The organism is uncultured Psychroserpens sp., assembly GCF_947501425.1.
Taxonomy (GTDB): domain Bacteria; phylum Bacteroidota; class Bacteroidia; order Flavobacteriales; family Flavobacteriaceae; genus Psychroserpens.
On sequence record NZ_CANMVN010000001.1, the window covers coordinates 173,015 to 230,685 of the forward strand.

At 35.0% G+C, this 57,671-nt stretch carries 57 protein-coding genes and 1 tRNA gene (2 of these 58 running past the window's edge); 31 read left to right on the plus strand and 27 right to left on the minus strand.

Annotated features, from left to right (window positions below; translation table 11 throughout):
* The 3 genes from Q0951_RS00785 to Q0951_RS00795 all read left to right on the plus strand — a co-directional run.
* Positions 1 to 667: the 3' end of a two-component regulator propeller domain-containing protein gene (locus tag Q0951_RS00785; protein WP_299333004.1), read on the plus strand. The gene continues 2,360 nt to the left of window position 1, outside the view; only the last 667 of its 3,027 coding nucleotides appear in the window; its start codon lies beyond the left edge, outside the window; its stop codon occupies positions 665 to 667.
* 2 nt (positions 668 to 669) lie between these two features.
* Complete coding sequence (locus Q0951_RS00790) at positions 670 to 1,419, plus strand: LytTR family DNA-binding domain-containing protein (RefSeq protein ID WP_299333006.1); 750 nt, start codon at positions 670 to 672, stop codon at positions 1,417 to 1,419.
* Positions 1,420 to 1,682: 263 nt separating this feature from the next.
* Positions 1,683 to 1,883 (plus strand): hypothetical protein, encoded by a 201-nt coding sequence (locus tag Q0951_RS00795; RefSeq protein ID WP_299333009.1) that lies wholly within the window; start codon positions 1,683 to 1,685, stop codon positions 1,881 to 1,883.
* On the opposite strand, the gene Q0951_RS00800 is transcribed toward Q0951_RS00795, so the two are convergent.
* Positions 1,884 to 2,474: a riboflavin synthase gene (locus Q0951_RS00800; protein WP_299333012.1), complete on the minus strand. Its 591-nt coding sequence runs from the start codon at positions 2,472 to 2,474 to the stop codon at positions 1,884 to 1,886.
* A 60-nt stretch (positions 2,475 to 2,534) separates the two neighbouring features.
* Between Q0951_RS00800 and pdxA the strand changes: the two genes are divergently transcribed.
* The 19 genes from pdxA to Q0951_RS00895 all read left to right on the plus strand — a co-directional run bounded on the left by pdxA (position 2,535) and on the right by Q0951_RS00895 (position 18,390).
* A complete protein-coding gene (gene pdxA, locus Q0951_RS00805) occupies positions 2,535 to 3,596 on the plus strand; it encodes a 4-hydroxythreonine-4-phosphate dehydrogenase PdxA (RefSeq protein WP_299333014.1) in 1,062 nt (353 codons plus the stop codon).
* 81 nt (positions 3,597 to 3,677) lie between these two features.
* Entirely contained in the window at positions 3,678 to 4,220 is a 543-nt protein-coding gene (locus tag Q0951_RS00810) for a DUF177 domain-containing protein (protein WP_299333837.1), read from the plus strand.
* 8 nt (positions 4,221 to 4,228) lie between these two features.
* Entirely contained in the window at positions 4,229 to 4,432 is a 204-nt protein-coding gene (gene rpmF / locus Q0951_RS00815) for a 50S ribosomal protein L32 (protein WP_299333017.1), read from the plus strand.
* Between the two features lie 180 nt (positions 4,433 to 4,612).
* Positions 4,613 to 5,608 (plus strand): beta-ketoacyl-ACP synthase III, encoded by a 996-nt coding sequence (locus Q0951_RS00820; RefSeq protein ID WP_299333020.1) that lies wholly within the window; start codon positions 4,613 to 4,615, stop codon positions 5,606 to 5,608.
* A 38-nt stretch (positions 5,609 to 5,646) separates the two neighbouring features.
* Positions 5,647 to 6,129 carry an acetyl-CoA carboxylase biotin carboxyl carrier protein gene (gene accB / locus Q0951_RS00825; protein ID WP_299333023.1) on the plus strand — a complete coding sequence of 161 codons (483 nt, stop codon included), beginning with the start codon at positions 5,647 to 5,649 and terminating at the stop codon, positions 6,127 to 6,129.
* A gap of 83 nt (positions 6,130 to 6,212) precedes the next feature.
* Positions 6,213 to 7,562 (plus strand): acetyl-CoA carboxylase biotin carboxylase subunit, encoded by a 1,350-nt coding sequence (gene accC / locus Q0951_RS00830; RefSeq protein WP_299333026.1) that lies wholly within the window; start codon positions 6,213 to 6,215, stop codon positions 7,560 to 7,562.
* Positions 7,563 to 7,888: 326 nt separating this feature from the next.
* Positions 7,889 to 8,389, plus strand: a complete 501-nt coding sequence (locus tag Q0951_RS00835; RefSeq protein WP_299333029.1) for a hypothetical protein — start codon at positions 7,889 to 7,891, stop codon at positions 8,387 to 8,389.
* Positions 8,390 to 8,396: 7 nt separating this feature from the next.
* Positions 8,397 to 9,509, plus strand: a complete 1,113-nt coding sequence (locus Q0951_RS00840) for an FAD-binding oxidoreductase (RefSeq protein ID WP_299333032.1) — start codon at positions 8,397 to 8,399, stop codon at positions 9,507 to 9,509.
* A complete protein-coding gene (locus tag Q0951_RS00845) occupies positions 9,506 to 9,955 on the plus strand; it encodes a 3-oxoacyl-ACP synthase (protein WP_299333035.1) in 450 nt (149 codons plus the stop codon). The genes Q0951_RS00840 and Q0951_RS00845 overlap by 4 nt, the downstream gene beginning before the upstream one ends.
* Before the next feature lie 36 nt (positions 9,956 to 9,991).
* Complete coding sequence (locus Q0951_RS00850) at positions 9,992 to 10,528, plus strand: YceI family protein (protein WP_299333037.1); 537 nt, start codon at positions 9,992 to 9,994, stop codon at positions 10,526 to 10,528.
* Between the two features lie 4 nt (positions 10,529 to 10,532).
* Entirely contained in the window at positions 10,533 to 11,672 is a 1,140-nt protein-coding gene (locus tag Q0951_RS00855) for an NAD(P)/FAD-dependent oxidoreductase (RefSeq protein WP_299333040.1), read from the plus strand.
* Entirely contained in the window at positions 11,669 to 12,388 is a 720-nt protein-coding gene (locus tag Q0951_RS00860) for a methyltransferase domain-containing protein (RefSeq protein ID WP_299333043.1), read from the plus strand. The genes Q0951_RS00855 and Q0951_RS00860 overlap by 4 nt, the downstream gene beginning before the upstream one ends.
* A complete protein-coding gene (locus Q0951_RS00865) occupies positions 12,385 to 13,437 on the plus strand; it encodes a type III polyketide synthase (RefSeq protein ID WP_299333840.1) in 1,053 nt (350 codons plus the stop codon). The genes Q0951_RS00860 and Q0951_RS00865 overlap by 4 nt, the downstream gene beginning before the upstream one ends.
* 83 nt (positions 13,438 to 13,520) lie before the next feature.
* Positions 13,521 to 14,315, plus strand: a complete 795-nt coding sequence (locus Q0951_RS00870) for an SDR family oxidoreductase (protein WP_299333044.1) — start codon at positions 13,521 to 13,523, stop codon at positions 14,313 to 14,315.
* Positions 14,316 to 14,334: 19 nt separating this feature from the next.
* A complete protein-coding gene (locus Q0951_RS00875) occupies positions 14,335 to 14,772 on the plus strand; it encodes a hydroxymyristoyl-ACP dehydratase (protein WP_299333045.1) in 438 nt (145 codons plus the stop codon).
* Positions 14,769 to 16,040 carry a beta-ketoacyl synthase gene (locus Q0951_RS00880; RefSeq protein ID WP_299333046.1) on the plus strand — a complete coding sequence of 424 codons (1,272 nt, stop codon included), beginning with the start codon at positions 14,769 to 14,771 and terminating at the stop codon, positions 16,038 to 16,040. Before Q0951_RS00875 ends, Q0951_RS00880 begins: the two co-directional genes overlap by 4 nt.
* A gap of 3 nt (positions 16,041 to 16,043) precedes the next feature.
* Positions 16,044 to 16,298: an acyl carrier protein gene (locus Q0951_RS00885; RefSeq protein ID WP_299333047.1), complete on the plus strand. Its 255-nt coding sequence runs from the start codon at positions 16,044 to 16,046 to the stop codon at positions 16,296 to 16,298.
* Complete coding sequence (locus Q0951_RS00890; protein ID WP_299333049.1) at positions 16,295 to 16,861, plus strand: 4'-phosphopantetheinyl transferase superfamily protein; 567 nt, start codon at positions 16,295 to 16,297, stop codon at positions 16,859 to 16,861. The genes Q0951_RS00885 and Q0951_RS00890 overlap by 4 nt, the downstream gene beginning before the upstream one ends.
* A gap of 68 nt (positions 16,862 to 16,929) precedes the next feature.
* The gene (locus Q0951_RS00895; protein WP_299333051.1) at positions 16,930 to 18,390 is read left to right on the plus strand and encodes a redoxin family protein; all 1,461 of its coding nucleotides are present in this window, start codon (positions 16,930 to 16,932) and stop codon (positions 18,388 to 18,390) included.
* Here Q0951_RS00895 and Q0951_RS00900 read toward each other — a convergent pair.
* The 5 genes from Q0951_RS00900 to Q0951_RS00920 all read right to left on the minus strand — a co-directional run bounded on the left by Q0951_RS00900 (position 18,387) and on the right by Q0951_RS00920 (position 22,406).
* The gene (locus Q0951_RS00900) at positions 18,387 to 19,091 is read right to left on the minus strand and encodes a DUF434 domain-containing protein (RefSeq protein WP_299333054.1); all 705 of its coding nucleotides are present in this window, start codon (positions 19,089 to 19,091) and stop codon (positions 18,387 to 18,389) included. The genes Q0951_RS00895 and Q0951_RS00900 overlap by 4 nt on opposite strands.
* 79 nt (positions 19,092 to 19,170) lie before the next feature.
* The gene (locus tag Q0951_RS00905) at positions 19,171 to 19,599 is read right to left on the minus strand and encodes a hypothetical protein (RefSeq protein WP_299333056.1); all 429 of its coding nucleotides are present in this window, start codon (positions 19,597 to 19,599) and stop codon (positions 19,171 to 19,173) included.
* Positions 19,596 to 20,990 carry an RtcB family protein gene (locus tag Q0951_RS00910; protein ID WP_299333059.1) on the minus strand — a complete coding sequence of 465 codons (1,395 nt, stop codon included), beginning with the start codon at positions 20,988 to 20,990 and terminating at the stop codon, positions 19,596 to 19,598. The genes Q0951_RS00905 and Q0951_RS00910 overlap by 4 nt, the downstream gene beginning before the upstream one ends.
* A 266-nt stretch (positions 20,991 to 21,256) precedes the next feature.
* Complete coding sequence (locus Q0951_RS00915; protein WP_299333062.1) at positions 21,257 to 21,817, minus strand: metallophosphoesterase; 561 nt, start codon at positions 21,815 to 21,817, stop codon at positions 21,257 to 21,259.
* Positions 21,818 to 21,857: 40 nt separating this feature from the next.
* Positions 21,858 to 22,406, minus strand: a complete 549-nt coding sequence (locus Q0951_RS00920) for a hypothetical protein (protein WP_299333065.1) — start codon at positions 22,404 to 22,406, stop codon at positions 21,858 to 21,860.
* Positions 22,407 to 22,948: 542 nt separating this feature from the next.
* Between Q0951_RS00920 and Q0951_RS17110 the strand changes: the two genes are divergently transcribed.
* On the plus strand, positions 22,949 to 24,670 hold the full coding sequence (locus tag Q0951_RS17110) for a WYL domain-containing protein (protein ID WP_367179730.1): 1,722 nt from the start codon (positions 22,949 to 22,951) through the stop codon (positions 24,668 to 24,670).
* Here Q0951_RS17110 and Q0951_RS00935 read toward each other — a convergent pair whose 3' ends face one another.
* The 9 genes from Q0951_RS00935 to Q0951_RS00975 all read right to left on the minus strand — a co-directional run bounded on the left by Q0951_RS00935 (position 24,671) and on the right by Q0951_RS00975 (position 37,353).
* Positions 24,671 to 25,582 (minus strand): ABC transporter ATP-binding protein, encoded by a 912-nt coding sequence (locus tag Q0951_RS00935; protein WP_299333068.1) that lies wholly within the window; start codon positions 25,580 to 25,582, stop codon positions 24,671 to 24,673.
* 69 nt (positions 25,583 to 25,651) lie between these two features.
* Complete coding sequence (locus Q0951_RS00940; protein ID WP_299333070.1) at positions 25,652 to 27,820, minus strand: prolyl oligopeptidase family serine peptidase; 2,169 nt, start codon at positions 27,818 to 27,820, stop codon at positions 25,652 to 25,654.
* Between the two features lie 92 nt (positions 27,821 to 27,912).
* Complete coding sequence (locus tag Q0951_RS00945; protein WP_299333073.1) at positions 27,913 to 30,315, minus strand: FG-GAP-like repeat-containing protein; 2,403 nt, start codon at positions 30,313 to 30,315, stop codon at positions 27,913 to 27,915.
* Positions 30,316 to 30,395: 80 nt separating this feature from the next.
* Positions 30,396 to 32,414 (minus strand): FG-GAP-like repeat-containing protein, encoded by a 2,019-nt coding sequence (locus tag Q0951_RS00950; protein ID WP_299333075.1) that lies wholly within the window; start codon positions 32,412 to 32,414, stop codon positions 30,396 to 30,398.
* A 15-nt stretch (positions 32,415 to 32,429) separates the two neighbouring features.
* Entirely contained in the window at positions 32,430 to 33,797 is a 1,368-nt protein-coding gene (locus Q0951_RS00955) for an Ig-like domain-containing protein (protein ID WP_299333078.1), read from the minus strand.
* Positions 33,798 to 33,997: 200 nt separating this feature from the next.
* Entirely contained in the window at positions 33,998 to 34,987 is a 990-nt protein-coding gene (locus Q0951_RS00960) for an aspartate-semialdehyde dehydrogenase (RefSeq protein ID WP_299333081.1), read from the minus strand.
* 132 nt (positions 34,988 to 35,119) lie between these two features.
* On the minus strand, positions 35,120 to 35,521 hold the full coding sequence (gene mscL, locus Q0951_RS00965) for a large conductance mechanosensitive channel protein MscL (RefSeq protein ID WP_299333084.1): 402 nt from the start codon (positions 35,519 to 35,521) through the stop codon (positions 35,120 to 35,122).
* A gap of 85 nt (positions 35,522 to 35,606) precedes the next feature.
* The gene (alr, locus tag Q0951_RS00970; protein ID WP_299333087.1) at positions 35,607 to 36,713 is read right to left on the minus strand and encodes an alanine racemase; all 1,107 of its coding nucleotides are present in this window, start codon (positions 36,711 to 36,713) and stop codon (positions 35,607 to 35,609) included.
* Complete coding sequence (locus Q0951_RS00975; protein WP_299333090.1) at positions 36,706 to 37,353, minus strand: thymidine kinase; 648 nt, start codon at positions 37,351 to 37,353, stop codon at positions 36,706 to 36,708. Before Q0951_RS00975 ends, alr begins: the two co-directional genes overlap by 8 nt.
* A gap of 103 nt (positions 37,354 to 37,456) precedes the next feature.
* On the opposite strand from Q0951_RS00975, the gene Q0951_RS00980 reads away from it, so the two are divergent.
* The 3 genes from Q0951_RS00980 (at position 37,457) to Q0951_RS00990 (ending at position 39,540) form a co-directional block, all read left to right on the plus strand.
* Positions 37,457 to 38,191 (plus strand): hypothetical protein, encoded by a 735-nt coding sequence (locus Q0951_RS00980; protein ID WP_299333093.1) that lies wholly within the window; start codon positions 37,457 to 37,459, stop codon positions 38,189 to 38,191.
* A gap of 108 nt (positions 38,192 to 38,299) precedes the next feature.
* Entirely contained in the window at positions 38,300 to 38,971 is a 672-nt protein-coding gene (rsmI, locus tag Q0951_RS00985; RefSeq protein WP_299333096.1) for a 16S rRNA (cytidine(1402)-2'-O)-methyltransferase, read from the plus strand.
* Positions 38,971 to 39,540, plus strand: coding sequence for a uracil-DNA glycosylase family protein (locus tag Q0951_RS00990; RefSeq protein WP_299333099.1), 570 nt, complete (start codon positions 38,971 to 38,973; stop codon positions 39,538 to 39,540). The genes rsmI and Q0951_RS00990 overlap by 1 nt, the downstream gene beginning before the upstream one ends.
* A 70-nt stretch (positions 39,541 to 39,610) precedes the next feature.
* Here the strand turns inward: Q0951_RS00990 and Q0951_RS00995 are convergent, their stop codons facing one another.
* Positions 39,611 to 40,213 carry a carboxymuconolactone decarboxylase family protein gene (locus Q0951_RS00995; RefSeq protein ID WP_299333102.1) on the minus strand — a complete coding sequence of 201 codons (603 nt, stop codon included), beginning with the start codon at positions 40,211 to 40,213 and terminating at the stop codon, positions 39,611 to 39,613.
* Positions 40,214 to 40,254: 41 nt separating this feature from the next.
* Complete coding sequence (locus tag Q0951_RS01000; RefSeq protein ID WP_299333105.1) at positions 40,255 to 41,775, minus strand: T9SS type A sorting domain-containing protein; 1,521 nt, start codon at positions 41,773 to 41,775, stop codon at positions 40,255 to 40,257.
* 77 nt (positions 41,776 to 41,852) lie between these two features.
* On the opposite strand from Q0951_RS01000, the gene Q0951_RS01005 reads away from it, so the two are divergent.
* The 3 genes from Q0951_RS01005 (at position 41,853) to Q0951_RS01015 (ending at position 45,389) form a co-directional block, all read left to right on the plus strand.
* Positions 41,853 to 42,275 carry an OsmC family protein gene (locus Q0951_RS01005; RefSeq protein ID WP_299333108.1) on the plus strand — a complete coding sequence of 141 codons (423 nt, stop codon included), beginning with the start codon at positions 41,853 to 41,855 and terminating at the stop codon, positions 42,273 to 42,275.
* Positions 42,276 to 42,297: 22 nt separating this feature from the next.
* Complete coding sequence (recJ, locus tag Q0951_RS01010) at positions 42,298 to 43,986, plus strand: single-stranded-DNA-specific exonuclease RecJ (RefSeq protein WP_299333111.1); 1,689 nt, start codon at positions 42,298 to 42,300, stop codon at positions 43,984 to 43,986.
* 116 nt (positions 43,987 to 44,102) lie between these two features.
* Entirely contained in the window at positions 44,103 to 45,389 is a 1,287-nt protein-coding gene (locus Q0951_RS01015) for an MFS transporter (protein WP_299333114.1), read from the plus strand.
* Position 45,390: 1 nt separating this feature from the next.
* Here the strand turns inward: Q0951_RS01015 and Q0951_RS01020 are convergent, their stop codons facing one another.
* From Q0951_RS01020 to Q0951_RS01040, 5 genes are all read right to left on the minus strand, one after another.
* Positions 45,391 to 46,149, minus strand: coding sequence for a UDP-2,3-diacylglucosamine diphosphatase (locus Q0951_RS01020; protein WP_299333846.1), 759 nt, complete (start codon positions 46,147 to 46,149; stop codon positions 45,391 to 45,393).
* A gap of 10 nt (positions 46,150 to 46,159) precedes the next feature.
* Complete coding sequence (locus Q0951_RS01025) at positions 46,160 to 46,612, minus strand: 6-carboxytetrahydropterin synthase (protein WP_299333117.1); 453 nt, start codon at positions 46,610 to 46,612, stop codon at positions 46,160 to 46,162.
* 103 nt (positions 46,613 to 46,715) lie between these two features.
* Complete coding sequence (locus Q0951_RS01030; protein ID WP_299333120.1) at positions 46,716 to 46,871, minus strand: hypothetical protein; 156 nt, start codon at positions 46,869 to 46,871, stop codon at positions 46,716 to 46,718.
* A gap of 27 nt (positions 46,872 to 46,898) precedes the next feature.
* Positions 46,899 to 48,233 (minus strand): MATE family efflux transporter, encoded by a 1,335-nt coding sequence (locus Q0951_RS01035; protein WP_299333123.1) that lies wholly within the window; start codon positions 48,231 to 48,233, stop codon positions 46,899 to 46,901.
* A complete protein-coding gene (locus tag Q0951_RS01040) occupies positions 48,230 to 48,730 on the minus strand; it encodes a GNAT family N-acetyltransferase (protein ID WP_299333126.1) in 501 nt (166 codons plus the stop codon). The genes Q0951_RS01035 and Q0951_RS01040 overlap by 4 nt, the downstream gene beginning before the upstream one ends.
* Positions 48,731 to 48,784: 54 nt before the next feature.
* Between Q0951_RS01040 and Q0951_RS01045 the strand changes: the two genes are divergently transcribed.
* Both Q0951_RS01045 and Q0951_RS01050 read left to right on the plus strand, forming a co-directional pair.
* The gene (locus Q0951_RS01045; protein ID WP_299333129.1) at positions 48,785 to 49,579 is read left to right on the plus strand and encodes a universal stress protein; all 795 of its coding nucleotides are present in this window, start codon (positions 48,785 to 48,787) and stop codon (positions 49,577 to 49,579) included.
* 5 nt (positions 49,580 to 49,584) lie between these two features.
* Positions 49,585 to 49,658: transfer RNA gene (locus Q0951_RS01050), tRNA-Ala, on the plus strand.
* A 39-nt stretch (positions 49,659 to 49,697) separates the two neighbouring features.
* On the opposite strand, the gene Q0951_RS01055 is transcribed toward Q0951_RS01050, so the two are convergent.
* The 5 genes from Q0951_RS01055 to Q0951_RS01075 form a co-directional block, all read right to left on the minus strand.
* A complete protein-coding gene (locus tag Q0951_RS01055; RefSeq protein WP_299333131.1) occupies positions 49,698 to 50,549 on the minus strand; it encodes an alpha/beta hydrolase fold domain-containing protein in 852 nt (283 codons plus the stop codon).
* 2 nt (positions 50,550 to 50,551) lie between these two features.
* A complete protein-coding gene (locus Q0951_RS01060; protein ID WP_367179731.1) occupies positions 50,552 to 53,311 on the minus strand; it encodes a PD-(D/E)XK nuclease family protein in 2,760 nt (919 codons plus the stop codon).
* 62 nt (positions 53,312 to 53,373) lie between these two features.
* Positions 53,374 to 54,735, minus strand: a complete 1,362-nt coding sequence (locus Q0951_RS01065; protein ID WP_299333133.1) for an OmpA family protein — start codon at positions 54,733 to 54,735, stop codon at positions 53,374 to 53,376.
* 125 nt (positions 54,736 to 54,860) lie between these two features.
* A complete protein-coding gene (gene kbl, locus Q0951_RS01070; RefSeq protein ID WP_299333135.1) occupies positions 54,861 to 56,054 on the minus strand; it encodes a glycine C-acetyltransferase in 1,194 nt (397 codons plus the stop codon).
* 22 nt (positions 56,055 to 56,076) lie between these two features.
* Positions 56,077 to 57,671: the 3' portion of an exodeoxyribonuclease V subunit beta gene (locus Q0951_RS01075; protein ID WP_299333137.1), read on the minus strand. 1,555 nt of this gene lie beyond the right edge of the window; 1,595 of the gene's 3,150 nt are visible here — the last part of the coding sequence; its start codon lies beyond the right edge, outside the window — the gene reads right to left on this strand; the stop codon is at positions 56,077 to 56,079.

Sequence of the window (57,671 nt, forward strand, 5' to 3'; positions counted from 1 at the left end):
GAACACAAAAGAGAAAGAGCGATTAGAATTAGAAAATCACTTACTCACTTTAGAGCAGAAAGCGTTGCGTCTACAAATGAATCCGCACTTTATTTTTAATGTACTTAACGGAATTAAAGCGATGGCGCCAACTAAGCCTGAAAAAATGAACGAAACGGTTAATAGTTTTGCCACGCTTTTACGTGAGACATTAGTTAACTCCAGAAAAGACGCCATAAGTTTAGATCAGGAGATTAAGACCTTACGTCATTATATTGAAGTAGAACGTTTAATGGCTGAACAATTGTTTAGCTATGATATCGTCTTAAATACTGATTTGGATGCAGAAGAAATATTAATCCCTCCAATGTTAATTCAACCCTTTGTGGAGAACGCTATTCGCCATGGAATTTTAAAAGGACCCAGAGCAGGCGAACTTGAAATTGAGTTTACTACGACAAAAGATATTTTGAAAGTGACAATTTCAGATAACGGTATTGGTATTTACAGTTCTCAGCAACACAAACCTAAAACAGATCATCAGTCTATGGCATTGACGGTTACCAGAGAGCGACTGGAATCTATTTCAGGGACAGGCACATTGAAAATAAAAGAAATAAAAGATAACGACGGAAATATTAGTGGCACGACCATTGAGTTTAGTATTCCGTTAGAAACTGATTATTAACTATGTTAACAGCAATTATAGTAGAAGACATGAAAGATGCAATGGAGCTTTTAAAAAGTGACCTTGCTACTCATCATCCAGAGATAAATGTTATCGATACAGCACAAAGTGTTGTTGAAGCGGCAAAAGTACTTCGGAAAGTACAGCCGGATATTTTATTCTTGGATATTATGCTTGGAGATGGAACAGGCTTTGACGTATTAGAGATCTTTCCCGATTTGAGATCAAAGATCATTTTTGTAACCGCAAGTGATGAATTTGCTATTAAAGCGTTTAAGTTTGCTGCTATAGATTATGTTTTAAAACCTTATGCTAATGAGGAACTGGGTCAAGCCATAGAAAGAGCAAAACAGCAAATCCAACCCAATAAAGAACGCTTAAATATATTAAAGGAAACCCTATCTGCTCCAGAGAAAAAACCCGATAAAATATCATTACATACACTAGATAAAATAATAATTGTTAATCTGGACGATATTGTACGTTGCGAGTCTGACAGTAATAATACCATGTTTCATCTTCAGGACGGAAAAAAAATATTTGTCACCAAAACCTTAAAATACTTCGCAGACATGCTAAAACCTTATGGGTTTTTGAGAATTCATCAAAGTCATCTGGTTAACCTTCAGTGTATAAGCGCATTTATTAAAACAGACGGTGGGTATTTAATGCTGAAAAACGGTGAAAATGTACCTGTTTCTGTTAGAAAAAAGACAGAGGTTATTGAAATTTTAGATCAAATGCATCGTTGACCATTAAATTTATAAGAGATCTATAAAACCATAATAAGGTTTTTTTCGTAAGTGTAATTGTAAAACGCATGGTAACAATTATTTAAAACTAAAAATACGTAGATTTTCTTTCGATTATGATAAAAAAGCATATATTTGGATTTAATATAAATTTAACGTAATCGACTAAAATCATGCTTTTCGTCGAATTTTTTTGCGTTTTATGGATGTTTTTTTGCTATTTAATTTTGTTGAGACCTTTTTTTTTATACATTTACGCCATAATGAGAATACAAAACAAGAAAATCTTTGCCTCGATCTTATTTGTATTAATAAGTTTTGTATGTGTAGCACAAGGTGGTGATCCACCTCCTCCTATGCCACCACCACCTCCAGGATTACCTATTGATGGGTTTACCACAATAGCCGTAATTTTAGGAGCTGCATTCGGTATAAAAAAGACGATTAATAACTCAAAACACTAGTTATAATCTAGCTTCATAAAGTTTCTGTATATATTTCCCCAGAACATCAAATTCTAAATTGATTTTAGATCCTTTTTTAAGGTGTTTGAAATTAGTGTGCTCATAAGTGTAAGGAATAATAGCCACGCTAAAGTTATTTTTTCCTGAATTTACGACAGTTAAGCTCACTCCATTTACAGTGGCAGATCCTTTTTCAATGGTCACATTTCCGTAGCTATCATCATAACTAAAGGTATATAGCCAACTTCCATTTTCCTCTATAACGTTCTCACATGTACCTACTTGATCTACATGACCCTGTACAATATGGCCATCGAGCCGATCACCAAGCTTCATGGCACGTTCTAAATTAACCAGGTCTCCAATGTTGAGGTCTCCTATATTGGTTTTATCTATAGTTTCTTTGATAGCGGTAACCGTGTAATCCTCTCCGGAAATATCTACAACTGTCAAACAAATTCCATTGTGAGCCACACTTTGATCAATTTTTAATTCAGAAGTGATATGACTTCGTATGGTAATATGTAGGTTGTCTAGTTCTTTTTTTACGTTTGTAACAGCGCCGAGATCTTCAATAATTCCTGTAAACATAGTGTCGAATAAATAGTTAAATTTGCAATTACAAAATTACGGACATTAGAAAACATCTTAATGGAAAAAGACAAAAAAATAAAACTAGGCATTTCAATAGGAGATCTCAATGGAATTGGATCTGAAATCATAATTAAGACTTTTGAAGATAATCGAATGCTGGAGTTTTGTACTCCTGTAATTTTCGCCTCTGTTAAAGTGATGTCTTTTTTCAAAAAACACTTTAAAAGTAGCATTAATTTTCATGGCATCAATCATACAGATCAAATTATAGATGGCAAGATTAATGTGCTTAATGTTTGGAAAGAAAATGTCACAATCAACTTTGGAGAGGAAGATATAAAGATTGGTGAATATGCAGTAAAATCTCTTGAAGCAGCAACTAAGGCGCTAAAAAATGATACAATTGATGTCTTGGTCACAGCTCCAATTCACAAGCACAATATTCAATCAGAACGTTTTAAATTTCCTGGACACACTAATTATTTAGCTAAAGAACTAGGAGGTAAAAGTCTGATGTTTATGGTAACAAACAGCCTTAAGGTTGGTTTACTTACAGACCATGTTCCTGTGAAAGATGTGCCTAATCATATAACGGCTCAACTAATTAATGAAAAAATTGATACCGTTTACAATTCTTTAAAACAAGATTTTAGAATCAGTAAACCTAAAATTGCTGTTTTAGGAATCAACCCTCATGCAGGGGATAATGGTGTTATTGGAGAAGAGGATGATAAAATATTACGACCAACTCTTCAAGATATAAAAGAGAAAGGTAAAATGGTGTATGGTCCGTACTCTGCAGATAGCTTTTTTGGATCTGGAAATTATAAAAATTTTGATGCTATCATTGCCTCTTATCACGACCAAGGTCTTATTCCGTTTAAAACAATAGCATTTGGGCATGGGGTAAATTACACTGCAGGTCTCTCTAAAGTTAGAACTTCTCCTGATCATGGAACAGCTTTTGAAATTGCAGGAAAGGGACAGGCAGACAATGGTTCATTCAAGGAAGCTGTGTTTACTGCTATAGAGGTTTTTAAAAATAGGAAGGACTATAATGAATACTCAAAAAATCCACTAAAAAAGGCTCCCAAAAAGGAACAAAAAAAGCCAAGGTAAATCTTATGAACATTTTTTGTTTATAACCCTCGTTTAATTAATTAAAATTTATATATTTGCAGGCTCAAAATGAATGCGATGATGAAGCCCTTAAAGGAATATACGATACCATTTATTGGTCTCAAAGTAGGAAAGCACCATTTTGATTATCAAATTGATAAAGCGTTCTTTGAACATTTTGAGTATGATGATTTTAATGATGTAGATGTTAAAACAGTGTTGTTATTTGAAAAAAAAACAACTTTGTTGGAGCTGCACTTTGAGATTTCTGGAGTTGTAAATGTGAATTGCGACCTAACTAACGAGCCCTACGATCAAGCGGTCGAAGGTGAATTTAATTTGGTAGTTAAGTTTGGGGAAGAATACAATGATGAGTTTGAAGACATTGTGATTGTACCTCATGGAGAATATGAAATCAATGTAGCGCAATATATTTATGAGTTAATCATTTTGTCAATGCCTGCAAAACGTGTTCACCCAGGAGTAGAAGACGGCACATTAGACTCAGACATACTTAAAAAACTAGAAGAATTAAGTCCTAAGGACTTAGATGATAAAGAAGAAACATCAGAGGATATAGATCCTCGTTGGAATACATTAAAAAAACTATTAACGGATAAATAACATATAAAATGGCACATCCTAAAAGAAAGATATCTAAAACAAGAAGAGATAAAAGAAGAACACATTACAAAGCAGCTGTTCCTACTATCGCTACATGTCCTACAACAGGAGAACCACATCTTTACCACAGAGCTCACTGGCATGAAGGTAAACTGTATTACAGAGGTCAAGTATTGATTGACAACTCTGAAAAAGAAGAAAATTTAGCATAAGTATTATGCATGCATATAATAAAACGCTCAGTACTGAGCGTTTTTTTTATGTTTAATTTCTCTAAGTCTTAAAAACGACTTATTTTGCGCCGTATTCGTTCGAAATTTAGTAAATTCATTAAAATTTTACCTTTTTTTGACGATTTTTGTCTTTTTAGGACGATTTTTTAAAAATTTAGTATGAGTAAAATCACAGCTGCAATTACAGGAGTAGGAGCTTATTTACCTGAATATAGATTGACCAATAAAATTTTGGAATCTATGGTCGATACAAATGACGAATGGATTACCACGAGAACAGGTATCAAAGAGCGAAGAATTCTCAAAGAAGATGGAAAAGGAACGTCATACTTAGCTATTAAAGCAGCTCAAGACCTAATCAATAAAAAAGGGATTGATCCAAAAGATATAGAATTAGTTATTGTTGCAACAGCAACACCAGACATGAAAGCTGCCTCAACCGCAGCTTTTACTGCAACTAATATAGGTGCCACTAACGCGTTTTCGTTTGATTTAGAAGCAGCATGTTCCAGTTTTCTTTTCGGGATGTCTGTGGCAGCACGCTATATTGAATCAGGTAAATACAAAAATGTATTACTTATTGGAGCCGATAAAAACTCCTCTATGATTAATTATAAAGACAGAGCCACATGTATCATTTTTGGTGATGGAGCAGGAGCTGTACTTTTTGAACCTAATCAGGAAGGACTGGGATTGCAAGATGAATTGTTACGAAGTAACGGAGAAGGACGTGAATTTTTACACGCACAGTACGGAGGGTCTTCTTATCCATCAACTCCAGAAGCTATTGCTGAAGGAAAACACTTTGTATTTCAGGAAGGAAAGACTGTATTTAAAAATGCAGTTTTTAATATGGCTGATGTCACTGAACGTATTTTAGAAAGAAATAACCTAACTAATGACGATATCTCATGGTTAGCAGCGCATCAGGCTAATAAGAGAATCATTGAGGCTACCGCTAACAGAGTCTCTTTAGATCCAGCAAAGGTGATGATGAATATCCATAAATATGGAAACACAACATCAGCAACTTTACCATTACTATTACACGATTACGAATCTCAACTAAAAAAAGGGGATAAAATAATATTCGCAGCCTTTGGAGGCGGATTTACTTGGGGCTCAATTTATTTAACTTGGGCATATAACTCCTAGATAGACTTTTAACTAACTAATTAAAACGATTAATAATTATGGATATTAAGGAAATTCAAAACTTAATCAAATTTGTTGCCAAATCTGGAGCAAGTGAGGTTAAATTAGAAATGGATGATGTGAAAATCACCATCAAAACCGGTTCAGATGACAAAGGGGAATCTACCACTTATGTTCAGCAAATTCCAGTAAGCCAACCTGTTGCTCAAGCAATGCCAGCAGCTGCACCAGCACCAGCAGCACCAGCAGCTGAAGCACCAGCTGCTTCAGACGATTCTAAATACATCACAATCAAATCACCAATTATCGGAACATTCTACCGTAAACCATCTCCAGATAAACCTGTGTTTGTTGAGGTTGGATCTTCTATAGGTGAAGGAGATGTGCTTTGTGTCATTGAAGCTATGAAATTATTCAATGAAATCGAATCTGAAGTATCAGGAAAAATCGTTAAGATTCTAGTTGACGATGCTTCTCCAGTAGAATTCGATCAACCACTATTCTTGGTAGATCCGTCATAACAATTGAAAATTCCAATCCACAAATCCCAAAACCATATTGTTGGAATTTGGTGCTTGGAACATGAATTTTTAAAACTGAAGTTATGTTTAAAAAAATATTGATTGCCAATAGAGGAGAAATAGCACTACGTGTTATTAGAACCTGTAAAGAAATGGGTATCAAAACAGTTGCTGTGTATTCAACTGCTGATGCTGAAAGTTTACACGTAAAATTTGCTGATGAAGCCGTTTGTATTGGACCACCTTCAAGTAGCGAATCTTACCTTAAAATATCAAATGTTATTGCAGCAGCAGAAATTACAAATGCTGATGCTATTCATCCTGGATACGGATTTTTATCAGAAAACGCTAAATTTTCTAAGATCTGTGAAGAGCATAATATCAAATTTATCGGAGCATCTGAAGAGATGATCTCAAAAATGGGAGACAAAGCCACTGCTAAAGCAACAATGAAAGCAGCAGGTGTTCCATGTGTTCCTGGAAGTGATGGTATTATTGCTGATTTTGATGAGTGTATAAAAATAGCAGAAGAAACAGGATATCCAGTGATGCTTAAAGCTACTGCTGGTGGTGGTGGAAAAGGAATGCGTGCTGTTTGGAAACCTGAAGACCTGAAAGATGCCTGGGATTCTGCAAGACAAGAATCCAAAGCGGCCTTTGGAAATGATGATATGTACATGGAAAAACTCATTGAAGAACCACGCCATATTGAAATTCAAGTTGTTGGAGATTCTACAGGTAGAGCATGCCACTTATCAGAACGTGATTGCTCTGTACAACGTCGCCATCAAAAGTTAACCGAAGAAGTGCCTTCGCCATTTATGACCAAGGCATTACGTGATAAAATGGGTAAAGCTGCTGTTAAAGCCGCAGAATTTATTAAGTATGAAGGCGCAGGTACTGTAGAGTTCTTGGTAGATAAGCATCGTAATTTCTACTTTATGGAAATGAATACACGTATCCAGGTAGAACATCCAATTACAGAACAAGTTATCGATTTCGATTTAATTCGCGAGCAGATTCTCGTAGCAGCAGGTGTGCCAATTTCAGGTAAAAACTACACGCCAAACTTACATTCGATTGAGTGTAGAATTAATGCTGAAGATCCTTTTAATGATTTCAGACCTTCTCCAGGTCGTATCACGACATTACATGCTCCGGGAGGACACGGTGTTCGTTTAGATACACACGTTTATGCTGGATATGTAATTCCACCAAACTACGATTCTATGATCGCCAAGTTGATTACTACAGCACAAACACGTGAAGAGGCAATTAACAAAATGAAACGCGCACTTGATGAGTTCGTGATTGAAGGAATTAAAACAACTATTCCTTTCCATAGACAATTGATGGAGCATCCAGATTATTTAGCTGGAAACTACACCACGAAGTTCATGGAAGATTTTGAAATTCAACCTGAAGAAGATTAATGATATATCAACTCCGAAATTAACGTTTCGGAGTTTTTTCTTTATACACCATAGCTTTAACGTAGGAGTATTATTTTGGGTGTTCCCTTTTTTCGCTGTAACTACAAAAGGTCAGGCTATCCGCTAAATCTTTTTATTGTCATATTGAGCGCAGTCGAAATATCTATAACAATAAAAAGGATACCGCTACTATCCTTAACACAAACCGATATTTCTTCCTATATTGAAAGACATATACAATGTAGCTTATGTTAAATAAGAAAACCTTTCTATTTACTTTTACGCTCTTTTTGTTTTTTTTTCCGGTATATATAGTGTTTTATAATATGGTGTTTTACATATTTGATCACTTGTTTACAGGTGGTCAGGTCTCAGAGATATTTACCTATAACTATTACGGCGGACTCAACGGTTGTTTGGCTTCTGCAAAATATCAGGAACTGTCAAAGTCATTTAGTGCTTTTCAAATCTATGGCACTGTTGTGCTTGCTTTTTTAGTATCTGTATTGTCGTTTGTAATACTTACAAAAAAGAAGACACTTAAGTTTCCTTATAAATGGAGTTTTGTTTTCTTATTTTCATTTTATCTCTTCGAAAGTTTAACCTATATCAGTACCGCTCTAATTAATATGAATAGTACGTTTTTTAAACAAACTATTTTATTTTTAGTATTAAGTGTATTGACGCTTTTAATGGCATTTATCATCTTTGTAAAGGTGTTTGATAAAAAAGATAAAACCCTGACCTTTATTTGTGTGCTACCATCAACAGTTTTAAGTTTGATCATTTGGTATCAATATATTGGACCAAAACTATTACCTGTATAATGTATTTATGAATTTATCCTATTGGGACATAAAATCCTGGCTTACCAACATAGATTTTACTATTGTTGGCAGTGGTATTGTAGGCCTTAATTGTGCCTTACAACTACAACAACGCTTCCCGAAATCTAAAATTCTTGTTCTTGAAAGAGGAATACTGCCTCAAGGAGCCAGCACTAAAAATGCAGGTTTTGCCTGTTTTGGAAGTCTTAGTGAAATTATCAATGATCTTGAAGTACATTCTGAGGCAGAAGTTTTTAATCTGGTAAAACAGCGAATAAAAGGCTTACAAATACTTAGGGAAACTTTAGGAGACCAAAATATCAATTACCAACAACTTGGAGGCTATGAATTGTTTTCAGATAGCAATGCACTTTTTCAATTATGTCAATCTAAAAAGGAATCTATTAATCGTCTTTTGAAACCATTGTTCAATGATGAGGTGTTCAGTTTTCAGTCTAATACATTCGGGTTTAAAAACTGTCAGGACCAACTAGGTTTTAATCAGTTTGAAGGACAAATAGATACAGGAAAAATGATGCAGTCCTTCACACAATTAGCACTTCGTTCTGGAATAAAAATATTGAACAGCGTTACTGTTGAACAATTTTCTGACGATGGCCATTCGGTTAAGATTAAAACCGATACATTCGAATGTTCTACTTCAAAGCTCTTCATAGCAACTAACGGCTTTGCCTCAGCATTAGATATTTCCGAAGTAAAACCAGCCAGAGCACAAGTACTAATCACAAAACCTATTGAAAACCTAAACATTAAAGGCACATTTCATTTAAATCAAGGCTATTATTATTTTAGAAACATAGACGACAGAATCTTATTTGGAGGTGGACGAAATTTAGATTTTAAAGGAGAAGAAACAACAGAACTAGCACAAACAGAGCTCATCCAAAATATGCTGGAAGCATTACTAAAATCCACAATTTTACCAAAAACACCTTTTGAAATTGAACACAGATGGAGTGGAATTATGGGTGTTGGTGAACAAAAAAAACCGATTGTCAAACCACTTAGCACTAATGTGTTTTGTGGCGTAAGACTCGGCGGAATGGGTGTTGCCATTGGTAGTTTGGTAGGAAAAGAATTAGCAGATCTAGTACAATGAGTATTAAAGAAGAACTATATAATCAGTGCCAGAAATTTTTGGATGATCGATTTCAAACCATTCAGAAAACAATCGCTGAAATTCAAGAATCACTTGCTACAGAAACGAAGAGCTCTGCTGGAGATAAACATGAAACAGGTCGCGCTATGTTGCAGTTAGAACGTGAAAAAGTTGGCCAGCAACTTGCAGAAATACAGAAGATTAGTCAACTATTATCTAAAATAGATATTTCGAAATCTTCTGAAAGTGTTAGCTTAGGCAGTATTGTGCTTACAACACAGTTTCATTATTTTATCGCTATAAGTGCAGGAGAACTTAAATCAAAAGACCAAACATTCTATGCTATTTCTGCTAACACACCTATTGCTAAACTACTTTTAGGGAAAACTACTGGAGATCGTATTCAGTTTAGAGATCAAGACTTTAAGATTCTTGACCTTATCTAATTTTTATCTCATTCTTTTTCAGTGTATCTTTAGAGTATGAAAAAGATTAAAATAACACTTGTGCTCCTTGCAGGTATGACACTCTCATTCTCAAGTTTTGCTCAAAACTCAAAAACAATTGCTTCGGTAGATTTCAAGATCAGAAACCTTGGAATAAATGTAGATGGTCGTTTCAAACAATCAACTATTACTACAAATTTCACAAGTCCAGATCACACACAATGGTCTTTAAGCGGTAGCGTTGAAACCAAATCCATAGACACTGATAACAACAAACGAGATAAACACCTCAAGGAAGAGGATTATTTTGACGTTGACGCCTTTCCAAAAATCACGTTAAAAGCTACAAATTTTAAAAAAGTTTCGGCACAGAAATACGATGTTACAGCAAAACTAACCATTAAAGAAACAACCAAAACCATAACTATTCCTATGGAAATCATTGGTGATGCTAACAGCTTTAAATTGCGAAGTAATTTTGAGATTAACAGACGAGATTATGGCGTTGGAGGAAGCAGTTTGATTTTATCAAATACAGTAAAGATTAGCGTTTATTATGTATTAAATAACTAATGTTTTGAGGCAACTAAAGGCTAAAATAGATGTTATTATCATTGGTGGAGGATTAGCCGGACTTTCAAGCGCAATTCACTTATCAAAGCATAATTATAGTGTTTTGCTTATTGAAAAACATAGTTATCCAAAGCATAAAGTCTGTGGCGAATATATTTCTAATGAAGTGCTGCCTTATCTTGAGTATTTAGGTATTGACGTTTTTAAATTAGGAGCAAAGAAAATTGATAAATTTCAGCTATCTACAACAAATAATAAACTCATTTCTACAACATTGCCATTGGGTGGTTTTGGTATTAGTCGTTATTGTTTGGATGCAGCATTAGCAGAAAAAGCAGCTAAACTTGGAGTTAAAATTCTTCAGGATACAGTTGAGGATGTTATATTTTCTAATGATGAATTTGTTCTTAAAACAAAGAGTAATAATCAGTTTATATCTAGGATAGTTATTGGTGCCTATGGAAAACGGTCTAATCTTGATGTAAAACTTAACCGTCAGTTCATCAAAACAAAATCACCTTATCTGGCTGTCAAAATGCATGTAAAGGGCGATTTTCCTGATGATTTGGTTGCACTCCATAATTTTAGAGGTGGCTATTGTGGTGTGTCAAAAGTTGAAGATGACCATATTAATTTATGCTACATTACTAATTTAAAAGCGTTTAAAGACTATAAAGACATTGATGAGTTTCAGCAACAAGTAATGTTTCAGAATCAATACTTAAAAGCTATTTTTGATCAATCCACATCTGTGTTTGAACAGCCTTTAACCATCAGTCAGATTTCATTTGAAGACAAAAAACCAATAGAAGACCATATCATTATGTGTGGTGATACAGCTGCATTGATTCATCCACTTTGTGGAAACGGAATGAGTATGGCAATAAGAAGCGCACAAATAGCCTCTGTTTTAATTATCAAATATTTTAATTCAGAAATTTCTGATAGAGATGCTTTAGAAAAACAGTATCTTAGAGAATGGAATAAAGCGTTTAAGTCGCGTTTGCAAACAGGTCGGTTTGTAGCTAATTTATTTGATCAGCATAAGCTGTCAGAAGTTTTAATGCAAGGTCTAAAATGGTTTCCAGGTATTTTACCAAAAATTATTAAACGAACACATGGTCAACTAATGACAATAGAATGAGCCTACTGGTTAGTACAAAATACAGAAGTGAAGACGAGGAAATTATGGACGATTTGGATTATAGTGGCCCAATTCTTCATGATGCCCTTGATAAACTTGCTAAGATCAACCAATGGTTAGGTGGAAATGCTGTAACCATTAACGGACTTAAAAAGTTGCTTAAAGATCATCCAAAAACCCAAACCATTACAATTCTCGATCTAGGTTGCGGAGGTGGAGATATACTAAGAGAAGTCGCACGCTTTGGAAAAGAACAGGGTTATCAATTTCTGTTGATTGGTATTGATGCTAATCAACACACTATTAATTATGCTAGATCACTTTCGGAAGCCTATGATAATATTGAGTTCAAAGTCATGGATATTTTCTCTGATACCTTTAAGGAGCTCAACTATGATGTGGTCTTAGCAACTTTGTTTTTACATCATTTCAAGGAAGATCAGCTGCTATCCTTCTTAAAACCTGTTTTAAAAAAGTCAAAATTAGGGATTGTCATTAATGATCTGCACAGACATAAACTCGCCTATTACTTATTTAAATTATTATGTATTACCATAAGTAACAAGACGATCATTGAGGATGGTTTAACCTCAGTATTGAAAGGGTTTAAACGACAAGAATTAACATATATATCACAACAATTAGAAGCTAACTATCAAATTCGGTGGAAATGGGCATTTCGTTTTCAGTGGATCTTGAAGCCCAAGAGCATATGAGTGTAAAAATAACAGGCGTAGCAAAACAACTACCAAAATATACTAGAGAGACAAAGGATATCATTCCTTATTTAAATATATGGCTATCTGGTCAGGAGGAACGTTTTCAACGTAAAGTCATTAAGCTTTTTGAAAATGCAGGTGTCGACAGACGCTATTCTATCATGGATGCTGAAGAGGTATTTACAAAAACTTCTTTTGAAGAAAAAAATAACATTTATGCTCGTGAAGTGGTTAAATTAGCAGAGCAATCGTTGATAAAGGCATTGGAAAAAGCACATCTAAAATCAACAGATATTGACTATATCATCACAGTAAGTTGTACCGGAATTATGATTCCGTCCATGGATGCATATCTTATCAATAATCTTAAGATGAAACAGGATGTTATACGGCTTCCAGTCACCGAAATGGGCTGTGCCGCTGGTGTATCAGGAATTATATACGCTAAGAATTTCCTTAAAGCAAATCCTAATAAACGCGCAGTAGTTATTGCTGTAGAGTCACCAACAGCTACATTTCAGTTGGATGATTACTCCATGGTAAATATCGTGAGTGCTGCTATTTTTGGAGATGGAGCTTCTAGTGTGATTCTATCGTCTTACGACAATGAAGAAGGACCAGAAATTATTGACGAAGCCATGTATCATTTTTATGATGCCGAAACTATGATGGGATTTAAATTGGTAAATACAGGATTACAAATGATATTAGACAAAGCCGTACCTGAGACCATCGCAGCGCATTTTCCTAATATTGTACACCCTTTTTTAAAGCGAAATGGGATGACTATCGAAGATGTAGATCACCTCATTTTTCATCCAGGTGGAAAGAAAATTGTACAAACTGTTGAAGATCTGTTTGGATCATTGGGAAAGAATATCAACGATACTAAAGACGTGTTGAAGCTCTATGGAAATATGAGCAGTGCCACAGTATTATATGTTTTAGAGCGTTTTATGGATAAGCAACCTGCAAAAGGAGAAAAGGGATTAATGCTGAGTTTTGGACCAGGATTTTCAGCACAGCGAATTTTATTAGAATGGTAATTTAAAATTGTCATGCTGAGCGCACACGTGTTAATGAAGCTTTAGCGTAAGTACAGTCGAAGCATCACTATTGAATAGTAAAAATGAATGAATTTAAACAAAACAACTATTGGGCACTCATTTTAGGAGGCTCAAGCGGATTGGGCTTGGCTACAGCCAAAAAACTTGCTAAACACGGCATGAATATTTGTATTGTTCACCGAAATGCTCGAATGCAAGAGGATGCTATTACTGCCGAATTTGATACAATTAAAAACGAAGGTATTCAGTTTAGGTCCTTTAATATTGATGCGTTTAAACCTGAAAAGCGAGACCAGATCGTTTCTGAATTAAAAACTGTTTTAGGTACTCAGGGTCGAATTAGAACACTAGTTCATAGTGTGGCCAAAGGAAATTTAAAACCGATGTTGGACGAGAATAAACCCACATTAAAAAATGATGATTTCAACTTAACCATTAATGCGATGGCGATTAGTTTATACGATTGGACCAAAGCCGTTTTTGAGGCACAACTATTTGCTGAAGATGCACGTATAATTAGTTTTACTAGTGAGGGCAATACTAAAGCCTGGAAGAACTATGCTGCTGTCTCAGCGGCGAAAGTCACTTTAGAGGCCATCACCAGAAATTTAGCTCTGGAGTTTGCGCCTTACGGAATAAGAGCCAATTGTATTCAAGCAGGTGTTACAGATACAGCGTCTTTGCGAATGATTCCTGGTAGTGATCAAATTAAAATGCACAGCTTAAAACGAAATCCGTTTAAACGATTAACCCAACCTGATGATGTCGCTAATGCGGTCTATTTACTTTGCAAAGATGAAGCGCGATGGATTAATGGTTGTGTGATTCCTGTAGATGGAGGAGAACATATCTCTTAAATATAAACGAATATTTAAATTGAATAATAAACAAATCATAGCGTTATTACCCTATCAACATCCTTTTTTGTTTGTTGATGACCTAACCGAAATATCTACGGAAACTATTACTGGACATTATACATTTCCGTCAGACGCTTATTTTTATGAAGGTCATTTTAAAGACCATCCAGTGACACCAGGTGTGATTTTAACCGAATGTATGGCACAGATTGGCGTAGTTTGCTTAGGGATTTATCTTTTAAAAGATGAGCTTTCAAAAGATATACTTCCACAGATCGCCTTAACGTCTAGTCAGATGGATTTCTTTTTACCAATCTATCCAGGTGAAAAAGTGACTGTGGTTTCTGAGAAAGAGGTATTTCGTTTTAATAAGCTGAAATGTAACGTCAAATTATTTAATAAAAAAGAGGAGTTAGTGTGTCGCGGAAAAATTTCAGGAATGATTAAAACATGAAAAATAGAGTTGTCATAACAGGATTGGGAGTTGTAGCGCCAAATGGTGTTGGTCTGGACGCGTTTTCTAAAGCCATAAAAAACGGACAATCAGGAATTACATTTCATCAGCAATTAGCCGACTTGAACTTTTCGTGTTGTATAGGTGGAGTACCTCAAATTTCCGAAGACAAAAAACTGGAATACCTCACGCCTCTGCAATTAAGAGGCTTTAATAGCTCAGGAATTTTATACGGCTGCATGGCTGGTATTGATGCCTGGAAGGACGCAGGATTTTCAGTGGATTCTAATAGTGATTTAGACTTTGATAGCGGAACTGTTTTTGGTACAGGAACCTCAGGCGTGGAGAAATTTAGAGAAGCTATTTACAAGTTGGATGACAAACAGGTAAAGCGTCTAGGTAGTACTGTTGTGGTGCAAACTATGGCTAGCGGAATTAGCGCTTTTCTCGGTGGCATTCTCGGATTAGGAAATCAAGTGACTACAAATTCTTCGGCGTGCACTACAGGAACTGAAGCTATTTTGATGGGTTATGAACGGATTAAAAATGGTCAGGCTAAACGCATGCTCGTTGGAAGCTGTAGTGATGATGGTCCGTATATTTGGGGAGGATTTGATGCTATGAGAGTGATGACCTATAAGCATAACGATACTCCAGAACAAGGCTCAAGACCTATGAGTGCAAGCGCATCAGGATTTGTGCCTGGCGCTGGAGCAGGTGCTTTGGTTTTAGAATCCTTAGAAAGTGCATTACACCGAAACGCAACCATCTATGCTGAGGTGTTGGGCGGACATATCAATTCTGGAGGTCAACGAAATGGTGGCACGATGACGGCTCCAAATGCTCAAGCTGTACAGCGATGTATTAGAGAAGCTATTGTCAATGCAAATATTACTGCTGACGATATTGATACCATTAACGGACATTTAACAGCCACCTCAAAAGACGCTTTAGAGATAGAAAATTGGACGAAAGCTTTAGAAAGAAAGGGTGGAGATTTTCCGTATATTAATTCGTTAAAATCTATGGTTGGCCATTGCCTAGCTGCAGCAGGAAGCATAGAGAGTGTGGCTACTGTGTTGCAATTAAAAGAGCAATTTGTATTTCCTAATCTCAATTGTGAGGATATTCATCCAGAAATTTCTGAATTAATTGCAGTAGATAAGATTGTAACGCGTCAATTAAAAACAAAACTAAATATTGCGGCAAAAGCCAGTTTTGGTTTTGGCGATGTCAATGGTTGTATTATCTTTAAGAGATATAATTAAACTATGACCAAAGACGAACTTATTGCCAAACTTAAAACCATTGTTCAACCTTATATTCAGGATGAAGCAGCTTTTAAAAACCTTTCGGAAGACACAGATTTTATTAACGACCTGAAAATTAATTCAGCAAATCTGGTAGACGTGATCTTAGATGTTGAAGACGAATTTGACATTCGAATTGAAAATGACGATATGGAGAAAATGACCTCTGTAAAAGCGGCTATGGATATCATTAATGAAAAATTAACCGAAAAATGATTGGGAATGATATTGTCGATTTAAAACACAGTGCTCCCAACTGGAAACGACCACGTTTTTTAGAGAAGGTGTTCACTAAAAAAGAACAGTCATTTATTTTGTCTTCTGAAAACCAACATCAAATGGTTTGGTTGTTATGGAGCATGAAAGAAGCGGCTTATAAGGCTCATGTACAACACTTTGAAAACCGATTTTTTAATCCGAAACGTTTAGAATGTGAGCTCATTTCCGAAGAGAATGGTCTGGTTATCATTGATACAATCAAGTATTATACATCCTCAACGATTACTCCAGAGTATGTTTATACAGTTGCTAAGCAAAATAATATTCAGGTTCTGCATACCACGCTTTTTACTTCTGAAATATCAAATCAATCACTTCAAAGTGCTAAATTAAAAGAGCGTGCTCTAAAATCAATCTCAGAAACTAAACATTTAAACCTTAAGACTTTAGAGATTAGAAAAACCAAAATTGGAATCCCCAAACTATTCTATGCTTCAGAAAAACTTGCTATGCATTTGTCTTTGACACATTGCGGACGATTTTCAGGGTTTGTATTTTAATGTGTTAAACTTAAATATATTGAAGGTAATTGTAATATCTTTATTTCAAATTTATCATCCATCACCTTATGAAATATCTATACATTACCGTCGTAATACTCTTCACGTTTTGTAGTTGCCAAAATAATGAAACAATTAAACCCACAACATTAACAATCAAGTCAAATATAGACACGGTTAGTGTAGCCAAAGTATTTAGACCTATTAACGGTACGATATTATGGGATATTACTTTGGATGAGATCCTTAAAAAGGATAGCGATTCACTATCTGGAGATTTAAACATAGAGAACTCTGAAATTGTAAGGGTATTAGTTGGTGGAAAACGTTTTAGAATGATTTTATTGCCTAACCAGAATTATGGTGTTGGAATTGATGGTGATTCCATAATATTTACTGGTGATAATGCCAAAGGACAAGAGGTTCTAAATGCATTTGACAGAGCATATGTAGCAGGTTTTCCATTTTTAAATAGATTTACAAAAGACACCACTGCAACCTTATTATCCAATCATATACATGACTATAAATTTAAAGATATATCAACGATAGATGAACTATTAAAAACAGAGGCTATTGATACCGATTTCCACAGTGTTTTAAAAACAGAAATTGATTATTATTATGCAGAGGGCTTGGTCAATATTGCCAATTATAAAGCTGAGCGCGCAAAAGGGAGTGTGTTGAAAAATTTTAAGGATTTAGTAGAAACAACTAAAGTTTCATTTCCTTTTACAGTGGAACAAAAACCAATAAACTGGGTAGATTATGTTATGGAAGCAGAAATTAGACCAGCCATTGTAGAACGTTACACTAAAGCAGATCGAGAACAGTTTTATAGTTCAGATACCATTCATCACATATATAAAGGCGTCATTAATGAACAATTAGAAGAACCATTCAGAGAACAATTGCTTGCGAATTACATACTAAATGCTTCAAAGCAAAACCAATATGAAAAGAGCTTGATTCAAATTTTTGATGAGTTTAACACTAATTATCCTGAGAGTGTGTACAGCCCGTATCTTGAAAACGACATTTTGAAAATCAGAACGTATTATCAAAAAATTCAGGGAGAGCTTCCAGACACAGTGACATTTACAGGAGATGAAAATACTAATAGTCTAAAAGAATTAATCAAAGAATTTGAAGGTCAAAAATTGTATATAGATGTTTGGGCAACTTGGTGTGGCCCTTGTAAAAAAGAGTTTTCTAATAACGATAAAATTACAGATATACTTAAAGACAATGGTTACAAGAAACTATATATTTCAATTGATAAAAAAGAAGTGAAAGGCAAATGGTTAGGGCTTATTAAATTCTATGATTTAGCTGGTTATCACCATTTGGCAAGCCAGGAGTTTGTTGTGGATTTTGCGGAGAATCATTCGACCAGAAAAGGAGTAGTTTCAATTCCGCAGTATTTATTGATTAATGAAAAAGGTGAAATCATAACTAATGATGCGCCAAGACCAGGAGCTCCTAATGATTTGCTTGATTTTATTAAAGGCTTGGATCAGGAGTACTAACTAAAAATGATGTTGTTATTTGGTATGTGATGCTCAATCATATAAGCGCTAAGATTGAGCCATCGTTCTGCACGATCTAAAATCCAGGCATCTGAACTCACAACTACATGTTCACTTTCAGCAAGTAATTTGTCTGGGTTATTATCTAAAATAATCTCCCAATCAAAACCAGATTCTTCAGCAGTTTCCCGGAGTAAGGTTTTAAGTCGACCACTATTAGAAACGGGTTTGTCAAAGATCCAGATTACTTTATGATCTTTTAAAAGCTCACCAACTAATTGTAAGGCGTTTTCAGTTTGTTGCACACGTTTATACGTACCATGAACTCCAGATAAATCGCGATAAGTAGTATCTAGACCTTTAAAGAGATAAGCATCAGATAAAGCGCTTTCTAAAATAATAAGGAGGTTAAATCCGTCGATATAAATAGTCTCAGCGTTGAGGTTTTCAAAAGCAACTTCATGAGCTTGTCGTCTTTTGACTTGTTGCTCTGAAGCACTCATCCCTTGTACGGCTTTTTGCTGTCTTACATTAAGTCGGTGTTTATTGCCAACCAATTGTAAGGACGATCTTTCGGCATAACCTCTGGAGAGCAAATAGTGCATATCTGCAACAGCTGCTTTGAGTGTTTGCTGAATGTCATCAGCTCCAAAAAGCTGATCGTCATTGCTGTTTTTTCCTCGGTTTCTTTGGTTGGGCATCTTGTTAGTTTATAAAACTTAAAATAGTATTTTGAAATGAATTGAAAAAGTAGACATATTAGTTATATCTACTTTTTATTTAAAATAACCAACTTAGAATTTTTAGAGCTCCAACAACTAGAGAAGCTAGAGCAAATAAAGCTATAATTATACTTACAAAACAGCCTATTTTATCTGTAAATGTCTCTTTGTATGCTTTTGGTTCTGGAATGTCACTTTTACCAATATTTAAAAGTTCAATATGAGAAAACTCAAAACATGTATAATCTAAATCTGACTTATCATTAGTTAACTTATAAAGTTCTTTACCTGTAAAAGCACGTTCATCTATTGATAAAGCTCCCTTAAGTAACTGAGCAGAAAATAGTATAAGACCATTTTTATTCGCTTTGATATAACTTGTGAATCCGTCATCATCATCATCATAAAAGAAGCCTGTATAGGCCTCGTCAGACGAATAAGTTCTTTCAATATTTTGAATAAAATTATTTAGCTCTTGATTGTTCATTTTCTTTTACGTTTATCCTGACGTCTTCTAATCTTCCAAGGTGCATTTTTCTGCCAGTCGCCTGCCATAATACAACCATAAGGCATCACTTCATCAATCACAGTGCCTAAACCAAATTCATCCATTTGATCTCTAACGGTTTTGGCATTTTTATAAGCACTAGGCAACTCAGTGATATCAATTTCCTTAGAGAAAAACCTAACATCTAAACCTCTGGTTTCTTCTTTAAAGATTTGCATAATAGACCCTGTTTTACTTTTTCTATGCTGTGTTCTACTTACATTTCTACCAGCACCATGTGGTGCGAAACCTAAATTGGTTTTTGTGGTAGATCCTTCAACAATCAATACAGGTTCGCTCATATTTAAAGGAATCAATCTCGGACCAGTAATGTCTGGCATAAACTTAGCATCTAAAGGTGTTGCACCTTTGGCGTGGTAAAATAAATCACCATCTTTAAATACAAAATTGTGTTCGTTCCAGTATCTGTTTTCAATTTCAATTTCCAGAGTTTCCGACACCGAATTATGAATGACCTCATGATTGGTTTTCGTCCACTGTCTAATGACTTGTAACGCTTCCCAGTACGATTGACCTTCTTCAGTATCAAAAGGAATCCAGGCATTTTGCTTTTTTGTATCTGGTGATAAATCGCGTCTAAAACGTTCGGCAATTTTCATTCCTTTAGAGTACAATCGTGCGCCAGGACCTCGTGATCCATGATGTGTAACTAACATTGTATTTCCTGTTTTTTTAGAGGTTCCAACAAATAAGAAATGGTTACCATCACCTTGCGTACCTAAATGCGATCTGGCGATTTGGATCATTTGCTTATCATTCAATAAAAAGTTAGACTCAAAAGCCTCTAAAAGTTCCTTTGGAAATCTAAACTGCGTGTTTCTATCACGTCCACCAGGACCAAAATGCGTATTGGCGTGAGCAGCATCTAAAATGGTTTTTGGGTCTGCTTTACCAAAATCAGTAAGCATAACCGAACAACAAATATCAGCACTGTGCATACCTGGATGAATAGCATTTTTAGCTACAGCAACACCTCCAACAGGAATGGTTCCATCAGGACCTGTTGGGCAGGCATCTGGCATAATCGCTCCATCAACTAAAGTTGGGGTTTTCATTAAGGTTTGCATGGAATTAATCACTTTTGATACATTGTCTTCTTCCATATCATTTTCAGCTTTAATATTGATAGAGAAATCAATGGGTGTATCATTTAATTCTAAAGGATCAGGTAACTTGAATTGCTCAAGGTAAGTTGCCATGGCTTCGCCTTTCAGTTCATTTTTATTGATATGAACAATAGCGTCTTTCATCCATTTTCCTTGTCTAAATCCTAAGGCGATTAAATCGTGTCCTGTAATTTGTGTTTTCATGTTTCTTTTTTTTATTAAGCTCCACCAGCATCCCTCGTCTGGTGGAGCACTACTTGATTCCAAAAACCGAGGCAATTGAAATTGCACTTCGACTGCGCTCAGTGTGACAGCTAACTGTCAATTACACTGCAAATATTTAACCCTATTGCGCAATCTTTTTGCGTAGTAGTAAAAAGTTTTAAAATTAATAGTTTATAGACATTTTTTCTTTTCCTAATTATATAGCCTAAGGGGATTCCTTTGAAATTTAAAATGTTATAAACTCATTATTTAAATGGTGGTTCCCATGTTTTTAGACTCATAATATCCTTAACCTCTTCGTAGGTTAACGGATAGAAATCGTGACAATCTACGCCTACATCAAAGCTATTCATTGTTGGATCGTCTTTAAGACTTCCGTGGGAATGGCCGTATAAATGCCATGTGCCTCTGAAGCTTGAACGCCATACTCTCATTGCATAGTGTAAGAGGATGATTTTTTGCTTGCCATTAGGTGCATCGGCATCGTTGACATTGAGTTCGAAATAATCTTTAATCCATTCAAATCGGTTAGGATTTGCTAAGGCAGCTCCTTCGTGATTGCCTCGTATTAAAAAGATTTTTCCATTTAATTGCTCAAGGATGTCTCGCATTCGCTCAGCTTTGCAGAGTCCGAAATCACCTAAGTGATACACCTTGTCGTGTTTGTTAACTCGGCTGTTCCAACGTTTTATGAGTTCCTTGTCCATTTCTTCTGCACTACCAAATGGACGATTGGTGAATTTTATAATATTCTCATGACCAAAATGATGGTCTGAAGTGAAATATATATTTCGTGTTTTATTCATGTGTTCTAATGTTTTTAAAAGCCTCAACAGGCTTTCGGTATTATTTTTTATTCTTTTTTTGCTTCCTCTTTTTTGTCTTTTTGTTTTTGGAAGACTTCTTTTTCTTTGGTTTTATCTTGTTTTTAACTCTAGTGATTTCAGAGTCAACAAACGACATAAAACTATTGTTGTAAATGAACAACTTCGCTTTTTTAAAAGCTTTTAATGCATTTTTATACGCTTCCTGACATTCAAAAAGTTGAGCTTCTAGAACTAAAAGTTCACCTTTTCCAACAGCCTTTACAGTGTGAGCGAAGTCTATTAATTTTCTTGCCTCATCATAATCGTGATTCCAAATCAATACCAAAATGTATTTTGGGTAGACTTTTATGAAATCCATTTTATTTGCTAATGCTTCAGCATAATAAAACTTTGCTTTTTCGTAATCTCCAAACTGTTCTGCTTGTAAACGTCCCATGAGGTATAAGGCATAAGCATTATGACTCTCGTAAGACAAAGCGTAGTTTAGATTTTCTACTGTTTCTTCTAGATCGTATGGATAAGCATCTATTGCTTTTAACACGTAGTTGTTTAACAAATTCGTGTCCATTGTTTTTTGTTTTAATAATTTGTTTTGCGACACATAAGTTCGCTTCAGCTCAAACTTTGAGCCTATTATCTTACTGCTTTGGAGGAGGATTAGCTGACTTGCTAATTAGTGAAAAATAACCTTTACAAATGCTATGGTTATCAAACAAAAAATCCGAAACAGTTACATAATTGCTTCGGATTTTTCATTGTGTTATGAAAAAGTATACTAGCTATACGCCCGAAGCATCACAAAAGGGTTCTTCCCTTTAGGATTTCCTACAGATGATATGAATACAAACATAGCTTCGAGTTTTAGTTGATATTAATTTTTTTGCCGGAATTATTTAATTCTGCTGTGCAAATATTTAGATTTATTTTTCATTTTTCAAAATTTATTTTTTCAAATTCTGAAAATCGAAGCACTTAATACGAAGTATTAACTTTTTTTGAAAAAAGCAAGATTTCCAATCAAAAATTTATTTTTTCCGAATTTATCAGACTGCGCATCATAATTGCGTAGTAATTATTTACTTTTAGTTCTGAAAAGAAATTTCTAGTAAAATGGCAGTAAACAAAAATGCGCTAATTCGATATAAAACTATTGATAAATGTCTTCAAAACACCTTCAGACGATGGACGCTTAATGATTTGATAGAAGCGTGTTCTGATGCCTTGTATGAATATGAAGGTAAGGATGTAGATGTAAGTAAACGAACAGTTCAGTTGGATATTCAAATGATGCGAAGTGACAAGTTAGGTTACAACGCTCCAATTGTGGTTTATAATCGTAAATTCTACACGTATGAGGATAAAAATTACAGTATCACTAATAGTCCGATCTCTAATCAAGATCTCACCAAATTATCTGAAGCCGTTGCATTTTTAAAGCAATTTCAAGGGTTTTCCCATTTTTCAGAATTGAGCAGTATGGTTCAGAAATTAGAAGACCATGTCTACACTCAAAAAACTCAGGAGAAGTCTTTGATTGATTTTGAAAAAAACGAAAACTTAAAAGGCCTTGACTTTTTGGATGAGCTCTATCAGTATATTTTAAAAAAACAGGCAATCGAGATTACTTACCAATCGTTTAAGGCTAGGCAGAAAAGCACGTTTACATTTCATCCATATTTACTTAAAGAGTTTAGAAACCGATGGTTTGTAATTGGAAAGCGCAAGTCAAACGAAGGGATTATGAATCTCGCATTAGATCGTATTATTTCCGTAGAAAAAAGTAAAATTGCATTTGTTTTTGATGATCATTTTAATTCAGATACGTATTATAAACAAGCCATAGGTGTATCTGTGAGTCCAGACATGGGAGCAGAACATGTTTTGCTTTATGTTAGTCATAAGCAAGCGCCTTATGTGTTAACGAAACCTTTTCATCATACTCAAAAAGAAGTCGCACGTGATAATTATGGTGTGACTATTTCATTGGATGTACAATTAAATTATGAGCTTGAAAAAGAAATATTAGGATTAGGAGAAGGCATTAAAGTTATTGCTCCAGAGCGCTTAAAACGCAATATTAAAGACCGTTTGTATGATGCGGTTGATGCCTATGAAACAGAGATTAATGATAAGAATTTACGAACAATTTCAAAACGTCTGGAATATAAAGGGTTTGGTATTTTGAATCATGTGTATACCAAACGTGATATAAGAAAGTTAAAGACCAAACTCGATGCTTATATCAAGCATAATAATGAGCAAGCGTTTGGAATGCGCGAAGTACTGATAAAAATGCCAGAACTTAAAGACATTCTTTTCAATAAAAACTTCAGAAAACTGATTAGATCTATTGATAAGGATGCATTTATGACCAAAGCAGTATATTTTGACAAATCTCCTCAAGATAATTGGTATGTCACATGGCATCAGGATATTCCTATTAATGTCTCAAAAAAAATAGACACAGAAGGCTTTGCCTCATGGACCAATAAAAAAGGGGTTATTAGTGTTAGACCTCCTGAGACGATTTCGAAAAACACTTTTTCTATGCGCATTCATCTAGATGATACTACGATTAAAAATGGAGCGTTAAAAATCATTCCTGGTTCTCACCGTAAACAATTAACAGATGAGGATATTAAGCTGATTTCTGCGAACTCAATACCATTCATAAGTGAAGTAGGTTCTGGAGGGGTTCAACTCTTAAAGCCACTAGTACTTCATGCCTCTTCGGAATCTAAAGTTCAACGACGCAGACGTGTATTGCATTTAGAGTTTTCATCTCTGGAATTACCAAACGGATTGGAGTATGCCGAAAAGGAAATATTCTAATTAGTTTACTAGTTTTAAATAGACAATATCTTCCTTTTTTAATTTTTTAGGGTGTTCAAAGAAAACAGTCTTATTATTGATATGAGATTCTATCAGGTAGGTGTTGCCTTTAAAATAGCTTCTATTAACTGTTACTTTGAGGTCTGATTGCTCTACGACTTTCAGTTGATTAGCATAAATGATCTGGTCATTCAGGATATTAAATTCCCCAAAAAAAGAGGCGACCAAAGGTGTCTTTGGGTATTTGTATAAGTGTTCTGGAGCATCATAAGCTTCGATTTTTTGGTTATTAAGTAGAAGCATTCGATCAGCAAATCCAAGAACATCCTCTTTATCATGTGTAGCAACGATACAGGTAATATTTTTTTCTTTGAGATATTTAAAGACACTACGTCTCAATGACTGTTTTTTAAAATTGTCAATATGGCTAAAGGGCTCGTCTAATAATATAATTTCGGGTTGTTTTGCCAAGGCTCTAGCAAGTGCTACACGTTGTTTTTGTCCGCCAGATAATGTTTTAACTTTAGCTTTGGCAAAATCAGATAATTCAACAACGTCTAATAGGTCTTTGGTGCGTTTTTGTTTTTCATTTGGGAAGAAATTGGAGAGAAATTTCCCGACGTTTTCTTCTACCGAAATAAATGGCATTAGGTCAAATTCCTGAGCGACATATTTCATAAAGTCATAACCAATAACCAGATTGAATTTCGGACCAAGAATTTCAGTGTCTTTCCAGTAGATATTTCCGAAGTTTAAGTCGTACTCGCCATACAATACTTTTAACAACGTGCTTTTTCCAGATCCACTTTCACCAATGATAGCAAGGTTTTCTCCCTGATCAACCTGAAAGGTTAAATTGTTTAAAATAGGTGTTTTAGAATAGGAAAATGATAAGTTCTTTACGTTGAGCATAGTGTTGCAAAAATAACACAAAAAAAAGTCGCTCTTAAACGAGCGACTTTGATATCTGTTTTAAAAGATTTATCCTTTTACTTTTTCTTTAGTTTTACTTGGTAATACATCAAATCCCATGTTATATAAAGTGAAACCAAAAACATCTGCAGTTTTTTCTATGGTCTTACTTACGGGTGTTCCTGCTCCATGTCCAGCATCGGTTTCGATACGGATCAATGTTGGATTTTTACCTGATTGCTTGTCTTGTAATTCGGCAGCAAACTTAAAACTATGTGCAGGAACCACACGATCATCATGGTCTCCGGTAGTGACTAAAGTTGCTGGATATTGAACGCCTTCTTTGACATTGTGAACAGGAGAATAACCTTTAAGGTATTCAAACATTTCCTTATTGTCCTCAGCTGTTCCGTAATCGTAAGCCCAACCAGCACCAGCTGTAAATGTGTGGTAGCGCAACATGTCTAAAACTCCTACATTTGGTAAAGCGACCTTCATCAAATTAGGGCGTTGGGTCATAGTGGCACCAACTAGCAGACCACCATTAGAGCCACCGCTAATAGCTAAATAGTCGCTAGAGGTGTATTTATTATCGATGAGGTATTCTGCAGCAGCAATAAAATCGTCAAAAACGTTTTGTTTTTTCATTTGTGTACCAGCTTTATGCCATTCTTTTCCATATTCGCCACCACCTCGCAGATTTGCCACAGCATAGATACCGCCTTGTTCCATCCATACCGCGTTTGTGATGCTAAATGACGGATTTAAACTGATATTAAAACCTCCATAGCCATAGAGAATCGTTGGGTTTTTTCCGTTAAGCTCGACCCCTTTTTTATGTGTAATAATCATTGGTATTTTTGTTCCGTCTTTGGAGGTATAGAAGACTTGCTTGCTTTCGTAGTCATCACTATTGAATTCAATAGAAGGCTTCCAATACAACTCAGATTCACCTGTGTCTACATTGTATTTGTAAATACTACTAGGTGTGTTATAATTTGTAAATGAATAATAGTCTACTTTTTCTTCTTTTTTTCCACCGAAACCACCAGCATTTCCTACGCCAGGAAGTTCAATATCTCGGATGAACTTTCCATCATAATCGTATTGCTTCACTTTAGACACTGCATCAACCATATATTCGGCAAAAAAGTAGCCTCCACCAGTTGAAGGGCTTAAAACATATTCTGTTTCAGGAATAAAATCTACCCAGTTTTCAGGAGTTGGATTAGCGATATCTGTCGTTACAATTTTTTGATTTGGTGCATTGAGGTTTGTGACCAAATATAATTTTGAACCAACGTTGTCAATAGGATAAGTGTCACTATCTGTGTGGTCTAAAACAGTAATCAAAGGGCTATTAGGTTTTGACAAATCTTTCATAAACAATTTGTTTCCTGATGTTGAAACACTTGCTCTAATTACCAAATAGTTATCATCTTCACTAACAGAGCCTCCAACATAACGGTGTTTCTCTTCGGCAGTTCCACCAAAGATTACTGGATCGTCTTTTTGTGAAGTCCCTAACTTATGATAGTATAATTTGTGCTGATCTGTTTTGGCAGATAATTCACTTCCTTCAGGTTTGTCATAACTTGAGTAATAGAACCCTTCGTTTTTGTACCATGACATACCACTAAATTTAATATCTACTAACGTGTCTTCTATGATTTCTTTAGTTTCGGTGTTCATTATCAGGATTTTTCTCCAGTCACTTCCTCCCTCAGAGATAGAGTAGGCTAAAATACTTCCGTCTTTAGAAAAACTAGTACCACCTAGAGATATGGTTCCATCTTCTTTAAATGTATTTGGATCTAAAAACACTGTAGCTGTACTTGGATCTTCACCTGTTTTGTAACGGTAAATAACGTATTGATTTTGTAATCCGTTATTTTTATAGAAATAGGTGTAATCGCCTTCCTTGAATGGAGCACCTAATTTTTCATAATTCCAAAGTTTAGTCAAGCGCTCTTTTAATTGTTCACGATAAGGAATATTGTCTAAATATCCATAAGTAACTTCGTTTTGTGTTTTTACCCAATCCTCTGTTTCTTTACTTCTATCGTCTTCTAGCCAACGATAAGGATCTTTTACATCTGTACCAAAATAATTGGTTACAGTATCAACTTTTTTAGTTTCGGGATAGTTAACCACAATGTCGGTATTTTTTTCTTTAGAGTCTTCTTTGCAGGCACTAAATGTAATTATAAGAATTAATAATAATGAAATTTTTTTCATGATCTTATGTCTTGATTAGTTGTAACCAAAAATAAACAAAAAAGCCTCTACATTTGAATGTAAAGGCTTTTTTAAGATATCATTAAGATTGTTTATTGTTTGATAAATTTTTGACTTTTAATACTATTACCAGATACTATTCTTAAGATGTAGTTTCCAGTATTAAGAGTGCTTACATCAATGGTGTTTTGATCTAATTTCGAATTTATAACACGTTTGCCATTGATGTCAAAAATGGTGTAAATAGCATCTTGTAAATTATCAGTAGTAGAAATGTTTAATACATCTTTAGCTGGATTAGGATAAATTACTAAGTCATTTACAAATGAGTTTTCTAAACTAAGTGTATCGCCTTCTATTATTTCTAGAGGAGAATTGATATCAGGGTCAGTGATAGTATCAATAATTCCTGAAGGCCAATATACAACAACACTGTCAATTTCTGTTAATGATCCAATTCCGAAGTGTGTATTGATTGTACTCATAAATTCAAAACCTTCACCACTTCTCACATCTCTAATTTGAACTCCTGCACTTGTATAAAGTTCTACCCTTGCACCAATTCCATCAATATTACTTACTGTTCCAACAGTATTAATTTTGATCCAGTTGTTTGGTGTTGTAGCATTTCTGTATATAATACCATTATAGTAAGTGTCTATGAAACCATCGTTATTTAGGTCTCCAAAAGAACCATTTTTATAATTGATCTGGTTAGCATCAAGATCTTCAAACGTCATATCACCTTTACCGTACATGATCATTCCATTACAAGCAATATCTAAGAATCCATCATTATCAAAATCATAACTTACATTCTCATGACCTGTTGGAGCAGAACTTACATTAGCTGCTGCAGTTACATCAACAAAAACGCCATTACCATCATTTCTCATGAGTTTATGGGCTCCAGAACTTGCACCAACAAAAAGATCCATATCTCCATCATTATCATAATCTCCCCAGGAAGAAGACCATGTTTGCATTGGGTCATCCAAGCCTAAGATCGCAGCATTTTCAGTATAGGTACCGTCACCATTATTGGTGAGCATATTATTTCTTCTTCTATCTGTTTCACCACCACATTTAGCAATGAACATATCAAGGTCTCTATCGTTATCATAATCAATCCAGATAGATCCATAATTTCCACCAGAAGAGTAATCACCAAGTCCACCTTGATTAAATGTTAAATTACCATTACCATCGTTTATGTAATATACATTTGGAGCCACATCATGACAAACAAACGCATCTAAATGACCATCGTTATTGATATCGGCAAAATTTGATCGTTGCGAGAACACATATTCTGAACCAGATATTTCTGTAAATCCAGTTCCAGTGCTATTAGCTCTCATAAAGGTCACTCCATTTCCTGCGCCATAAAGTAGGTCTGTATGCCCATTTCCATCATAATCAGCTGCAGCCATACTCCATGTAGGCAAGAAGTTTGCAGATGAAGTAGTGATGTTTACTTCATTAAAACCACCAGATGCTAATTGATAGTGGATGTTTACATTAGTACTTGTTGCTGATACAATGTCATCTAAATGATCACCATTCATATCAACTACAGTTAAGTCGTAACCACTAATTGGCATAGACTCTGTGATAAAGTTAACTCTCGAAGGTGTTAATGTTGTAAAAGACACAGGTCCTATCCAATTACTATAATCTGAACCACCGCAGAACCCTCTTACATAAACTTCGTAATTAGTTCCTGAGTTTAGTCCTGTTAGAGGATATGGATTGTTTGACGTTGTTGATATACCTGATCCCGAAGGAACTCCAGAACCTGCTGTTTGTAAAACAATTTCCCAGCTTGGCTCACTACCACCTGCCTGCCAAAAAACACTTGCCGTATTTACAGCTACGTTTGCAACAGATAGATTTGATATGTTAGGACATGCTGGAGGCAATTGAGAACTTATAGTTGGTGATTGAAAACAAAACCCCCAATCCCAAAACGCACCTACAGGTGAATCGTCATAAGATATTCTATATCTAAAATTAGCTAATTGATTAGCACTAAATGATGAAATATCTAATGCTTCAGAAGAGAAGGATACATAATCACCAGTACAAAAATTATTATTTACACTTGTCGTAGTTCCAGTAAGCGTATTTCCCCAAACTACCCAGTTACTTGCATCAGCGTCCCAATATTGAATTTGTAAAAGACCTCCAAGTGAATGAAATACATAACTAGAACCAACAGTAATCCAACTTTCATTTGCATTAGAAGCAGCAGTAAGGTCTATAACTGGTGATTCGGCAGCAATGGTGTCTTGATTACCACTACCAGCATCATCATCATCATAAGCGAAATTTATATCTGTAGTTGTTGGATTTGCTTCAAGTACATTGGAAGCAGAATTATAAGATCCAGTTAGAGTCCAGTTTGAATTTGGCCAGTTTGCAGGTTGGTTTAATGTTTGGGAAAAACTTAGATATGTACAAAATAGAAAGAGTACAAGTGTAATTTTTTTCATGGATTAAGCTTTGATTAATTAAGAAAGTTGATAAAAATAAGAAAAAAGCCTCTAAATTAATAACTTAGAGGCTTTTTCATTTAGTTTTTGATAAACTTTTGACTTTTTATTTTCGTTCCTGAAATAATTCTTAAAATATAATTTCCGGGAGTTAGGTTTGAAATGTCAATTGATGAAGATTCAAGTTTTGAATTTAATACACGCTTTCCAGTAATATCAAAAACGGTATAAATTGCTGAATCATTCAGTTCTAAAGATTTAATGTTTATTACATCTTTAGCTGGGTTTGGATATATGATCAACTCATCTGTTAGAGAGTTTTCCAATGATAATGTCTCACCTTCTGTAATTTCTAAAGGACTATTAATTGATGGGTTGTTAATGGTGTCAACAACACCAGATGGCCAATATACAACGACACTGTTGATAGCGCTTTCAGAGCCAAGTCCAATATGAGTATTTAACGAGTTCATATATCTGAAACCGTCTCCACTTTTTACATCTCTGATTTTCACACCAGAATTTGTGTGAACTTCAACTCGTGCACCAATTCCGTTGATATTACTAATAGTTCCAATCGTGTGAATTTTTATCCAGTTATTATTACTTTCAGCATTATTGATAAAAAGAGAACCAGAGTTGAAAGCATCAATATATCCATCATCATTTAAGTCACCATAAGAACCAGAACCAGGAAATACATTAGTGTATAGATTGAATGTCATGTCACCATTTCCGAATAAAATATTACCTCCTGAAACTAAGTCTAAATTACCATCATTATCAAAATCAAAAGTCACGGTTTCAGTTGAATTACTGGTAAGAGCATTAATTCCCGTTGTAGCTGTTACATCTGTAAAGTCATTCGTTCCTGCACCAATAAGGTTGTTTCTCATCATTTTATGTGCCCCTGAACTTGCTCCAACAAACGCGTCCATATCTCCATCTCCATCAAAATCTCCCCAAGCAGCAGACCATGTTTGCATTGGATCTGCTAAGTTAAGTGCGGCAGCGTTTTCAGTATAGTTCTCATTACCATCATTTGTAAACATTTGATTGACTCTTCTTGCTGTTTCTCCTCCACATTTTGCAATAAACATATCCAAATCTCTATCGTTGTCATAATCAATCCAGATAGAACCGTAATTACCACCTGAAGGATAGTCTCCAAGACCACCTTGATTAAATGTCAGGTTGCCATTTCCATCGTTCATGTAGTATACATTTGGAGCGACATCATGACAAACAAAGGCATCAAGATTACCATCGTTATTAATATCGACAAAGTTAGATCGTTGAGAGAATACATATTGTGGTCCTGATATTTCTGTAAATGCAGTACCTGTATTGTTTGCTCTCATAAAAGTTACACCAGAGCCATTACCGTAAAGTAAGTCGGTATAACCATTTCTGTCATAATCTGCAGCAGCCAAACTCCAAGAAGGCACGAAATCGGCACTACTAGTTGTAATATTTTTTGTTGTAAAACCACCAGATGGATTTTGTTCTCTAATATTGACATTGGTTGTTGATATAGATACCATATCATCTAAGAAATCTCCGTTCATGTCAACGACAGCAATTCTATAACTACCAGATGTTCCTGAAGCTTGAGAGTTAAATGTAACTGGCATTGGTGGAGGTGGAACATAATTAACAGCTTCTAAGCAAAATGCGACGTCAGAATCTGCTCCTGTAAAATCATAGATTTGAATGATGAGGTCATCACCAATATTCCATCCATTTATACTTTCAGAAGCAAAGGTATCTGTACATGCGATTTCTGTAGTTCCTGTAGCATCCCAAACTACTATTCCTGGGTCACCAGGACTTTGAGATGAGAAAAACAAACCTGTTGTGGTAGCAGTCCATGTAAAAAACTGGTCTTTTCCAGATGTTCTACAAGATCCCTGAACACCACTATCTGTTGTGCCATCACTAGAAAATGGCAAATTAAATGTAGGAGAAGCGCATCCTGTACCTTCAGCAGAAGGTGTAATTGGAATTGCTCCACCAATAGTATCGTTGGCTGGTTGTCCGAAACTTTCGATACAGAAAGCCAAAGATAAAGCGGTTAATAATAGTAATTTTGATTTCATAACTCTTTGTTTAATTTATTCGCATTCTCCGTCAAGAGAATTTATCCATTCTTCGATTAGCCTAACACCTTCTTTGTGTTTTAATGTTCTACCAATAATTGGCATTCTATCTTGTTCTTCAATAGAATTTATTCTGAATCTCAGCACTGAGGCATCAATATTTCCGGGAACGATAATATGGCTTGTTCCTGAAATTTGGGTGTCAGGCGGAACACATACACCTTTATTGGTATCATCTTCATTTTCGTTAAATCCGAAACGCATTGGTCTATACTCGCAATAGCTTTCTTCCGAGTGACAATGTGCACAATTAATGTCTAAATATGATCGTACTCTTAAATGAAGGTCTTGAGACTCATCATCCCATTGTACTGTAGATTCTATTGAGGTAGGTAAGTTGTTTTCTAAATACCCAACTTCAATCCATTTTTGCAATTGATTTGTTGTGCCTTCGGCGTAAGCAATGTCTCTATTTAAATTTTGTGGTTTTGGACCAATTGGGACAGGAGTTCCAAATTTATTATGACAAGTAAAACATTCATTCCTTGAAGGAATTCTGTAGGTTACGTTATTGGTTTGTCCATTTTCAATCCATTCAACATCAGTAAAACTACCCGAATTATCGAAGGTTGCCTCTGTTTGCTCATCATTCCATACATATTTTGCAAACTCCCAGCCATCATTTGTCATGTACATTAATCGGGTTTCGATAATTCTGGTGACGTTTAGAGGTTGAACATTGTCATAATAAAAATTCTTGATCAGTACAGCTCCTAGAGGAAAATCTAAAGGAGTAAAATCACTGGCATAATTAGCTTTAGTTCCGTTAGGCATCCACACAAAACGTTTTTTATGAGCATAATCACTAAATAGTGGTGAGTTAATGTCATAAGGTAAGACACCAAAAACAGGGTCTAAATCTTTAAGCTCACCTTCAAAGAAGTTATATTCTGAAAGTGTAGCATATGGCATATCTTCTAAATTTGCAATTACAGGAGACACAGGTGTGACAGTTACAGTAACGGTTCCCGTACCACAATTGTTATTGTCATCACAAATGGTGTATTGGAAAGTATCTGTTCCTTCGTAACCTGAGTTTGGTGTGTAAAGGATAGTATCATCTGATGGGTTTCCAGGCGTGGAATTAGAATCCAAAACCTGAGTAGTTCCATTTTGTGGCGCTGTTGCTGTTAATGCACCATTTTCTGGAACATTGGTATCATTGGACAGGACATCAATTGAAATGGAACTGTTTTGTGATACTTCAGCACTGTCTGAATTTGTTTGAATAGTTACTGCAACATAATTATCGTCTTCACTACAAGAATAATAACTTGAAATAAGAGCTAATAAGCTGAGTAATTTTAGGTAATTTTTTAACATTTACAGTAAAATTTGGATAGTAAATATAATCACAAACCAAACAATCCGTACAATTAATTAGTTGTAATACACTTTTTATCAGACAACAAGGATTCAAACATTAAAAAATATATGATTTTCGTTCTGTTTTAAAATAAGACAAAGTTGTCGTAAATAAAACAACTTAAACCGCTAAAACCCTACCATAAAATTACGGGAAATTACAACAATTTATGAGCTAATAAATATTCAGCAATTTGAATGGTATTTGTTGCTGCTCCTTTTCTAAGGTTATCACTCACTACCCATAAATTCAATGTGTTTGGTTGAGAGCCATCTCTTCGAATTCTTCCTACAAACACATCGTCTTTCCCATTGGCATAAATTGGCATTGGGTAAGTGTTTACATCTATATTGTCTTGCACAACTACACCAGGAGATTGATTAAGTAAGTGTCTAACTTCGGTGAGATCAAAGTCGTTTTCAAACTCTACATTAACAGCCTCACTATGTCCACCAGCAGTAGGAATTCTAACAGCAGTAGCAGTAACGGCAATGGTTCGATCATCTAAGATTTTTTGAGTTTCTCTTACCAGTTTCATTTCCTCTTTAGTATATCCATTCTCTTCAAAAACATCACAATGAGGAATTGCATTTTGGTGAATAGGATAAGGATAGGCCATTTCTCCACTAATACCAGCTAATTCATTTTCTAATTGTCTTACTGCCTTCACACCTGTTCCTGTAATGGATTGATATGTAGATACTACAATACGTTTGATCTTGTATTTATTATGAAGAGGTGCTAATGCGACAACCATTTGTATTGTGGAGCAATTAGGGTTGGCAATGATTTTATCTGAAGCCGTTAACTTGTGTGCATTAATTTCGGGTACTACTAATTGTTTGGTTTGATCCATTCGCCATGCTGAAGAATTATCAATAACAGTAATGCCTGCATCAGCAAATTTTGGAGCCCATTCTATCGATGTGCTTCCTCCTGCTGAAAATAAAGCAACGTCTGGTTGTTGATCAATAGCATCTTGCATACCAACCACCTTATAATCGGTTCCTTTATAGGTAATTAGTTTACCTATGGAACGTTCTGAAGCCACAGGAATTAATTCAGAAACAGGAAAATTGCGTTCTTCAAGAACTTTAAGCATAACTTCGCCAACTAGTCCAGTGGCACCAACAATAGCTACTTTCATAACAATACATATAAATTGAAGACACAAAAGTAATTATTAAATCAATCCAAGGTCTAAAAAAAACCATAAAAAAACCGCTTCTTAATTGAAGCGGTTTAAGTTAAAATATATAGTGTAGCGATCAGTTACTTACTATTTTTTTAATGCATCTCTGATTTCAGTTAATAAATCAATTTCAGATGGTCCTGCTGGAGCAGGTTCTTCTGCTGGAGCTTTAGTTTTGTTGTATGCTTTAACAATCATAAACATCACAAAACCAACGATGATTAAATTTACAATAGTATTAACCCATTTTCCCCAACGAATAGCGTTTTCAGCAACATAATCTGCTTCTCCTTCTACTCCTGAGGCTTCAGTAAGTACAACTTTCAGGTTAGCAAAGTCTACGCCTCCTGCAAAATGACCAACAATTGGCATGATGACGTCTGCTACAAACCCATTGATTACAAGTCCGATAGCACCTGCCATAATTACTGCTACAGCAAAATCAATGACATTCCCAGTCATTATAAAATTCTTAAATTCTTTCAACATAATTTTAAAAGTTTATTAGTTAGTAAATATGTTAATTAGACTCCAATTTAATTAAAAAGTCACAATTACCTTAAAAAAATGTTAATTACTTTAAAAACATGCGTTTAACACGTTGTGAAATTGCCGTAAGAATTTCATAAGAAATGGTATTTCCAGTTTCAGCAAACTGGCATGCATTAGGGTGTTTTCCGAAGATAATCACTTCATCACCTTCCTGACAATCTATATCAGTAATATTCACCATGATCATATCCATACAAACATTACCAATAATTGGAGCGTTTTGGCCGTTGATAGTCACATGTCCTTTTTGATTTCCATAGTGTCTGCCAATGCCATCAGCATGACCTATGGGTATTGTCGCGGTTTTTTCAAATCCTTTACTTGTGTAGGCTCTGTTGTAACCTACGGTTTCTCCTTTTTCAATGTTGTGAATCTGAGAGATTACAGATTTAAGGGTTGCAACTGGTTTAAGATGTTTGTCTTCTTCAGTCGAGTTTCCAAAACCATATAATCCTATTCCTGTTCTTACCATGTCCAGATGAGCGTCAGGATAGTTGATAATTCCTGAGGTATTGGTTAAATGAAGTATAGGTTTATATCCTAATTTATCAGAAAACGAATCGCTAATACTCTTGAAACTTTTTATTTGTTGTTGCGTAAATTCCTGCTCGTTCAAATCTTCACTTGCAGCAAGATGAGAGAAGAGAGATCTTACTTGTATTACAGTTGTGTTTTTAAGTTTTGAAATGATAACATCCACATCAGTTTCCCAGAATCCTAGTCGGTTTAAACCTGTATTGAATTTGATATGTACAGGATAGTTGGTTTGTTTTTCTTCTGAAGCAACCAAAATGAATTCGTTTAGAACTTTTGCACTGTATAAACTAGGTTCGAGGCATCGTTCAATTAATGTTTTGAAATTGGTAGGTTGTGGATGTAAAACTAAGATAGGAGTAGTGATTCCGGCATTACGCAATGCAACACCTTCACTGACATAAGCTACGGCAAAATAATCGACATTTAGATCTTGTAAGTAATTGGCAATGATATTGGCATCGCTACCGTAAGCAAAAGCCTTGACCACTGCTAGTAGTTTAGTATTACTTTTTAATTTTGATTTGAGATACTCGAAGTTATGTTGGAGTGCTTTTAAATCAATCTCAAGAACAGTCTCTTTGGCTTTAGGCATTGGATTTACTGTCTTTATTAGTCACTTCCTCCGCATCGTTAACTTTCATATTACGTACTTTATCACGCAACATTGCCTTGTAGAAAGCTGCTCGACTTAAGGGTTCATATTCGTCAACTTCTCCAAGAAGAACTAACGCATCACTTGTTGCTTTTCTGTAGCTGTATTGTGCTAAATTACCAGTACGTGTGCAAATGGCGTGTACCTTGGTAACATATTCTGCTGTTGCCATAAGGTATGGCATTGGTCCAAAGGGATTACCTTTAAAATCCATATCTAATCCAGCAACGATAACACGAATACCTTTGTTGGCAAGATCATTACAAACCCTTACGATCTCATCATCAAAAAATTGAGCCTCATCAATTCCAACAACGTCACAACCATCAGCTAAAATTGGAATATTTGCTGCAGCAGGGACAGGAGTAGATCGAATTTCATTAGAATCATGAGAAACTACCATGTCCTCATCATACCGAACATCAACTGCAGGTTTAAAGATTTCTACCTTTTGTCTAGCAAATTGGGCGCGTTTGAGTCTGCGAATTAATTCTTCGGTTTTACCAGAGAACATTGAGCCGCATATGACTTCAATCCATCCAAATTGTTCTTTATGATTTACTGTATTTTCGAGAAACATTTTGTAATTTTAACACTAAAACCAACCAAGTGTTCGTTTTGTATAAAGGTGGCGTAAATTTATTAAAAATCAAAAACCTATTTGGGAATAAAAATTAAAAGTTATGAAGAAGAAGCTGGAAGCAGAATTGATGAGCATTGCACACAGGATTTTAAAACTGAAAGGAAAAGAAGATGTTGTAAAAATGCATGCTGAAGTAGCTGTACTTTACGAAAAATTGAGTGTCCTAAAATTTGCAAATGAAAATTTTGAAGGGGACTTACCAACAATTGGGAGTAATTCTTCGTTCTTCGGAATGTTAGATACCGCTTTTAATAATAAAGTAAGTGACAATATAGAGATTGAAGATAAGATTTATGTTAACCTAGATGAGAAAGAAGATGATCATATCTATGAACCAGTTATGGAAAAGATAAAAGATATGGTTGCTCAAATGCCTCAGGAGTCTCAGCAAATAGATGATATGGTTGAAACGGCTGTTGCTGAGCCTAAAAAACATAAAACTCATTTAGAGGATATCACAGCTGGTTTTGAAGAGATTCCTGTTTTTGAGCCTGTATCTGAGGCGAATGAAAACCAGAAAAAATCTTTAAATGACAAACTTAAAAACGGTGGAATAAATATTGGACTTAATGATAAACTGGCCTTTATTAAACACTTATTTGATGGTAAAATTGAAGATTATGAGCGTGTATTATCTCAATTAAAAACTACAAGTTCTAAACATGATGCGTTGCTTCTTATCAATACTATGGTTAAACCAGATTACAATAACTGGGAAGGTAAAGAAGAATTTGAAGAGCGCTTTATAAACATCGTTGAACGCAAGTTTGATTAGATTTCCAAATCAATTGTAGATATTACATAACTATTCTCTTTACTATTTAAAAGTTCACTTAGTTAAGATAAATGAAAACATTGTAAATTTGAAAGGAAATCCCTAACAATGAGTAAACTTTATTTAGTACCAACACCCATAGGAAATTTAAAAGACATGACATTTAGAGCTGTTGAGGTTCTAAATGAAGTTGATTTGATCTTGGCTGAAGATACACGTACTTCCGGAAAATTACTCAAACACTATGAGATTGGAACTCAGATGCAAAGTCACCATATGCACAATGAGCATAAAATGGTGGATCAATTGATTCAAAAATTAAAAAGCGGATTGGCAATTGCGCTAATTAGTGACGCTGGAACACCAGCTATTTCAGATCCTGGATTTCTATTAACAAGAGCCTGTGTTGAACATGATATAGACGTAGAATGTTTACCTGGTGCTACAGCGTTTGTTCCAGCATTAGTTAATTCTGGTTTGCCCAATGATAAGTTTGTATTTGAAGGATTTCTTCCAGTAAAGAAGGGACGACAAACACGACTTAAATTTTTAGCTGAAGAATCTCGAACCATGATCTTTTATGAGAGTCCGCATAAACTGATAAAAACACTCACTAATTTCTGCGAATATTTTGGAGAGGACAGACCAGTATCAGTCTCTCGTGAATTAACAAAACTCTATGAAGAGACCATAAGAGGAACGGCAAAAGATGTTTTAGAGTATTACACTAAAAAGACTCCTAAAGGTGAGATTGTTATTATTGTTGGAGGACAACGCTAATGGAAGATTTACTTCGTGATATACGCCAATGCAAGATCTGTGAACAGCATTTACCCCTAGGTCCACGACCCATAGCTACAGGACATCCAGATTCTAAAATTGTTATTATTGGTCAGGCACCAGGAACGAAAGTACATGCTTCAGGAATTCCTTGGGATGACGCTTCAGGAAAACAGTTACGCAAATGGCTTAACGTGTCTGATACCGATTTTTACGACGAGACCAAATTTGCTATTATACCCATGGGATTTTGTTATCCTGGAAAAGGAAAAAGTGGAGATCTACCACCACGACCAGAGTGTGCACCTCAATGGCATTCATCTTTATTTGATCATATGAATAGCATTGAATTGGTGATTCTAATAGGGATGTATGCCCAGAAATATTATTTAAGAGAACAAGCTAAGCGCACTTTAACAGAGACAGTTGCACATTATGAAGACTATCTTCCTAAGTATTTTGTATTACCACATCCGAGTCCGAGAAATCGATTTTGGCTCAGTAAGAATCCTTGGTTTGACAAGACTGTTTTACCTGAATTGAAACAAATAATAAAAAAGACACTATAAAAAAACCTCTTCATTTCTGAAGAGGTTTATAGCGTATTGTATTACCTGTTACTTTAGGATAAAAGATTATTTAATATTTAGAACCATCATGTTTTCCCACTTCAAATCCGTGTTTCCCTAAATATTGATTTCCACTTTCTATAGCACCTTCTTCCATATCAGTTCCCATAGAATCGTTCCAACGGTTGAGGTAACCGAAAAGCGAGATCACACCGAGCATTTCAACAATTTCGCCTTCACTCCAATGCTCGTATAAACGTTTTTTAATAGTTGCATCTACAGCATTTGGAACCTGAGAAGCCGCTAGGCTAAAATCTAATGCAGCACGCTCAGCCTCAGAAAACGCAGGATGAGTTCTGTAGTCCCAAATATTATCCAATTGTTCTTGTTCTGCGCCATATCGTTCAGCAGCACGAATGGCATGTGCCTGACAGTATCTACAACCTGTTGAGTTACTGGACACCCAAGCAATCATTCGCTTTAGCGCTGAAGTAACTCGACCTTCATTGGCCATGACCGCTTTATTTAAATTGATAAATGCTTTAGAGATGGCTGGGCGACGTTGCATAGTCAATACCGAATTTGGACAAAACCCAAGGGTTTCATTAAAAAATTCGGCAAGTTGTTTTGTTTCTGGATCGTGTTCAGGAGATAAAGGTGTAACTAATGCCATTGATATTTTTCTTAAAGTTTAGAGCTCCAAATTACAAAACTTTAGTTATTTATTAGCACTCGATAAGAAGCATCTAATACTTTTAAAAAATAAACACCATTTGGTAAACTGGAAAGACCAATGTCAGTGGTAAATCCATTCAGTTGTCCTGAGCTAATAACTTTTCCTGTTAAATCAATAACGTCGTATGGTAAGTAATTTAAAACAATTGAGCTTTCAATAGTAAATAATCCACTAGTAGGATTAGGATATAATTTAAGGGTCTTATAATTGAAGTTTTCAACCGAGAGTGTTGTATTATTATAACGCTCAATAACCATATCTTCAATACCAGTGTACCAAGGTGTTGTGCCAAGGCATAAAATTTTACCATTCTCTTGGAGCATAAAATCACTAGCGTAATAGTCTATATCATTTCCTGAGTGATTAAAGCTAGGGTCTTCTGTGCCATCTAAAAGATATCTGTTTAGGTATGGAGCTCCACCACCTTCCATAAAATTAGTAATTTCGCCAAATAGTAAAAGGCGTTGATTGTCTTGTATTATGATTTCAGTTGAGGCGAGATTAGTAATAGTTGGACTTGGTATCAAAATACCATTATTTCCAAAAGACAAGTCTAAAACTCCATCGGTATTAAAACGCATGATTTGGTTGTCAACAAATTCAAAGTTTATATCGTACCGAGAATACAACACAGCTAAATAGTCATTCTCATACACTTCAATTTGACATCTGTATTCTGAATTTAAAGCAATAGATACTATTCCATTGGTTCCAAAAGAGGAGTCTAAACTACCATCAGAATTAAGCCTTATTAATACATTAGAAGACATTCCATTATTTGTGAGAACACCATTTAATAGTATTTTATTATCATTAGAAATAGCAATTGCATTTGATTGAAAGGGTACACCTTCAATATCAAAGGAAACTATTCCGTTTGTTCCAAAAGAGGTGTCGATAGTCCCATTTGATAAAAATCGTCTTAAAGCAAAATCAGTATTATTAGTATCTGAAATTGTTCCTGCTGTATAAATTGTCTCATTGTTAGATATGGTCCAGATAAATAATGCATTATCATCTGGAAAAGGGCTTAAGAGTCCGTTAGTTCCAAACGAAGTGTCAATTGAACCATCTGATAAAAGTTTTGCAATCATTGGGTTCCTCATGCTAGGAATCGAGAAAGGATTTAGAACACCACTGATGAGCATGGAGTCGTCCTGTAATATATTAATATCTTCAAACGTGCTGTCTACTCCAAGATCTTTAAATAAAACACCTGAATTACCAAACGAGCTATCGAGAGTTCCATTAGGTTCTAATTTCAAAACGGTAGGAGTTGTGACATTATTGACATTAGTTTGACCAACTATAAATATGTATCCGCTACTATTTGTAGCAACAGCATAAGCCAATTCATCACCTGTAGAATTAGTTTCAGAAACATCCACTTGAGTACGACCATTGGTTCCAAAGGAGTTATCTAAACTACCGTCTTGAGCAATACCTAGGAAGCTGTTAATTAAAAAAAGGACTATAAAGATTATTTTTATCTTAAGCATATCTAGATATATTAATGCATTGCGTAACTTTACTTCAATATTAAAGATAGATAAATTAATAACAAATTCAATAATTTATGTCACACAAAGTAGTCACACATTGGAAAGGAAATTTACAATTTGATTCTGATAATCCAAGCGGTAAAACATTACTCATGGATACGTCTCCCGAAAATGGTGGTTATAATTCTGGCTTAGCACCAAAAGCTATGATGTTGTCTTCACTTGCAGGTTGTTCTGGATTGGATGTGGTGTCTATTTTAAAAAAGATGAAAGTTCCTTTTTCAGATTTTAGAATTGATACGTATGGAGAATTAACAGATGAGCATCCCAAATATTATAACAAGGTTTCAGTCGAATATCACATGTATGGAGACAACCTTGATAAAGAGAAGATTAAAAAGGCTGTAGATCTTTCTATAGAGAAGTATTGTGGCGTGATGGAAATGTTCAGACAGTTTGCAGAAGTAAAAACGTCCATTCATTATCATAATATATAGCGAAAATTTTCTATATTAGTGTATGCGTTGGACACTTAAACCAAAACCAGATTCTAAAACGGTTATAGAACTGCAGAAAGCACTTCAGGTAGATACTACTGTGGCTAAATTATTGGTGCAAAGAGGCATTACAACTTACGAAGCCGCTAAAACGTTCTTTCGCCCAAGTCTAACAGATTTACATGATCCATTTCTAATGAAAGATATGGACAAAGCGGTTGAGCGTATTGAAGCTGCGCTTCTTAAAGGTGAGAATATTTTAGTTTATGGCGACTATGATGTAGATGGAACCACATCTGTAGCCTTGATGTCTTCCTATTTAAAAACCAAATCAGATCAAATTGCTACTTATATCCCTGATCGTTATGATGAAGGTTATGGCGTATCTTATAAAGGAATTGACTTTGCTCACGACAACGATTTTTCATTAATTATTGCATTAGATTGTGGCGTTAAAGCCATAGACAAAGTAGCTTATGCTTCGGAAAAAGGCATAGATTTTATCATTTGTGATCACCATCGACCAGCAGACAATTTACCAAATGCTATTGCAGTTCTGGATCCAAAACGAGGCGATTGTGATTATCCTTATAAAGAATTATGTGGCTGTGGTGTTGGATTTAAACTAATCCAAGCCTTAGCCTCTAAAGACGGTTTACGTGTTGAAGATTTAGGTGAATATTTAGATTTGGTGGCGACTGCAATAGGCGCAGATATTGTTCCTATTACAGGTGAAAATCGTGCTTTGGCTTATTTCGGTTTGCAAGTTATTAATACCAACCCTCGACCAGGAATAAAAGCGATTATTGCTCAAGTTAAAAAAGAAGAACTTACCATTACTGATGTTGTATTTATAGTAGCCCCTAGAATCAATGCAGCTGGTAGAATGAAACATGGAAACTATGCGGTGAGTTTATTAACCGAAACCGATGAAACACTAGCGAGAACCTACGCTGAAGAAATTAATACATTTAATTTAGACAGAAGAGAGACCGATCAATTAATTACAAAGGAAGCCCTTGCTCAAATTATTGAAAATAAAGAGGAAGATAGGATGACATCTGTTGTATATCACGAATCTTGGCATAAAGGTGTTATTGGTATTGTGGCATCAAGATTAACGGAAACGTATTACAGACCAACACTGGTATTTACTAAGAGCGGAGATAAATTAGCGGCATCAGCGCGATCTGTTTCTGGTTTTGACGTTTACAATGCTTTACAAGCATGTAGTGAACATATTGAACAGTTTGGTGGCCATAAGTATGCTGCTGGATTAACTCTGAAAGAGGAAAATTATGAAGCTTTTAAACAAGCTTTTGAAGATGAGGTCTCTAAAACCATTGACCGCAACTTGTTAACTCCAGAAATTAAAATTGATGCTAAAATTGAGTTATGCGATATCACACCAAAATTCTATAGAATTATTCGTCAGTTTGCTCCATTTGGACCAGGAAATATGACACCTATCTTTATGACTGAAAACCTAAGAGATACGGGTTATGGTAAATGTGTTGGTGAAGATGATAAGCATTTGCGGCTAACTGCCACTCAAGGGCATCAAAACATAGTTGGTATTGGATTTAATTTAGGACAAAAATTAGACTATATCCAAAATAGGAAACCGTTTAATGCTGTTTATTCTATCGATGAAAACCATTGGCAAGGACATGTGAGTTTGCAATTAAAGTTACGCGATATCAAAGCGTAAACCATTCCTAAACTTCAGGCAGTACTAATGAAGATATCAGAATTTATGATTTCAATTTTTCATTTTATTACCACCCACATTTTATCTACCTTTGATACCTACTATAGTCACTAAAATTGTCCAAAAAAGACCCATACGCTGCACTTCGATATCGTGAATTCAACACATTTTTGATTGTGAGATTTGCTTTGATATTTGCATGGACTATGCAATTTATAATTATTGAATGGCAAGTCTACTCGATTACCAAAGATCCATGGTCATTGGGATTAATAGGTTTGATGGAAATTATTCCAGCATTCTCTATGGCACTATTTGCGGGTCATATTGTAGATCAAAAGGAAAAGCGAAACCTATTGGCACTTTGTATTGCTGCATTCTCATTAATTAGTTTGGGATTATTTTTATTAACCTCACCTACTTTAGTTGCCGATTGGTCCTCTAAATATGTATTATACGCTATTTACGCATTAGTATTTTTTGGAGGTTTTCTGCGATCGTTTTTCGGACCAACAATTTTCTCTTTGGTTGCTTTAATTGTTCCAAAGCGTGTATATCCTAATGCAGCAACTTGGAATAGCTCAATACGACAGGTGGCTTCGGTTTTAGGACCTGCTTTTGCAGGTTTTTCAATTCATTGGCTTGGTGAAAATGATCAAATGGGAGTGCATTGGTCATTATTGATTGTTTTTGGTTTGGTCATGTTTTCTTTGCTTGTTCTTTTCCGAATTGGTAAACAACCAATTTTAAACCCTAATATCGGTGAACCAGTCTGGCAAAGTTTAAAGGAAGGAGTGCAGTTTGTTAGAAATTCTAAAGCTATTTTGGGAGCACTTACACTTGATATGGTTGCTGTATTGTTTGGAGGTGCTGTAGCCTTACTTCCCGTTTTTGCTCAGGATATTTTGGAAGTTGGCTCTGAAGGGTTTGGTGTGTTGAGAGCTGCTCCAGCGGTTGGTGCATTTTTAATGATGTTTGTTACCGCTTATTTACCAATTAGCAAAAATGCAGGACTAAAATTGCTAGGTGCTATATTTGGATTTGGTGTATGTATTATTGTTTTTGGACTGTCTTCTGTGTTCTGGATCTCTGTTGTTGCACTGTTCTTTAGTGGTGTTACCGATGGATTATCGATGGTGATTCGTCAAACCATCCTTCAGTTAAAAACACCTGACCATATGAGAGGTCGTGTTTCCTCGGTAAATTCTATGTTTGTTGGATCATCAAATGAATTAGGTGCTTTTGAAAGTGGATTAACAGCCAAACTCATGGGAACAGTAACTGCTGTGGTTTTTGGTGGTACTATGACTTTGATTGTTGTCATTGCAACAGCTATTGGTTCTCCATATTTCAGAAAGTTGGATTTAAGAGCTGATGTTGCAGCCCATGAAAATGAAGAATAGCTTATGACTTGTAAGTTTTCAATGCGAAATGTTTACCATCAAAAACGCCATAGGTATAATAGTCAATCCAGTCTCCGAGATTTACGTATTTAGAGTTGTTCTCTAATGGAACTTCCATAGGTAAGTGCCGATGTCCGTAGATGAAATAGTCGTGATGAGAATCTTTTAGTTTAGATTTGCTGTATAAAATTAACCACTCTTTATCTTCACCTAAATACGTTGCATCATGTTCACCTGAAATCAATTTATTTTTAACCGACATGTATTGTGCAATACGAACACCAATATCGGGATGAAGCCATTTAAAGAACCATTTAAAAACAGGATTGGTAAATACTTTTTTCATTCGTTTATAACCTTTATCGTAAGGCCCTAAACCATCACCATGAGCAATGAAAAAAGAGGTGTTATTGAATGTAAATTCTTGTGGTTTGTGATATACTGGAATATTAAGCTCGTTTTCAAAATAGCCATTCATCCAGAGATCGTGGTTACCCACAAAAAAATAAATTGGGATACCAGAATCACTAATTTCAGCAAGTTTCCCCAGAGTTCTTACAAACCCTTTTGGGACAACGGTTTTATATTCAAACCAAAAATCGAAAAGATCTCCTAATAAGAAAATTGCCGCTGCATCGTGCTTGATCTCATCTAGCCATGCAACAAATTTCTTCTCACGTGGCAAAGACGCCTCTTTATTTGGAGCACCCAAATGATTGTCTGATGCAAAATAAATTTTTTTACCGTCAGGAACTGATATGTGATTCGATTTAGTCATTATCTGAAGCAAACCACTGTGCGTAAGATGTAGCTGTTTCTTGTAGTTTTAAAGAATGTAACTTGATAGTATCTGGTAATCGACTTTTTATTTTTTCAGCAAAATCAATCACCATCATTTCACTAGTAGGTTGATAATCTACTAATAACACATTATGTCCTCTATCGGCTAGCTCTTTAGCGAGTTCAACATGAGGAGTGTTTTTGTTAAATACAGTAGCATGGTCAAAGACATTTACAATCTCTTCTTTGACGATTTTCTTTAGATCACTAAAATCGATAACCATTCCAAACTTTACGTTAGAGGTGTCGGTTATAGGCTGCCCTATTACTGTAACATCTAAGCGGTAACTATGACCATGTACATTTTTACATTTTCCGTCGTAACCATATAATGCGTGTCCGGTTTCAAAAGAAAACTGTTTTGTAATACGAATGTTACTCATTATCTACGTTTGTTTCTATTTATGAAATATACAACAACAAGCACAATTCCTAAAATTAGGAATAATCCGCTTCCGCTAAAAAATGACATGATATCCATAAGAATTATTTTTTCGATTTGTTTTTAAAATATCTGATCACAAAAAATGCTGCAATCAAGATCAAGATATAAGGTAGGTTTTGCCCAATAGCATATCCAATCTCATATCCTGTGCCTTTATCTGGTTCAGTAGAATCCTGTAAAAGATTTATAAAAAGCATATGTTTAATGTGCATTATGTGCCAAAGTTACGTCTTTTGTGAAAGTGACAAAAATAGTTGTCTGAATTTTATAATTAGTGGCACACCTCTGGCTATAATCCAGAATGTTAATGCAATAAATACAGCATATAACTTAAGGTTATAATGATCTAACAAAAATAGAATAGGAATAAATACCAGACCTGTAGATAAAATAAGAAGGTTACGCAAGAACTTCATTTTACCCATACCTTTAAACATACCATCAAAGATAAATGCTAAAGCACAAAATGGTTGCATGGCAAGTACGATCCAAAATATATTATAGAATTCCTTTAGTACCAGAGAGTCATTAGTGAAAATAGAACCAATAAAGTTATAAGTTGCCAACCCTGAAATGGTCAAAATAATACCAACACCAATACCACATTTTATTAAAAAGCGACTTAGCTCAACCAGTTTTTTATAATTTTTTGCACCTAAATACTTTCCGGAGAGTATGTTTCCAGCACTTGCATAACCATCAATAATAAAAGCACCCAAAAACCAGAGATTGATAGCAATGGTATAGGCTGCAATATATTCGGTACCATAAGAGGTGGCAAAGCGTGTTGCAAAATACAATGTGGCATTTAAAGCCAAAGTTCTCACAAAGAGATTGAGAATCATCAAGATAAAATTTTTAATTTCTTCATTAAACGGAAATGTGACTCGTAATGAAATATCTGTCTTTTTCAGTAGAAAGTAAGCCGAACACAATGCCATAGAGACCTGTGCAATGACACTTGCCCAGGCAGCACCTTTGATATGCATTGGATTGATGACACCTTCAATTCCATAGACAAAAGTAAAATCCAGTACAATATTGACAATAGTCCCTATAATAGCGATTATCATAGGATAAAAGGTGTTTTGAAGTCCTCTGAAGGTTCCAAAGATGGCAATGGTGAATAGTGTGAATGGAAACCCGAACACACGTATGCCATAGTAATCGACACTATAATCCAGAATAAGGTCTGAAGCATTATAAAGCTTAAAAATTTGAGATGAAAACGGAAGCGTAGCAATGATGATTAAAATACTGATCGAGGTAATAATAAAGATCGCCTGAGCAGGTAGGTTTTTAACCTTATCCAATTGGTTAGCGCCAAGATGTTGAGACACAATAGACGAAATAGCACTTCGGGTTTGACCTAAAACCCAAATGAGCATTGAGATGAAGGTTCCAACAATACCTACTGCAGCCAGAGATTCGGCAGCATTAAAATCTACATTACCTATGATAGCAGTATCGGTTAAGGATAAGATAGGTTCAGCTACTCCAGAGATTAACGCTGGAATGGCGAGTTTGTTGATATTTTTTAATGTGATATCTGTTTTCAATAGACCAATTCGTAACAATGAAATGGGTGTTCACTTTGCTTCGGAAAATAAATATCACCCAGTTTTTGATAGCCACGAAGTTCGTAAAATTTTTGATTTCTTTTGTTTTGAGAAAAGGTATCTAATCTTACAGAAGAGAAGTTGTTTTGCTTAGCATAATTTTCAGCAAATGACATGAGTTGTTGCGCATACCCTTTTCCTTGGTAATCAGGATGAATGGCTAAACGATGAATATAAATATTATTGTTATTAGGCGTTAACCATTCAATTGGAATATACTCGTCATCCATATGAGTTGAGATTACCACACAGCCACAAACAGCTCTATCTATAATCAAAACATAAAGTTCATCTCTGGCAACATCCTGTTCAAATGCTGTTCGGTTTGGATAGTGCTCATTCCATTGAAAAATACCCTGACCAATCATGTAGATAGCACAAGCTTTGGTCATTTCCATAATGTGATCTATATCCTTTAGTGTTGCTCTACGTATCATTTTAATGGTTACCTTTGCCAAAATTTACACAAAGTTACTTTTAAATATTTGATTATGAAGTCTATTCTTGTTCCAGTTGGATCCTCAAAAAATGCAGAAAGCCATTTACAGTATGCTGTAGATTTTGCTAGAGCTTTTGGTGCCAAACTTTATGTTGTACAAATTTACAATGTATACACAAAAGCAGGTACAATGATAAAGATAGATCATATTTTAGAACGTGAAAGTTTAGCGTTTTTAAATGAGCATGTTGCAAAGATTGATACCAAAGGCGTTGAGGTGATTGTAAAAACGTTTAAAGGAAAACTTATAGACACGTTAGAACTGGTTTGTGAAGCGTTGAATATCGATCTTATTTTGTTAGAACCTCGAACTAATTCTATTAAAGATGAGGTCTATTTAGGAAAAACTTCAGGAAAGATTATTAAACAAACTGAAATTCCTGCATTGATCATCCCTGAAGGCTATGTCTACAAGCCTATTGTAAAAATATTACTAGCGGTTAAGTCGGCTATTATAAAACAAGAGAATGCTTTAACACCATTAAAGGCCATAAAAGATCAGTTTAAATCTGTTGTAAATTTGTTGTTGGTGAAAACACCTTATCATAAAAAAGGCGACTTTGATGTTAATGATGATTTGGCGAGTTTGATCACAAATACGACACATACAGAGAACTCTACAACCTTTCAAGGTGTTCTGGAGCATTATAAGGACAACAATCCTGATTTGTTGTGTGTGGTAAGACGCAAGCGAGGGTTTTTTGTTAAGACATGGGAAAATAATACGATTCTTAAAAAAGACTTTAATAGCAATCTACCAGTACTTGTATTAAGAGGATTAAAATAATAAAAGGGGATGTAGCTCAGCTGGCTAGAGCGTCCCGATGGCATCGGGAAGGTCGTGGGTTCGAGTCCCATCTTCTCCACATCAAGCACAAAATCTGTTTGCAAGCGCCAACGGATTTTTATTTTAAATCAGCTTTTATAAAATCTAAGCTTTTTTCTACAGTAAATTGTAATGTTTCAGGCAACGTATTTGAGCGCCATGGATGACTGGAGCCAAATACATGGTTTGAGTTTTCAACAGGAATAAGTTCAGTATTAGTATTCCATGAATGTAAGGCTTCGGCTTCAGAAAAAGCAACAGAAGGATCGTCTTTTGCATGAATGATCAAAACAGGGACACTAATACGCTCTATAGCTGATTTGATATGTAATCGTTCTTCATTGGCTTTAAAATCTTCATAGAATTGAAAGTTGTGAGGCATTTGCTGCTTTGTTCTTCCGTTTAAAACATATTTCACGCCTTCTTTTCGCCATTGTTCGAGTTCTCCAGAAGTGACTGTTCGTTTTCCAAAATCACAAATACTCGCCCATGTGATGAGTTTAGTAATACCCTTATCTTCAGAAGTTTTAATAATAGAAATCCCACCACCTCTGGAATGACCAATTAAGATGATATGTTCAGGGTTGATGTTATTTTTATATTTAAAATTCTTTGAAAGAATGAAGTTCAATATATCGTCCAGATCATCAAGTTCTTTGGTGTAATTATTTTCAGCAAACGCTTCCAAATCTGGAAAATCAATTGGGTCATCAACAGTTCCGCCATTATGTGAAAAATTAAATTTCACGAAGAAAACATCCTGTTCAGAAAAATATTGAGCAACCAAATCCCAACTTCCCCAATCTTTGAAGCCTTTATAGCCATGACAAAAAACAACTATTGGCTTAGGGTTATTATCATTCTTAAAATAAGCATCCCAAACTATTGGTTTTTTTTCAGCTCGAAATAAAATTTGATTTTTTAACACCATAGTTATACTTCTTTTTCTACAAAATCTGTAGTCATGTCATAAATTTCAGTAATTAGCCGTTTGAGTTCTATTTCAAAAGCAAGTAACGTTTCAGCTGTTATAGTATAATCTTTTGTTTTACTATATGTTGATGGTTTTGTGGCGAATCGAAGTAATCCAGAACTCAGATTTTTGAACGACACAATACCAGCCTCTGCTGGTAATGATATATGATTTCCGTTGTGCATCATATACGCATACATTAGGATTTGAAAGCTTTTACTGTATTTAACATAATCGGTTGTGATGTCTTCCCAGTTAACAATTTCTACTTTACTGGGCTCTACTTTACCTGTTTTATAATCTATTATTCGTGTTATGCCATTATATTTATCAACACGATCAACTTTACCTATTAGATTTATGGTTTTAGAAATTGATTCTACATAAATCGGGAGGGTATTATTGGTTTCAATAGCAATAATTTTAATGCGATTACCTTGTTTGAGATCAGTGATTTCCTGTTGCAGGAAATTTGAAATGTAGCGTTGTGCTATTTCAAAAATAATGAGGTTCTTTCCTCTGGTCATGTCGCCATCTTTGAACTCGATTTTAAAATGGTGAGCGACTTTTGGTTTGATCTTAGCACGCATATCTTTAATATGATCTTCACTAAGAAATTTCCCCTCTAAAGGTTTATAAAAATCTTCAAGTGTGTTGTGAATTACGGTTCCAAGTGTATTGAAAGCTACACTTTCTTCAACATCTTCGTATTGTTTGATACCCAGAATTTTTTCGTAATAAAAGCTAATGGGATTTCGCATATAATTTGTTAAAGACGATGGCGAGAATCCTTTTTGAGCTATTACATCTAAAGTGTTTAAGATTTCAGGTGTTTTTTTAATTTGTTTTAACTGATTTTTTACTGAAGGGACATATGCAGACACAACAGCGTTTTTGATTTTGTGAATACCTTCAACTTCCAACTGCGTAATAAATCTACTTTTTTCACCACCATTGAGAACATCTGGTTCTGTATTGTAGAGAATATATGCGGTTTTAGCACGTTGTAACAAGCGGTAGAAATGGTAGGTGTAAACAGCATCTTTTTCTTTGTATGTTGGAAGCCCATTTTCAATTTTAACATCAAACGGAATAAAAGAGTTGTTGCTTTTTCCTGCAGGTAAAATCCCTTCATTAACTGAAGTAATAATAACGGTTTCAAAATCAAGAACACGAGACTCTAACATTCCCATAATTTGTAGACCTTGTAATGGCTCGCCTTTAAAATCTAAGGTTTCACTTTTGATTAGCTCACGATATAAACTAAAAAGTGTTGCTATTGAATTGATGTGCGAAAACGACGTGTTTAAGGTGCTTAAGGTATTAAATACCTGATGAAAACGATATAAGTATTCTAATGGTAATAAGTTATTTGCTTTATCTTCATCTAGCTTGGCTTTGATCTTTGCAATTAATCTAGAGCAATTTTTGATAGCCTTATTGGTATTATCTTCCCAAACTCCAAACAGCATAGTAATGATATCTTTATGATCTAAGGCGAGTTCTTTTAAATCTTCAATTGACATATAGACTTTATTATTTAATTGAATATGATTTATAATCTGCTCTGCGGTATTACTTGTTTCGTTTTCAAAAAGAGATATGACGTACTGATTTGAAAGAACGTTTATAACATCTTTATAATAAAGTATTGGTTTTAAGGATTTATGAATGCTGAATAGTGTTTCAAATAGTGAGGCTAATGGGATTACTTTCAAAGGTAAACCCATAGTAATGTTTATAGCATTAATAGATTTTGGGATGGAATTGAGCAATGGTAGAAGTAATGTTTCATCTCCAAGAATTACTGCAGTGCTTTGAAGGCTTTTCTTTTCCGCATATATGGCTTCTAACAATTCACCTACATATTTGACCTGACTAATATTTTTTGGAGCACCAATGCACTGTATGTCTTTTTTTAGAGAGTAATGAGATGATATCCAATTGAACTTATGCTTATCAAAATATGTCCAATTCTTCTTATGAGCTCTTGTAAAGAGTCCAGCATCATGAACAGGGTTATCTATGAATGTTTTGTCTATATCCCAATAAATAAGCGCTAAATCTTGTTGTAAAAGTTCTTGAATGATAAGCTCTTCAGCTTTGTTAAGAGCATTGAAACCTACAAAGACAAATAGCTTATTGGTGTTTAAAGCAATATATTGTTCGATGTTGTTAACAGCCTCTCTGTATACTAGGCCTTGATAGCCTTTTTTATTATCCTTTAATTGATTTTGAAGTTGGGCATAATAAGTTTTTAAACGGTTCCAGAATTGCAGATAGTTTTTAATGTATTCTGTTGGTTGTTCTTCCAGGGACCAATGCTCCAGTTCTTTTATCGCTGTTAAATAATCAAATACATGGTTGGGAGGAATGAGATAACGATCTATTTCATTAAAGTCTTGTAAAAGGATCTGAGCCCATTTGGAGAATTTATCAAAAGGTTCTAAATGTGCTTTCGGTGTGTTTTTAAGATAAACATCATAGAACTCAAATAACAATTCAGCATTGGTAGCGTATTGCAGGTCTGAAAGCATCTCCACAAATTCTTCAACCGAAACAATTTCAGGAGAAAAAATAGTTTTATTAATATGCTCAGAGATACTGTGCTTTAAAAATGTACCTGCACGTTTGCTAGGTAATACGAATGTGAGTTGAGAAACATCATAGTTCTTTTCAATTAAATCCAGAATAACGTCGTCTATGAATGTTCTCATCATAGTATAAAAATAAAAAACGCTCCGATATTCGGAGCGCTTTTTTTTATTTATGTTGGATAAACTTAGTTTTTAAGTTTTACCTCTACACGTCTGTTTTCTTTTCTACCGTTTCTAGTTTTGTTAGAAGCAATAGGGTAATCTTCACCAAGACCAGCAGCAGTTAATCTGTCAGCATTGATTCCGTTTGCGATTAAGTAATCTCTAACAGCATTAGCTCTTCTTTCAGATAATCTCTGGTTAGTAGCTTTAGCACCAACACTATCAGTGTGACCTTCGATAGAGAAATTAGCTTTTGGATACTCTTTAAAGATTGCTGTCATAGCTTTTAATACTGCATCAGACTCTTCTTTGATAGATGCTCTACCAGTATCAAATAAGATAGTTCTTGCATAATCGTTTAATTGCTTGATTACTTCTTCGGTAGGAGCAATTTCTGGACATCCGTTGTTAGCAACAGTACCAGCTTCGTTAGGACATTGATCATCTTTGTCTAAAACACCATCACCGTCAGTATCTGGCCAAGGACATCCTTTGTTAGCAGAAGGACCTTTTTCGTTTGGACAGTCATCAGCGTTATCAGCAACTCCGTCACCATCAGCATCTGGACAACCGTTTAAAGCTTTTAAACCAGCAACTGTAGGACAGTCATCGTTTTTGTCAGCAACACCATCGCTATCAGAATCTGGACAACCGTTAAACTCAGCTAAACCAGCTTCATTTGGACAATCATCTTTAGAATCTTCGATACCATCGTTGTCAGAATCTGGACAACCGTTGAATGCTTCTAAACCAGGAACATCTGGACAAGCATCATCTTTGTCATATATACCATCTCCGTCAGTATCTTTACCACCAAATCTAATTGAAAGACCAGCAGAATGTTGCCAGTGCTTAGGTAAGTAATCTTCGAAAGCGTGTTTGTATGTTGTTTGAACGCTTAAACCAAGGTTATCATTAAACCAGTAGTTTAAACCTAATGCACCATTTAAAGTACCTGCTCCAATATCATCAACCCAAGTGTAACCACCACCAACTCCAAGAGTAGGCTCAAGTTTTTCTGAATTGATTAAATCAGCAAAGCTGTAAGAAATGTTACCGTCAGCTGCGTAGTAGTTTAAATCGCTAACTCTAGCGTCACCAACCTTAGTTATTCTGTTGAATGAACCAGCTGCAGTTAAAGTAAATCCGTCACTTAAATATCTAGATACGGCAAATCTCGATAAAGCTGGAACAAAATTGTAGTGGTCATTAGCGTTAAAAAACTCGTCGAAGTAATCACCTAATGGTGCTTCTTCTCCAACAGGATAAAGGTCAACGGCGTTAGTACCGATTTCAAATTTCCATGGGTTGTTTTCGTTTTGTGCAGTGGCATTGAAGCTGCATGCAATCAACAAAGCGAACAATAATCTGCTAAGATTTTTCATATTCTAAATAATTTTAATTTTAAGTGTTAATTAAAGGCAAAAGTAAGTTGTTAAATTTTATTAACAAAGACAAATATATAAAAATATTGATTATTGGTACTAAAATTAAGGAGTTTGGACTGATTTTAAATAATTTCAAGGGTTTTCCCAACCTTTATAAATGCCTCAATTGCCTTATCTAAATGAGCTTTAGTATGCGCAGCAGAGAGTTGCACTCGTATTCTTGCCTTTTCTCTTGGTACCACTGGGAAAAAGAAGCCTATTACATAGATTCCCTCATCAAGTAACATTTTTGCCATGGTTTGTGATAATTTTGCATCATAAAGCATAACAGGTACTATAGCAGAATCTCCATCTATGATATCAAAACCTGCTTCTTTCATGCCTTTTTTGAAATAATTGGTGTTATTCTCTAGTGTGTCTCTTAAAGAAGTGTCATTAGCTAACATATCAAAAACCTTGATGGAAGCACCAACAATAGCTGGAGCTAAGGAGTTGGAGAACAAGTAAGGCCTTGAGCGTTGACGTAAAATTTCTATTACTTCCTTTTTTGCTGTTGTATATCCACCCATTGCTCCACCCATAGCTTTACCTAAGGTTCCAGTGATGATGTCTATACGGCCTAAAACACCTTTTTCCTCGAGTGTTCCTCGTCCAGTTTCACCAATGAAACCAGTTGCATGACATTCATCAATCATAACTAAAGCATCATACTTATCGGCTAAATCGCAGATCTTATCTAAGGGAGCAACTAAACCATCCATAGAAAACACACCATCTGTTACTATAATCTTGAAGCGCGCACCATTCTCATTGGCTGCAATGAGTTGGCGTTCTAAGTCTTCCATATTGTTATTGGCATAACGATAACGTGCTGCTTTGCATAAACGTACACCATCAATAATTGATGCATGATTTAGTGAATCAGAAATGATAGCATCTTCTTTTCCTAATAACGGCTCAAAAACACCACCATTTGCGTCAAATGCTGCTGCATATAATATGGTATCTTCTGTTCCATAAAAATCGGCTATTTTTTGTTCAAGCTCTTTGTGAATGTCTTGTGTTCCGCAAATGAAACGTACTGATGACATACCAAACCCATGAGTATCCATGGTGTCTTTTGCTGCTTGAATAACATCAGGATGTGATGATAGTCCTAAATAATTGTTTGCACAAAAGTTTAAAACAGTTTGTCCGGTACTTAATGTGATTTCTGCTCCTTGAGGAGAGGTAATAATGCGCTCTTCTTTGAAAAGACCATCATTTTTTATAGTTGCAATTTCGTTTTGTAAGTATTCTTGTATCTTTCCGTACATGATTGGCTAATTTTTTACAAATTTAAAATTCTTTTATCACAATATCATCATTAATATAGATGAGTATCTTTTTTGTAACTTCAAAATTCATATCCTCTAAAACGTATTGATAATCGAAGAGCTGTTCTCTGTGTTTAGAGTCTTGTAATCCTGTCTTATAATCAACTATTATAGCTTGGTTCTTACTATTAATAACAATTCTATCAGGCCTCAGTAATTTGCCGTCTTTAGAAATGATATCTTTTTCGTTGTAAATAGTAAGCTTACTATCAAAAAGATAAGTTAATTGCTCATGTTTTAAGATATTGTCTATGATCAGCTTCAATTCTTCAGATTGTTCATTAGTGATAAGTCCTGTATTTAAGAAGTGGTCTAAAGCAAAATCAGTATCCACTTCAGTTTTTATTAATGACATAATTTGGTGCACTAAATTACCTCGTTCTATTGCCTTTTCTTGAACAGTATCCCACAAATACCCTGAATTTGTGATGATATTAAGGTTGTGATCCTCTTTTTTAGTTGATATGAATTGCGTTTGTTCAATTGTATTACTAATCTCTTCTTTGACTTCGGAAGCATGATTAAGATTGCCAAAACTATAGTTCAACTCATTGTCTTTCCACTGCCCTGTGGATTTCAAATAATTGATAAATAATCCTGAATAGTGCGTTAACTTTTCTTGTTTAGACTTGTCAAGGTCATATTCTGAGATCACGTATAATTGTGCAATAGCTCTGGTTAAAACCACATACAATAAATTAATACTGTCTAATTCTAATTGTGATCGGTATTGATTGTATATCTCGGCTCCTTTTTCATTGAATTCTTCCAGATCTTTATTCATATTTAAATACAAATGTGAAAATCCGTTAAATTGTGCCTCATCTACAGGAAACCAGACTTTAGGACTAATATCTGCGTAAATATCTTGATTAGCATAAGGAAATATAACAACTGGAAACTCTAAGCCCTTAGATTTATGAATGGTCATGATTTGTATCGCATCTTTTCCAGAAGGAGAGACAATACTTAGCTTATCATTCTTACGATACCAGTATTCTAAAAACCCTGAAAAACTAGCATTGTACTTCTGAGAGTAATCAAAGACTTCGTCCAAATAGAATTGGATATATGCATTAGAAGTTTCATTTAGATTGAAACCGCGAATAACACTTTCCACAGCTTCATAAATAGGTAACTGTAAAAACTCCAGGTAATTGAATTCAAAACCTAGCTCATGGAGTTTGTCAAATAATACTTTAGCCTTTAAATGGATTAGTTCACTAAAAAACTGATGTGTATCTTCAAGTTCTAATTTGTATTCAGCTATAAAATTTAGAAGCTGGACTTTGACTTCATCATTTTTAGGATGCAAACTCAAAGTGATGATATGATTAATAAATTCAACCTCTGGAGAGTTTTTTAATAATAATGTTTCCGAAGAAATAATATCAATATCCAAATCACTAAGAAACTGAGCAATAGCGATACCTTCTTTAGTTTTCCTAACAATGATGCACATGTCCTTTAAAGCAAAGCCGTTCCGTTGTGCTTTTTTTATAGTGTTTAAAACAGCTTCACATTGCAATTGGTTTTTGTCTTCATTTTTGGTGTCAA

Bases quoted from the DNA above. Each gene is read 5' to 3' on its own strand.
- Q0951_RS00885 (WP_299333047.1), top strand. From the start codon at position 16,044: ATGACCAAAGACGAACTTATTGCCAAACTTAAAACCATTGTTCAACCT.
- Q0951_RS00905 (WP_299333056.1), bottom strand. From the start codon at position 19,599: ATGAACAATCAAGAGCTAAATAATTTTATTCAAAATATTGAAAGAACT.
- recJ (WP_299333111.1), top strand. From the start codon at position 42,298: ATGCGTTGGACACTTAAACCAAAACCAGATTCTAAAACGGTTATAGAA.
- Q0951_RS00960 (WP_299333081.1), bottom strand. From the start codon at position 34,987: ATGAAAGTAGCTATTGTTGGTGCCACTGGACTAGTTGGCGAAGTTATG.
- Q0951_RS01060 (WP_367179731.1), bottom strand. From the start codon at position 53,311: ATGATGAGAACATTCATAGACGACGTTATTCTGGATTTAATTGAAAAG.
- Q0951_RS00870 (WP_299333044.1), top strand. From the start codon at position 13,521: ATGAATGAATTTAAACAAAACAACTATTGGGCACTCATTTTAGGAGGC.
- Q0951_RS00980 (WP_299333093.1), top strand. From the start codon at position 37,457: ATGAAGAAGAAGCTGGAAGCAGAATTGATGAGCATTGCACACAGGATT.
- Q0951_RS17110 (WP_367179730.1), top strand. From the start codon at position 22,949: ATGGCAGTAAACAAAAATGCGCTAATTCGATATAAAACTATTGATAAA.
- Q0951_RS00950 (WP_299333075.1), bottom strand. From the start codon at position 32,414: ATGAAATCAAAATTACTATTATTAACCGCTTTATCTTTGGCTTTCTGT.
- Q0951_RS01025 (WP_299333117.1), bottom strand. From the start codon at position 46,612: ATGAGTAACATTCGTATTACAAAACAGTTTTCTTTTGAAACCGGACAC.
- Q0951_RS01045 (WP_299333129.1), top strand. From the start codon at position 48,785: ATGAAGTCTATTCTTGTTCCAGTTGGATCCTCAAAAAATGCAGAAAGC.
- Q0951_RS00900 (WP_299333054.1), bottom strand. From the start codon at position 19,091: ATGCCCAACCAAAGAAACCGAGGAAAAAACAGCAATGACGATCAGCTT.
- Q0951_RS00955 (WP_299333078.1), bottom strand. From the start codon at position 33,797: ATGTTAAAAAATTACCTAAAATTACTCAGCTTATTAGCTCTTATTTCA.
- Q0951_RS00790 (WP_299333006.1), top strand. From the start codon at position 670: ATGTTAACAGCAATTATAGTAGAAGACATGAAAGATGCAATGGAGCTT.
- Q0951_RS00935 (WP_299333068.1), bottom strand. From the start codon at position 25,582: ATGCTCAACGTAAAGAACTTATCATTTTCCTATTCTAAAACACCTATT.
- Q0951_RS01030 (WP_299333120.1), bottom strand. From the start codon at position 46,871: ATGCTTTTTATAAATCTTTTACAGGATTCTACTGAACCAGATAAAGGC.
- Q0951_RS00860 (WP_299333043.1), top strand. From the start codon at position 11,669: ATGAGCCTACTGGTTAGTACAAAATACAGAAGTGAAGACGAGGAAATT.
- Q0951_RS00920 (WP_299333065.1), bottom strand. From the start codon at position 22,406: ATGGACACGAATTTGTTAAACAACTACGTGTTAAAAGCAATAGATGCT.
- Q0951_RS00940 (WP_299333070.1), bottom strand. From the start codon at position 27,820: ATGAAAAAAATTTCATTATTATTAATTCTTATAATTACATTTAGTGCC.
- Q0951_RS00865 (WP_299333840.1), top strand. From the start codon at position 12,385: ATGAGTGTAAAAATAACAGGCGTAGCAAAACAACTACCAAAATATACT.
- mscL (WP_299333084.1), bottom strand. From the start codon at position 35,521: ATGTTGAAAGAATTTAAGAATTTTATAATGACTGGGAATGTCATTGAT.
- Q0951_RS00880 (WP_299333046.1), top strand. From the start codon at position 14,769: ATGAAAAATAGAGTTGTCATAACAGGATTGGGAGTTGTAGCGCCAAAT.
- Q0951_RS00850 (WP_299333037.1), top strand. From the start codon at position 9,992: ATGAAAAAGATTAAAATAACACTTGTGCTCCTTGCAGGTATGACACTC.
- kbl (WP_299333135.1), bottom strand. From the start codon at position 56,054: ATGTACGGAAAGATACAAGAATACTTACAAAACGAAATTGCAACTATA.
- Q0951_RS01065 (WP_299333133.1), bottom strand. From the start codon at position 54,735: ATGAAAAATCTTAGCAGATTATTGTTCGCTTTGTTGATTGCATGCAGC.
- Q0951_RS00945 (WP_299333073.1), bottom strand. From the start codon at position 30,315: ATGAAAAAAATTACACTTGTACTCTTTCTATTTTGTACATATCTAAGT.
- Q0951_RS01055 (WP_299333131.1), bottom strand. From the start codon at position 50,549: ATGGTGTTAAAAAATCAAATTTTATTTCGAGCTGAAAAAAAACCAATA.
- Q0951_RS00845 (WP_299333035.1), top strand. From the start codon at position 9,506: ATGAGTATTAAAGAAGAACTATATAATCAGTGCCAGAAATTTTTGGAT.
- Q0951_RS00990 (WP_299333099.1), top strand. From the start codon at position 38,971: ATGGAAGATTTACTTCGTGATATACGCCAATGCAAGATCTGTGAACAG.
- accB (WP_299333023.1), top strand. From the start codon at position 5,647: ATGGATATTAAGGAAATTCAAAACTTAATCAAATTTGTTGCCAAATCT.
- Q0951_RS00810 (WP_299333837.1), top strand. From the start codon at position 3,678: ATGAAGCCCTTAAAGGAATATACGATACCATTTATTGGTCTCAAAGTA.
- Q0951_RS00840 (WP_299333032.1), top strand. From the start codon at position 8,397: ATGAATTTATCCTATTGGGACATAAAATCCTGGCTTACCAACATAGAT.
- Q0951_RS00890 (WP_299333049.1), top strand. From the start codon at position 16,295: ATGATTGGGAATGATATTGTCGATTTAAAACACAGTGCTCCCAACTGG.
- Q0951_RS00835 (WP_299333029.1), top strand. From the start codon at position 7,889: ATGGTGTTTTACATATTTGATCACTTGTTTACAGGTGGTCAGGTCTCA.
- Q0951_RS00800 (WP_299333012.1), bottom strand. From the start codon at position 2,474: ATGTTTACAGGAATTATTGAAGATCTCGGCGCTGTTACAAACGTAAAA.
- Q0951_RS00915 (WP_299333062.1), bottom strand. From the start codon at position 21,817: ATGAATAAAACACGAAATATATATTTCACTTCAGACCATCATTTTGGT.
- Q0951_RS01005 (WP_299333108.1), top strand. From the start codon at position 41,853: ATGTCACACAAAGTAGTCACACATTGGAAAGGAAATTTACAATTTGAT.
- Q0951_RS00975 (WP_299333090.1), bottom strand. From the start codon at position 37,353: ATGTTTCTCGAAAATACAGTAAATCATAAAGAACAATTTGGATGGATT.
- Q0951_RS00910 (WP_299333059.1), bottom strand. From the start codon at position 20,990: ATGAAAACACAAATTACAGGACACGATTTAATCGCCTTAGGATTTAGA.
- Q0951_RS01040 (WP_299333126.1), bottom strand. From the start codon at position 48,730: ATGATACGTAGAGCAACACTAAAGGATATAGATCACATTATGGAAATG.
- Q0951_RS00995 (WP_299333102.1), bottom strand. From the start codon at position 40,213: ATGGCATTAGTTACACCTTTATCTCCTGAACACGATCCAGAAACAAAA.
- Q0951_RS00795 (WP_299333009.1), top strand. From the start codon at position 1,683: ATGAGAATACAAAACAAGAAAATCTTTGCCTCGATCTTATTTGTATTA.
- rpmF (WP_299333017.1), top strand. From the start codon at position 4,229: ATGGCACATCCTAAAAGAAAGATATCTAAAACAAGAAGAGATAAAAGA.
- rsmI (WP_299333096.1), top strand. From the start codon at position 38,300: ATGAGTAAACTTTATTTAGTACCAACACCCATAGGAAATTTAAAAGAC.
- Q0951_RS01000 (WP_299333105.1), bottom strand. From the start codon at position 41,775: ATGCTTAAGATAAAAATAATCTTTATAGTCCTTTTTTTAATTAACAGC.
- Q0951_RS00895 (WP_299333051.1), top strand. From the start codon at position 16,930: ATGAAATATCTATACATTACCGTCGTAATACTCTTCACGTTTTGTAGT.
- pdxA (WP_299333014.1), top strand. From the start codon at position 2,535: ATGGAAAAAGACAAAAAAATAAAACTAGGCATTTCAATAGGAGATCTC.
- alr (WP_299333087.1), bottom strand. From the start codon at position 36,713: ATGCCTAAAGCCAAAGAGACTGTTCTTGAGATTGATTTAAAAGCACTC.
- Q0951_RS00820 (WP_299333020.1), top strand. From the start codon at position 4,613: ATGAGTAAAATCACAGCTGCAATTACAGGAGTAGGAGCTTATTTACCT.
- accC (WP_299333026.1), top strand. From the start codon at position 6,213: ATGTTTAAAAAAATATTGATTGCCAATAGAGGAGAAATAGCACTACGT.